The 57671-nt window shown below is 42.8% G+C and carries 51 protein-coding genes and 1 pseudogene (2 of these 52 cut by a window edge); 45 read left to right on the top strand and 7 right to left on the bottom strand.

The window, feature by feature from the left end; translation table 11 throughout:
• A protein-coding gene (locus ACF1X7_RS03210; RefSeq protein ID WP_064776890.1) for an Nramp family divalent metal transporter crosses the window boundary here: on the top strand, positions 1-121 show its final stretch. Its footprint begins 1277 nt before the window's first position; only the last 121 of its 1398 coding nucleotides appear in the window; its start codon lies beyond the left edge, outside the window; its stop codon occupies positions 119-121.
• Between the two features lie 102 nt (positions 122-223).
• Positions 224-925: an MgtC/SapB family protein gene (locus tag ACF1X7_RS03205; RefSeq protein ID WP_004265015.1), complete on the top strand. Its 702-nt coding sequence runs from the start codon at positions 224-226 to the stop codon at positions 923-925.
• Positions 926-1128: 203 nt separating this feature from the next.
• On the opposite strand, the gene ACF1X7_RS03200 is transcribed toward ACF1X7_RS03205, so the two are convergent.
• Positions 1129-2463 (bottom strand): uracil-xanthine permease family protein, encoded by a 1335-nt coding sequence (locus ACF1X7_RS03200; protein ID WP_039098330.1) that lies wholly within the window; start codon positions 2461-2463, stop codon positions 1129-1131.
• On the bottom strand, positions 2456-3796 hold the full coding sequence (gene guaD / locus ACF1X7_RS03195; RefSeq protein WP_411162422.1) for a guanine deaminase: 1341 nt from the start codon (positions 3794-3796) through the stop codon (positions 2456-2458). Before guaD ends, ACF1X7_RS03200 begins: the two co-directional genes overlap by 8 nt.
• A gap of 203 nt (positions 3797-3999) precedes the next feature.
• Here guaD and ACF1X7_RS03190 point away from each other — a divergent pair, with 203 nt between their 5' ends.
• The 11 genes and pseudogenes from ACF1X7_RS03190 to ACF1X7_RS03140 all read left to right on the top strand — a co-directional run bounded on the left by ACF1X7_RS03190 (position 4000) and on the right by ACF1X7_RS03140 (position 15331).
• Positions 4000-4254, top strand: a complete 255-nt coding sequence (locus ACF1X7_RS03190; protein WP_039098333.1) for a hypothetical protein — start codon at positions 4000-4002, stop codon at positions 4252-4254.
• A 174-nt stretch (positions 4255-4428) separates the two neighbouring features.
• The gene (yjeM, locus tag ACF1X7_RS03185; RefSeq protein ID WP_064776892.1) at positions 4429-5919 is read left to right on the top strand and encodes a glutamate/gamma-aminobutyrate family transporter YjeM; all 1491 of its coding nucleotides are present in this window, start codon (positions 4429-4431) and stop codon (positions 5917-5919) included.
• 333 nt (positions 5920-6252) lie between these two features.
• On the top strand, positions 6253-7452 hold the full coding sequence (locus tag ACF1X7_RS03180; RefSeq protein WP_039098335.1) for a glycine betaine/L-proline ABC transporter ATP-binding protein: 1200 nt from the start codon (positions 6253-6255) through the stop codon (positions 7450-7452).
• A gap of 4 nt (positions 7453-7456) precedes the next feature.
• Positions 7457-8299, top strand: a complete 843-nt coding sequence (locus ACF1X7_RS03175) for an ABC transporter permease (protein ID WP_039098356.1) — start codon at positions 7457-7459, stop codon at positions 8297-8299.
• Between the two features lie 11 nt (positions 8300-8310).
• Entirely contained in the window at positions 8311-9216 is a 906-nt protein-coding gene (locus tag ACF1X7_RS03170; protein ID WP_039098336.1) for a glycine betaine ABC transporter substrate-binding protein, read from the top strand.
• A gap of 173 nt (positions 9217-9389) precedes the next feature.
• Positions 9390-10328 (top strand): UbiA family prenyltransferase, encoded by a 939-nt coding sequence (locus ACF1X7_RS03165; protein ID WP_069468441.1) that lies wholly within the window; start codon positions 9390-9392, stop codon positions 10326-10328.
• A gap of 108 nt (positions 10329-10436) precedes the next feature.
• Positions 10437-11390 carry a N(4)-(beta-N-acetylglucosaminyl)-L-asparaginase gene (locus tag ACF1X7_RS03160; RefSeq protein ID WP_411162419.1) on the top strand — a complete coding sequence of 318 codons (954 nt, stop codon included), beginning with the start codon at positions 10437-10439 and terminating at the stop codon, positions 11388-11390.
• Between the two features lie 14 nt (positions 11391-11404).
• Entirely contained in the window at positions 11405-12187 is a 783-nt protein-coding gene (locus ACF1X7_RS03155; protein ID WP_411162418.1) for a UTRA domain-containing protein, read from the top strand.
• A complete protein-coding gene (locus ACF1X7_RS03150; RefSeq protein ID WP_004265127.1) occupies positions 12138-12662 on the top strand; it encodes a GrdB-related putative oxidoreductase in 525 nt (174 codons plus the stop codon). Before ACF1X7_RS03155 ends, ACF1X7_RS03150 begins: the two co-directional genes overlap by 50 nt.
• A 15-nt stretch (positions 12663-12677) precedes the next feature.
• A pseudogene (locus ACF1X7_RS03145) lies at positions 12678-13990 on the top strand (PTS sugar transporter subunit IIC).
• Between the two features lie 18 nt (positions 13991-14008).
• Complete coding sequence (locus tag ACF1X7_RS03140; RefSeq protein ID WP_081272976.1) at positions 14009-15331, top strand: Sapep family Mn(2+)-dependent dipeptidase; 1323 nt, start codon at positions 14009-14011, stop codon at positions 15329-15331.
• Positions 15332-15473: 142 nt separating this feature from the next.
• On the opposite strand, the gene ACF1X7_RS03135 is transcribed toward ACF1X7_RS03140, so the two are convergent.
• From ACF1X7_RS03135 to rpiA, 3 genes are all read right to left on the bottom strand, one after another.
• Positions 15474-16820, bottom strand: coding sequence for a C1 family peptidase (locus ACF1X7_RS03135; RefSeq protein ID WP_056967168.1), 1347 nt, complete (start codon positions 16818-16820; stop codon positions 15474-15476).
• Positions 16821-17127: 307 nt separating this feature from the next.
• Complete coding sequence (locus tag ACF1X7_RS03130; RefSeq protein WP_411162417.1) at positions 17128-18450, bottom strand: aminopeptidase C; 1323 nt, start codon at positions 18448-18450, stop codon at positions 17128-17130.
• A 287-nt stretch (positions 18451-18737) separates the two neighbouring features.
• Positions 18738-19421 carry a ribose-5-phosphate isomerase RpiA gene (gene rpiA, locus ACF1X7_RS03125; RefSeq protein WP_039098344.1) on the bottom strand — a complete coding sequence of 228 codons (684 nt, stop codon included), beginning with the start codon at positions 19419-19421 and terminating at the stop codon, positions 18738-18740.
• A gap of 180 nt (positions 19422-19601) precedes the next feature.
• Between rpiA and ACF1X7_RS03120 the strand changes: the two genes are divergently transcribed.
• From ACF1X7_RS03120 to ACF1X7_RS03075, 10 genes are all read left to right on the top strand, one after another.
• A complete protein-coding gene (locus ACF1X7_RS03120; RefSeq protein WP_064776895.1) occupies positions 19602-20141 on the top strand; it encodes a dUTP diphosphatase in 540 nt (179 codons plus the stop codon).
• 78 nt (positions 20142-20219) lie between these two features.
• A complete protein-coding gene (gene radA, locus ACF1X7_RS03115; RefSeq protein WP_039098345.1) occupies positions 20220-21584 on the top strand; it encodes a DNA repair protein RadA in 1365 nt (454 codons plus the stop codon).
• Positions 21585-21614: 30 nt separating this feature from the next.
• The gene (locus ACF1X7_RS03110) at positions 21615-22727 is read left to right on the top strand and encodes a PIN/TRAM domain-containing protein (protein WP_039098346.1); all 1113 of its coding nucleotides are present in this window, start codon (positions 21615-21617) and stop codon (positions 22725-22727) included.
• 541 nt (positions 22728-23268) lie between these two features.
• Complete coding sequence (cysS, locus tag ACF1X7_RS03105; protein WP_069468437.1) at positions 23269-24675, top strand: cysteine--tRNA ligase; 1407 nt, start codon at positions 23269-23271, stop codon at positions 24673-24675.
• Positions 24672-25079: a Mini-ribonuclease 3 gene (locus tag ACF1X7_RS03100; RefSeq protein WP_004265086.1), complete on the top strand. Its 408-nt coding sequence runs from the start codon at positions 24672-24674 to the stop codon at positions 25077-25079. The genes cysS and ACF1X7_RS03100 overlap by 4 nt, the downstream gene beginning before the upstream one ends.
• Positions 25066-25953, top strand: a complete 888-nt coding sequence (rlmB, locus tag ACF1X7_RS03095) for a 23S rRNA (guanosine(2251)-2'-O)-methyltransferase RlmB (protein WP_081326616.1) — start codon at positions 25066-25068, stop codon at positions 25951-25953. Before ACF1X7_RS03100 ends, rlmB begins: the two co-directional genes overlap by 14 nt.
• A gap of 3 nt (positions 25954-25956) precedes the next feature.
• On the top strand, positions 25957-26490 hold the full coding sequence (locus ACF1X7_RS03090) for an NYN domain-containing protein (RefSeq protein WP_065825220.1): 534 nt from the start codon (positions 25957-25959) through the stop codon (positions 26488-26490).
• A 75-nt stretch (positions 26491-26565) separates the two neighbouring features.
• Positions 26566-27123, top strand: coding sequence for a sigma-70 family RNA polymerase sigma factor (locus ACF1X7_RS03085; protein WP_039098349.1), 558 nt, complete (start codon positions 26566-26568; stop codon positions 27121-27123).
• 280 nt (positions 27124-27403) lie between these two features.
• Positions 27404-27721, top strand: coding sequence for a PTS sugar transporter subunit IIB (locus tag ACF1X7_RS03080; RefSeq protein WP_004265021.1), 318 nt, complete (start codon positions 27404-27406; stop codon positions 27719-27721).
• Between the two features lie 106 nt (positions 27722-27827).
• Complete coding sequence (locus tag ACF1X7_RS03075) at positions 27828-28187, top strand: YccF domain-containing protein (RefSeq protein ID WP_004265057.1); 360 nt, start codon at positions 27828-27830, stop codon at positions 28185-28187.
• A 150-nt stretch (positions 28188-28337) separates the two neighbouring features.
• Here the strand turns inward: ACF1X7_RS03075 and ACF1X7_RS03070 are convergent, their stop codons facing one another.
• Complete coding sequence (locus tag ACF1X7_RS03070; protein WP_065825915.1) at positions 28338-30281, bottom strand: ABC-F family ATP-binding cassette domain-containing protein; 1944 nt, start codon at positions 30279-30281, stop codon at positions 28338-28340.
• Positions 30282-30476: 195 nt separating this feature from the next.
• On the opposite strand from ACF1X7_RS03070, the gene ACF1X7_RS03065 reads away from it, so the two are divergent.
• A complete protein-coding gene (locus ACF1X7_RS03065) occupies positions 30477-31124 on the top strand; it encodes a redox-sensing transcriptional repressor Rex (RefSeq protein ID WP_004265080.1) in 648 nt (215 codons plus the stop codon).
• Between the two features lie 52 nt (positions 31125-31176).
• On the opposite strand, the gene ACF1X7_RS03060 is transcribed toward ACF1X7_RS03065, so the two are convergent.
• A complete protein-coding gene (locus tag ACF1X7_RS03060) occupies positions 31177-31809 on the bottom strand; it encodes a CPBP family intramembrane glutamic endopeptidase (protein WP_039098352.1) in 633 nt (210 codons plus the stop codon).
• A gap of 171 nt (positions 31810-31980) precedes the next feature.
• Between ACF1X7_RS03060 and groES the strand changes: the two genes are divergently transcribed.
• The 21 genes from groES to ACF1X7_RS02955 form a co-directional block, all read left to right on the top strand.
• Positions 31981-32265 (top strand): co-chaperone GroES, encoded by a 285-nt coding sequence (groES, locus tag ACF1X7_RS03055; protein ID WP_146955190.1) that lies wholly within the window; start codon positions 31981-31983, stop codon positions 32263-32265.
• 35 nt (positions 32266-32300) lie between these two features.
• Positions 32301-33926, top strand: a complete 1626-nt coding sequence (gene groL, locus ACF1X7_RS03050) for a chaperonin GroEL (protein WP_004265033.1) — start codon at positions 32301-32303, stop codon at positions 33924-33926.
• A 255-nt stretch (positions 33927-34181) separates the two neighbouring features.
• On the top strand, positions 34182-34658 hold the full coding sequence (locus tag ACF1X7_RS03045) for a coiled-coil domain-containing protein (RefSeq protein ID WP_056967174.1): 477 nt from the start codon (positions 34182-34184) through the stop codon (positions 34656-34658).
• Between the two features lie 131 nt (positions 34659-34789).
• Positions 34790-35209 carry a C40 family peptidase gene (locus ACF1X7_RS03040; protein ID WP_064776899.1) on the top strand — a complete coding sequence of 140 codons (420 nt, stop codon included), beginning with the start codon at positions 34790-34792 and terminating at the stop codon, positions 35207-35209.
• Positions 35210-35441: 232 nt separating this feature from the next.
• Positions 35442-37271 (top strand): APC family permease, encoded by a 1830-nt coding sequence (locus ACF1X7_RS03035; protein ID WP_411162416.1) that lies wholly within the window; start codon positions 35442-35444, stop codon positions 37269-37271.
• 615 nt (positions 37272-37886) lie between these two features.
• Positions 37887-38690 carry a TIGR00282 family metallophosphoesterase gene (locus ACF1X7_RS03030; RefSeq protein ID WP_004265113.1) on the top strand — a complete coding sequence of 268 codons (804 nt, stop codon included), beginning with the start codon at positions 37887-37889 and terminating at the stop codon, positions 38688-38690.
• 45 nt (positions 38691-38735) lie between these two features.
• The gene (gene mutS / locus ACF1X7_RS03025) at positions 38736-41321 is read left to right on the top strand and encodes a DNA mismatch repair protein MutS (RefSeq protein ID WP_064776902.1); all 2586 of its coding nucleotides are present in this window, start codon (positions 38736-38738) and stop codon (positions 41319-41321) included.
• 280 nt (positions 41322-41601) lie between these two features.
• The gene (gene mutL / locus ACF1X7_RS03020) at positions 41602-43551 is read left to right on the top strand and encodes a DNA mismatch repair endonuclease MutL (protein WP_064776903.1); all 1950 of its coding nucleotides are present in this window, start codon (positions 41602-41604) and stop codon (positions 43549-43551) included.
• Positions 43551-44108, top strand: a complete 558-nt coding sequence (locus tag ACF1X7_RS03015) for a Maf family protein (RefSeq protein ID WP_039098684.1) — start codon at positions 43551-43553, stop codon at positions 44106-44108. Before mutL ends, ACF1X7_RS03015 begins: the two co-directional genes overlap by 1 nt.
• Positions 44108-44677 carry a TIGR00730 family Rossman fold protein gene (locus ACF1X7_RS03010; protein ID WP_004265105.1) on the top strand — a complete coding sequence of 190 codons (570 nt, stop codon included), beginning with the start codon at positions 44108-44110 and terminating at the stop codon, positions 44675-44677. Before ACF1X7_RS03015 ends, ACF1X7_RS03010 begins: the two co-directional genes overlap by 1 nt.
• A 136-nt stretch (positions 44678-44813) precedes the next feature.
• A complete protein-coding gene (ruvA, locus tag ACF1X7_RS03005; RefSeq protein WP_039098686.1) occupies positions 44814-45425 on the top strand; it encodes a Holliday junction branch migration protein RuvA in 612 nt (203 codons plus the stop codon).
• A 14-nt stretch (positions 45426-45439) separates the two neighbouring features.
• Positions 45440-46447: a Holliday junction branch migration DNA helicase RuvB gene (gene ruvB / locus ACF1X7_RS03000; protein WP_039098688.1), complete on the top strand. Its 1008-nt coding sequence runs from the start codon at positions 45440-45442 to the stop codon at positions 46445-46447.
• Positions 46448-46461: 14 nt separating this feature from the next.
• Positions 46462-47493, top strand: a complete 1032-nt coding sequence (gene queA / locus ACF1X7_RS02995) for a tRNA preQ1(34) S-adenosylmethionine ribosyltransferase-isomerase QueA (protein WP_004265030.1) — start codon at positions 46462-46464, stop codon at positions 47491-47493.
• Positions 47494-47520: 27 nt separating this feature from the next.
• Positions 47521-48042, top strand: a complete 522-nt coding sequence (locus ACF1X7_RS02990) for a GNAT family N-acetyltransferase (protein ID WP_064776907.1) — start codon at positions 47521-47523, stop codon at positions 48040-48042.
• 22 nt (positions 48043-48064) lie between these two features.
• On the top strand, positions 48065-49207 hold the full coding sequence (tgt, locus tag ACF1X7_RS02985) for a tRNA guanosine(34) transglycosylase Tgt (RefSeq protein ID WP_064776908.1): 1143 nt from the start codon (positions 48065-48067) through the stop codon (positions 49205-49207).
• A gap of 71 nt (positions 49208-49278) precedes the next feature.
• Positions 49279-49632, top strand: coding sequence for a preprotein translocase subunit YajC (gene yajC / locus ACF1X7_RS02980; protein ID WP_004265163.1), 354 nt, complete (start codon positions 49279-49281; stop codon positions 49630-49632).
• Positions 49633-49852: 220 nt separating this feature from the next.
• A complete protein-coding gene (adhE, locus tag ACF1X7_RS02975; protein ID WP_411162415.1) occupies positions 49853-52438 on the top strand; it encodes a bifunctional acetaldehyde-CoA/alcohol dehydrogenase in 2586 nt (861 codons plus the stop codon).
• Positions 52439-52699: 261 nt separating this feature from the next.
• Complete coding sequence (locus ACF1X7_RS02970; RefSeq protein WP_064776910.1) at positions 52700-53356, top strand: metal-dependent transcriptional regulator; 657 nt, start codon at positions 52700-52702, stop codon at positions 53354-53356.
• 23 nt (positions 53357-53379) lie between these two features.
• Positions 53380-54873 (top strand): glucose-6-phosphate dehydrogenase, encoded by a 1494-nt coding sequence (gene zwf / locus ACF1X7_RS02965; protein WP_004265121.1) that lies wholly within the window; start codon positions 53380-53382, stop codon positions 54871-54873.
• A gap of 373 nt (positions 54874-55246) precedes the next feature.
• Entirely contained in the window at positions 55247-56377 is a 1131-nt protein-coding gene (dinB, locus tag ACF1X7_RS02960) for a DNA polymerase IV (protein ID WP_039099238.1), read from the top strand.
• 81 nt (positions 56378-56458) lie between these two features.
• Positions 56459-57671, top strand: partial view of a DRTGG domain-containing protein gene (locus ACF1X7_RS02955; RefSeq protein ID WP_039099239.1) — the 5' portion only. It continues 110 nt past the right edge of the window; the window shows 1213 of its 1323 coding nt (coding positions 1-1213); its start codon is at positions 56459-56461; its stop codon lies beyond the right edge, outside the window.

Genomic DNA, 57671 nt, shown 5'->3' with positions numbered 1-57671 from the left:
AAAAATCATGGGCCCATTCGTTAACCGCCCTTGGGTGAAATATACGGCATGGTTTGTCACAATTGTGTTGACGCTTTTAAATATCTATTTGATTCTACAAACAATCGGCCTAGTTGGCTAATGAATAGGTGCTCGTTAATCCGTAAATTGATATGGATTGACGAGCGCTTTTTTTGTTCGGTATGCTAGACTAGAGATAAGGTATTATTTTGGAGGGATTTTATTGTTTGAAGTAACGAGTGTGCATATCATTATTCGACTGCTACTGGCAACCTTAATTGCTGGGATTATCGGATCTGATCGGGAATATAAGAACCGCCCAGCCGGAATGCGGACACACATTCTGGTCTGCATTGGTGCGTGTGTGATTGCGATGATTCAGCAGGAAATCGCAGCGCAAAACGTTCAATTTGCATTAGCGCATAGTGCGATTAGTACCACTATTCGTTCTGATCAAGCACGGCTGATTGCACAAGTTGTCAGTGGGATTGGTTTTTTAGGAGCTGGAACGATTATTGTCACCCGCCACAAGATTCAAGGATTGACGACGGCGGCCTCACTTTGGGCTACTGCGGGATTAGGACTTGCAATTGGGATGGGCTACTATCAAATTGCGGTGATCAGTGCGGTCTTTGTCATTTTCGTGATTGTCTTCTTGAAAAAGATTATTCACATCAATACGTTGAAAAAAATCGAAATTAAGTATAAGCATAAATTGGAAACCAAGGAGTTTATTCAGAGCTATTTTGAACAACATCAGATTCAAATTCGCGATGTGAACTTCTCAGTAACGCAAAACGAACGTGATACGATTTACACTAACGTCTATCGCATCGAAATTCCCCGGGAAATGCAATATGCAGAAATTGTGGAAGATATCTCGATGAATAAGAACATCATGACGATTCGAATGGTCAGTGTCTAAAAGAGTGCGCAAGCAGGCGTTTATATTTCGAGTATTAACTGGATTTGTCTGCAATCGCCGATGCGACAAGTTTGGTTAAGCACAGGAATATGCCTGCTGGAGCACGTTTAAAAAAAGTGTGCTGTCTCAATCGGGAAATACATTTACGAAAAAAGAAGCCCCCTGATAAACTTTTTTATCAGGGGGCTTCTTTTTATTTCAGTCTAATTAAACGCAATTTGTCTGTCTCTTGGTAAGATTAAGTTGAGAATAATTGCGGCAAGCGCACAAATCGAAATTGGTGATTCAAGTAAGTATTGGATCATTTGAGGCGTTGCTTTCACCAATGATTGTGGCATGATGATGATGGCGATACATAGAATGATTGGAATTCCGATGATGTACATATCACGTTCTTGAGTGTGTAGTGTGCGAATAACATTTAACCCGTTGAGCATGATAGTTGAACAAATGATGGCGAAAATCCCACCAATAACTGGGGCTGGAATCGCTGATAAGAAGGCCGCTAATTTATTAAAGAAGCCGAAGATGATAAACCAAATCCCGGCAGAAACGAATACTTTTTTACTAGCAACACCGGTGATTGAAATAATGCCGGCGTTAGTTGCATACCCTGTAACTGGTGAGCCGCCTAAGAGTGCAGCGATTAAACAGCTAATTCCTTCACCGATAATCCCGTGATTCCATTGTTTCTTACTGATGGGCGAATCCGTAACGGCACTCATTGCAAACCAAGTCCCGGTCGTTTCGGTCATTAAAACGGCGTAGATAATGACGAAGGTCATGATTGCTGTCATCGAAAAGTGCATACCATAGTGGAATGCGGTGAAACTTGGCAAGCTAAACCAACTCGCTTCGTTCACACTTTGCCAGTCAAATTTACCAAGCATGGTTGCTAAAACAGTTCCGCCTAATAAGGCGATGATGATGGAACTAACTTTGAAGAGTTTTTGTAATTTAGGGAAGTAGATACCTAGCGAAACACAAAGAATTAGAATGGCGACGGTCACAACAGCCAGGAGTAAGTTCTCATTGATATTGCCCTGTGCTTTGAAAATGTTATCACCTAAAGCAGATGGCATCAGTGAAAGACCAACGATGGTGATGATTGTGCCACCGACGACTTGGGGGACTAAGCTGTTAATAATTTTTTGGAAGAGGCCGGTGACGCCGAGAAGAATTAACAGAATTGAACCGACAATTGAAGCGCCAATCACCGTTGCCATCCCGCCGTCTTTAGCACCACTAGCAAAGTAAATCCCGGCGATTGCCCCAATTGGAACAAATGAAGGGCCTTGGGAAACAGGCATTTTCATAAAAAATTTGGTTTGAAGAATCGTACCAATCCCGGCAGCAAGGAATGTCGCTTGAATTAAGCCGGCTTTTGCATCAAGACCCATCGCCAATAAACCGGCAATGATAACGGGGGGAACGTAGACATCCATTGCTAAAACGTGTTGTAGTCCTAAGAAGCCAGCTTCTTGATTCGAAATCGGCTCGTCAGGACCGACCATTAATTTTTGAGATTGTTCATTCATACCAGTTGTGCTCCTTTTCGTGGACCAGTTTACCTTGAACGTAGACGGCCTTAATTTGGTGTTTGGTGTGGCGGAATAAAAGTTGTTCGAGTTGTTCATCTGGTGTAAGACTTGCAAAGCGTGGTGGCGCTTGAACGATTTGAAAATCAGCAAGCAATCCCGATTCAATGGCACCAGCTTGAATGCCAAGACTAGTTGCACCACCGACGGTTGCCATATAAAAAGCTTGTTTAGCACTGATCCGACTGTTCGCAACACCGCGTTGGTCAGCCGCAATGGTGGCGTCAACCCCGTCTTGTCGAATTTGGGAGGCCGTTACGGCTTGTTGCAAATTGGCATATAAGCTAGGGGTATAACCACCGGCGATATCACTGCCAAGCCCAATTTTAATGCCTTGATTAAGTAACTCGTGTGCGGGGAGAATCCCGTTACCAAAATAGGCATTTGAGATAGGGCAGTGCGCAATCGCTGCTTGTTCGGTTTTAATGATACTTTGGTCAGTAGTTGTCAGTTGTGTTGCATGTGCTAATACCGAATGTTGATTCAATAATCCGAATGATTGCAACATCTCAGAGTCTGTATGGCCGTAACGTTCGCGTACATAATCGTGTTCCCAGTCGCTTTCGCTGCAGTGTGTCTGAACGGTGATGTGTTGGGACTGTGCAAGTTGACCGAATTGCTGAAGTGTTTCAGTTGTGCAACTAGGGATGAAGCGGGGGGTAATGACGGGTTGAATGAACCCATTACGATAGGTATCTTGAATTGCTTGAACAAAAGTTTGTGTTTTATTAATGGCTTCTTCAGGAGAAGCATCACGATAATAGTCTGGTGTTTGATCTGGATTATCCATCGCAACACTTCCGATGAAAGCCCGTTGCCCTGCTTGGGAACAAATTTCTGCGAGTCGTAGATTCGCAGAATTGTGAATTGTTCCGAAATATAGGGCGGTTGTTGTGCCGTTAGCGAGCATTTCGGTCACTAAGTCTTGATACACAGGTGTGGCGAAATCTAAATCGGCGTAGCGCGCTTCAAGAGGAAAGGTATAATGATTGAGCCAATCAGCTAAAGGGCGATCAAGGGCAATTCCAGCTTGTGGCCATTGTGGCGCATGATTGTGTAGATCGATAAAGCCTGGTAACAAGAAGTGTCCGGGAGCGAGTGTGATTAAGTGGTCATGTTGGCGTGCAGCTGATAATCGCTCAGAGTATTCTGACGCCGTTTGATGAATAATGTTTGTGATTTGACCATTATCACTGATTTCTATCAGTGAATCTTCGTGAAATGAACTAGAATTTGGTGAATTTGCAGAAAAATAACTTACTTTTAGTGTGATTGGCAAACTTTTAAACCTCTCCTTCTAGATGGTGTGTTGTAAGTATATCACATACCATAATACTTTTAAACTTTAAAATCGTTCGCCTTTTGATTTATTTCTAAGGGATGCTTTCAGAAAACGACACGTGAGCAAAAAGGTACCCTAAAAAATAGCAGACTGCTAGAATGAACTTAAATAAGCTAGTTGAAAGGATGAATCACATGAGTTTAGCAGATGAATTTGTAGAACGGCGTTTTATTGTCTTTCAATGCTATAAGTGCCAACATCCAGCGATGGAAATCACGACGAAGACAGCACTAGAAGATAATTCAGATGGCTCTACTAAGTTTCAAATTGAAACAACTTGCCCACGGTGTCAAGCAACCGATCAATTTGTTATCAATAACGGTCAAGAAGGGGAAATTAGCGCGAGTGTCAATAGTGGCAAAGTCGCTAAGGTTGCCAACATTAAATAAGGCAATCGACGTTCGCTAAACGTGAACGTCTTTTTTTGTGGCGTAAATTGTATATAATTATGAATACATGAATAAAAAGGCTGGAAACGGTAGATTTATTCAAATATAATTGACATTATGCCCTTTGAATTGTATATTTATTCTACTTAATACAATTATAAAGGACTTATTGAAATGGCGAAATCAAAAAAAATTAACGTTCAAGGTCTCGTATTGATGATTTTTGGGTCAATCTTCGGCTTTGCGAATACCACAATTGCTTTCTACTTAATGGGCTATGCCAGCATTATTTGGTATATCTTAGCGGCAATTTTCTTTTTCTTACCAACTTCATTAATGTTTGCTGAATTTGGTTCTTCTTTGAAAGAATCACGCGGGGGCATCTATTCTTGGTTAGAAGCATCCATTGGTAAAAAGGCGGCTTTCATCGGGACGTTCATCTGGTTAGCGTCATGGATTGTCTGGATGGTGTCAACAGCTGCTAAAGTGTGGGTGCCGTTTTCAACGTTCCTCCAAGGTTCAGATCAAACAGCAACCTGGCATTTATTAGGGATGAATGGCACTCAAGTGGTCGGTGTCTTAGGAATTCTTTGGATTTTATTATTAACTTTCCTATCAAGTCGTGGGGTTGATAAGATTCAAAAGTTTGCGTCATTCAGTGGGATGGCCGTTGCCTTTTTATTTGCCGCATTCTTAGTGATTAGTGTGGCGATTTGGTTTAAAACGGGTTTTCATTTGGCAGAACCGATTCATGGGACGACGACCTTTGTTAAGAGTCCGATGAGTAGCTATCAAACACCAATTGGGATGTTATCATTTGTTGTCTTCTCAATCTTTGCTTACGCGGGGATGGAAGCCATGGGCGGTGTTACCGATAGTATAGATCAGCCTGAAAAGACTTTCCCTAAAGGGTTAATGATTGCGACAGTCTTCATTACATTAATCTACGCGGTTGCAATCTTTATGTGGGGCATCTCAACGAACTGGCAACAAGTCTTGAGCGGGAATAAAGCTAACATGGGCAATATTACTTATGTTCTTATGCAAAACTTGGGTTATCAATTCGGCCATGCCTTTGGGATGACGACACCCGTTGCGATGACGATTGGAACAACCTTTGCTCGGATTACCGGTTTAATCATGTTTATCAGTTACTTAGGCGCATTTGCCGTCTTGATTTATTCACCATTAAAGTCATTTGTACTCGGGACACCTAAAGCACTCTGGCCGAACGGCTTTGCAGAAGTTAACAAGCATGGCATGCCTGAAAAAGCAATGTGGGCGCAAGCATTATTAGTCTGCATTTTAATCGCGGTTATTTCATTTGGTGGTAAAGCTGCCGGTGACTTCTATAATGTCTTGACTTTGATGTCTAACGTTTCAACATCGTTGCCATACCTCTTTTTAGTGACTGCCTTTCCATATTTCAAGGCACGCAAAGATTTGGAACGGCCTTACGAATTCTTTAAATCACCAGTTGCTGTTAAGGCGGTGACGATTGTGGTCGACTTAGTCCTTGTCTTCGGAATTGCCTTTACGATTATTCAACCGATGTTAGAAGGTCAATATTTAGATGCCTTCTGGATGGTCATTGGTCCGATTGTCTTTACGATTATGGCCCTTGCTTTGTATCATCGCTATCAACGAAAAGCAGTACATGGCTAAATTTTTTAAAAGCATTGACCGATTTGGTCAACGCTTTTTTTGATGGCCTAATTAAGGGCTTGTGAATTTTAGAAAGGATTAATTCTCATTTAATTTTAATGTGCAAAGGAAAATAGTTGCATTTTCAGATTGGTTCCGTTTTAGAACTAATCTGATTTTTAAAGACTAACATAAAGCCCCCTCTAGCGATTTTTTAATTTTTAAAGAAAGTTGGTTACCTAACTATCACATTAGAATAAAATGAGAATAAAAGTGGACGGTGTGCAACTTTCACAATAAACCTGTATACTTTTTAGATATAGTTTTCAGAAAATGAAATCAAAGGGGGATTCTATGACTATCAAATTACAAGTCAAAAATCTAACAAAAATATTTGGTAAGCGCGTGCCGCGTGCCAAAGAATTACTGAAACAAGGAAAATCAAAAGCAGCGATTCTAAAGGAAACAGGTGCGGCAATCGGTGTCGACCGGGCTAACTTTGAAGTAGAATCTGGCGAGATTTTTGTCATTATGGGACTATCTGGGAGTGGTAAATCAACATTGGTTCGGATGATCAACCGGTTGATTGAGCCTACTGAAGGTAGTGTATTAATCGATGGCGAGGATTTAATGCAGATTGATAAGAAGGCATTACGTGAAGTCCGGCGTAAAAAGATGAGCATGGTATTCCAAAATTTTGGGCTCTTTCCAAATCGAACGATTCTTGAAAATACAGCCTATGGGCTTGAAATTCAAGGCATTGATAAGGCGACACGGGAACAAAAAGCGAATGAAGCACTCGATTTAGTTGGTTTAAATGGTTATGGCGATCAGTATCCGACACAATTATCTGGTGGGATGCAACAACGGGTTGGTTTAGCGCGTGCATTAGCGAATGATGCTGAGATTTTATTAATGGACGAAGCTTTTTCTGCGCTTGATCCATTGAATCGTTCTGACATGCAAGATCAACTACTCGACTTGCAAGAAACGATGCACAAAACAATTATCTTTATTAGTCATGATTTAAATGAAGCGCTCAAAATCGGCGACCACATCATGATCATGAAGGATGGGGAAATCGTTCAAACCGGGACACCGGAAGATATCTTGACACGGCCTGCTGACGAGTATGTAGAGAAATTCATCGAAAACGTTGATCGTAGTAAAGTTTACACGGCCGGCAACGTTATGATTCGCCCAACGACTATTAATATTGAAAAAGATGGCCCTCGTTTGGCCTTAAAACGAATGCGTGAAAATGAAGTTTCTAATGCTTACGTTGTCAACAGTAAACGTGAGTTAGTTGGGATTATTGATGCGCGTGATGTACTTGAGTTAGTCCGCAAAGAAAGTCGTGATTTGCAATCAATCGTGAATACTGAAGTTCCAACAACCGATGAAGAGACACCAATTGCTGATATCTTAGATGATATTTCGCAAACGGGCATTCCGTTTGCTGTCTTAAATGATAAGCAACAATTACGTGGGATTATTATTCGCGGGGCCGTCTTAGGGGCACTTGCAGGAAACGAGGTGAACCATTTTGCTTAATTTAATGACGATTGCTAAATTACCAATTGCCAATTGGATGGATCACTTTGTCGATTGGCTGACACAATTTACTGGCTTTTTTAATGGTTTAACGAATTTTATTGGCGGAATTATCAACGCTTTCCAATGGGTGTTTGATTTAATCCCCATCTGGTTATTCATCGTGATTATCGCTGGCGTCACTTATTTAGCGAATCGCGACACCAAAAAATGGGGTTTAATTATCTTTGAAGTCCTCGGCCTACTCTTGATTTGGAACCTTGATTTCTGGCGGGATATGACGCAAACGTTAACGTTAGTGTTAACCTCGAGTCTGATTTCCCTCGTAATTGGGGTGCCACTTGGAATTTGGATGGCCAAAAGCGATATTGCCCAGGCAATATTTAAACCCATCTTAGATTTCATGCAGACAATGCCGGCATTTGTTTACTTAATTCCAGCCGTTGCCTTCTTTGGTATCGGGATGGTCCCGGGCGTTTTCGCATCAGTGATTTTTGCCATGCCACCAACGGTTCGTATGACAAACCTTGGGATTCGCCAAGTGCCAACCGAATTGATCGAAGCCTCTGATTCATATGGCTCAACTGAATGGCAAAAGTTAATTAAGGTTCAATTACCATTGGCGAAATCGACCTTAATGGCTGGGGTTAACCAAAGTATGATGTTGGCCTTATCAATGGTCGTGATTGCGTCAATGATTGGAGCAATGGGCTTAGGAACACGAGTTTACTTTGCTGTTGGCCGGAATGATGCTGGGGGCGGTTTTGCGGCCGGCTTGGCAATCGTAATCTTAGCGATTATTATTGATCGTTTAACCCAAGCTTTGAACCGGCAACGTAAACATTAAGGAGGGATTCAGTGATTAAGAAGAATAAATTAATAGCTTTTTTCACCTTAGTGGGGCTCGTCACACTTCTAACGGCCTGCAGTTCGCAAACTAAGCCGTACGCTACCGATGAGAAATTAGGCGGTCAAATTAATTACACGATTACCGGAATTGACGCGGGTGCTGGGATTATGGCATCCACACAAACTGCAATTAACAAGTATCATTTGAATGATCAGAACTGGCAGTTGCAAACCAGCTCAACTGCGGCAATGACCAGTACGTTAGACAAAGCGATTGCGGATAAACGCCCAATCGTCATTACTGGTTGGCAACCACATTGGATGTTTACTAAATATCCAATCAAGTTTTTAAAAGACCCCAAAAATGTTTTTGGTCAAGCTGAACACATTAATACGGTTGTTCGTAAGGGGCTAAAGAAGGATATGCCAGAAGCATATACCATCTTAGATCGATTCCATTGGACGCCAAAGGAAATGTCGACCGTAATGCTTAAAGTCAATGACGGTGTTGAACCTGATAAGGCGGCGCGCGATTGGATTCAAGACAATCCAGAAAAAGTTGCTGAGTGGACTAAGGGTGTTAAAAAGGTTCATGGCACGAAAATTAAGTTAACCTATGTGGCTTGGGATTCAGAAATCGCTTCAACTAACGTGGTGGCTGAAGTTTTACGTCAACAAGGTTATCAACCAACGATTCAAGCTATGGAAATTCAACCGATGTGGGCGTCAGTCGCAACTAAAGCAGCCGATGCACAAGTTTCCGCATGGTTACCGAAGACCTCTGGTTTATACTACAAGGATTACAAAGGTCAGATTGAAGACTTAGGTCCGAACTTAGAGGGTGCTAAGGTCGGTTTAGCTGTACCGAAGTATATGACGAATATTAATTCGATTGAAGATTTGAAAACAAAATAGAATCAAACAGCGTATGCGATCTGTTCAGATAGAACATGGTTAGATGATCAAATTTCGGCTGTTGAAAGAGTCGGTTAGGGCAAAAGTTACTTTTGTTCCAACCGACTCTTTTTTTATTTGTTAGACATTCTCTGTTAGAATAGGACTATTGAATGTTATCGGAGGCGGAATAGATGTCTGTTAAGGCGTTTTTAGATTTTATCGAATTACGCACTAAAGTTGGTAGCGTGATTCCCTTTATGGCTGGGTTCTTTTTTACGTTGTATTATTTCCACCAAATTGATCCGATCAATACCGTGTTGTACTTCTGTGCATTGGTGTTAATTGATGTCTTCACAACGGGATGGAATAATTACAACGACTTTCACCTCGCTAAAAATGAAACGCTCCAGCAATCAACCAGTGCATTAGGACGACAAAATATTGCCCCTAAGGTTGCTTTACGCTGGTTGATCGGCTTTATAAGTACGGCAACCGTTCTGGGGCTGATTCTGGTCTGGCGCACAAATTTAATTGTGTTAGCCATCAGTGTTCTGTTCATCTTAATCGGGATTTTATATACTTACGGCCCATTCCCAATTTCACGATTACCACTGGGTGAGTTGTTATCGAGTCTGGTATTAGGGTTCGGTAATTTCTTTTTGACGGTGTATGTCAACGTTCCGGCGGATCAGTTGGTCGATTTGCGCTTTGATGGGCCGTTAATGTTATTCCAACTGAATTGGCTGAATGTGATTTTGGTGTTTGTGGCGAGTTTACCAACTGTCTTCCTGATTGCTAATTTGATGTTAATGAACAATATTTGTGATTACACAGTCGATTTAGAGAATGGGCGGCACACATTAATCAGTTACATTGGTCAAAAGCGCGGCATTCAACTTTATCAACTTAGTGCGTATAGTTGTTACGTGGTGATTATTGTTGGGATTGGCCTGAAATTATATCCATGGCCAGCAGCGCTAGCTTTTGCGAGTGGCCCAACTTTGTTACGTAATGGGTTTGCATTACAGAAGAGTCAGGAAAAACGCGTTGTATTTGGTACAGCGGTTCAGAATCTAATTGTCTTTAACGGTTTTTGGCTAGTGGGAATGTTGATTGGCCTCTATCTTTAAATGAAAAGTCACTGCGGTGGCTTTTTTATTTCAAAAAAAGTATTGATTGTATATATAATTTTGATTATACCGTGATTATTAAAACGCTTACATGTGGAGATGAGAGTTATGACATATGCAATGATTGGGACTTGGCGAATGGCCTTTGAAGGGATTCAAAAAGCGATGGCTGATTTAAAAAATGGTGGGCAAAGTACGGATGCAATTGAAACCGCTATCAAAAAAGTGGAAGATTACCCCTTCTTTAAATCGGTCAGTTACGGTGGTTTGCCAAATGCGCAAGGCTTAGTGGAGATGGATGCGGCATTCATGGATGGCAACACTTTTGCAATTGGTGCTGTTGCAGGAATTAGTGATGTGAAGAACCCAATCTCAGTTGCGCGTCAATTAAGTGACGATCATTTTAATAGTTTCTTGGTTGGTGCGGGAGCGTCACAATATGCGATGTTTAACGGTTTTGAAAGCCGTAATATGTTGACCGAACGCGCACACAAAATCTGGATGCAACGAATTAAAGAAATTAACGAAAAAAATCTTAGCCCATATGATGGTCACGATACAGTTGGCATGGTTAGTTTGAATCAAGCTGCCGGTATGGCAGCGGGGACGTCAACTTCTGGATTATTTATGAAAAAACCAGGGCGGACTGGTGATTCTGCATTATCTGGCAGTGGCTTTTACGTGGATAGCGAAATCGGTGGCGCAACCGCTACTGGGTTAGGCGAAGATTTAATGAAGGGCTGTCTTTCATATGAGATTGTGCGCCTGATGGGGACCGGTTTATCACCACAAGCAGCGTGTGATCAAGCAGTCTATCCGTTTGTTGAGAAATTAAAAAAACGCTACGGCAAAGCTGGCGAGTTTTCGTTGGTTGCCTTAAATAATCAAGGTGAATGGGGCGTGGCGACGAACGTTGAGTTTACGTTTGCAGCTGGCAATCAAGATGCGGCACCACAAATTTTTATGGCTAATCCAGGGCCAAGTCAAACGACGGTGATCGAACCCATTTCAGCAGAATGGCTTGAAGCCTACGCGAAACGGATTAAAGCACCAGTTGAATAGAGGAAGTGGTTGGAATGGTTAAGTATCTATACGTTGAAATTGCAGAAGCCTTACGAGATGACATTCAAAAAGGGGTCTATGGGATCCATCAGAAATTACCATCGGAAACGGATTTAGCCAATCAATTTTCAACGACGCGGCTAACAATTCGCAAAGCAATCGATCTATTGGTTAAACAACATGTCGTGGTACGCGATCGAAATCGTGGCACCTATGTACTTGCAACACAAAGTAAAATTTTGAGTGGTTCATCTGGTTTAGTTGGTTTTACCGAAGTAGCCAAACAGTTTCAATTGGATGTCAGCACGCGGGTGTTAGATTTACGCCGGACAATCGTTTATCCGGACTATGTGGCCTACAAGTTAGATTTAGCACCACAGGAGCCAGTTTGGCAGATTGAACGCTTGCGAATGGCAGACGGTGAAGCGATGACCCACGAACAAATCTATCTGAAACAAAAAATTCTACCAGAATTAACGGCCCATGAGGCACAAGGGTCACTCTACCGCTTGATTGAGCAAAAAACAATCCCAATCGGGTATGCCAATCAAGAACTCGAAGCAGTCGTATTGGAAAAAGGCTTAAGTGACTTACTTGAGACCTCTCCAGGGCAACCCGCTTTTCTAGCCCACACGGTGCGTATTCAATGGACGGTTATCCAATTCTTTATGATAACTCGCATTATCGTGCTGATAAATACACGTTCCATAACATCTTGCAACGTGAACATTAAAAGGAGGGTTTTAAATGAAAGTAATTGTCTTGTTGGATCAAATCCAAGCTGGATTAGGTGGTAAGGAAAAAGGGGATACCCCTTTAGGTGGAAAAAAATTAGCGATGGGTGCTGCGGATACGCTCGATAAGGCATTAAAAAAAATGGACTCTGAAATTATCGGGACCTTTTATTGCGGAACTGATTATTATCAGGCAAACAAAGCCGAAGTGAATCGGAAAGTTGCGAAGATGAGTGAGAAAATGGGTGCAGACGTTGTGATTGCGGGACCGACCTATGATTATCGGGACTTTTCGACGATGGCGTGTGAATTAGCAGCTACTATTCAAAAAGAAACAACAATTCCGGTTGTTGGGCTGACCGCGATCGAAAAGAATGCCGATTTAATTCAACAGTATCAAGATCAAATAACGATTGTGAAGATGCCTAAAAAGGGTGGTACTGGTCTTTCGGATTCAATCGACCACGCATTGCAGTTATGCAAAATGAAGGTTGAAGGCGCTGATTTTACTGATTTTATTAACCAATATTGTTATTAAAAGGAGGCAAAACCGATGCAAAAGAAACTCGAACAGATTTTGATGCCGGTTACGATTAAACTGGGGAATAATGTTGTACTCCGATCATTGCGAGATGGTTTCTTAATCATTACGCCATTGATTATCGTGACATCGATTTTCTTACTGATTGGGAATCTTCCAATTCCTGGTTGGACTGAATTTTGGAGTGGGATTTTAGGGCCGCACTGGACAGAATGGTTTAGTGCTGTTTCTAATTCAGTGTTTAGTTTTACAGGGTTGCTTGTTTTGGGATATCCTATGCCTATGGTAAAAACCGAGGGTTACAAGCGATTCATACCAGTGCAATTGCTATTATTTCATTCTTAATTTTGACACCAACTGTTGTCACCGTTGGTAAAAAATCAATCGGTGCCATTCAAACAATGTATTTGGGACCTAACGGGATTTTCCTAGGGATTTTTATCGCATTAGTTAGTGTTGAAATTTACCGTTTTGCGATTAAACGCAACTGGCGAATTAAGATGCCAGATGGTGTGCCACCTGCAGTTAGTGAATCATTCGATGCCTTACTACCGAGTGGCTTAGTGGTATTAGTTTTCTTCTTAATTCGAATTGGTTTTAGCCTTTCGAGTTTCGAAACGGCCTACAATTTCATCTACACGTTACTGCAACAACCGTTAAAAGGTGCCGGCAACTCATTGCCATCTGTATTGCTTTATAACTTCATCGTAATGTTGCTCTGGTGTTTTGGGATTAATGGTCCAACTATCACCAACAGTGTGTGGTCACCAATTTTCTTCGTTCTGACGCAAGATAACTTAACAGCATTCCAGAATCATACGCAGTTACCACATATTTTCACCCAACAATTTATTGACATCTTCACCACATACGGTGGCGGTGGGAGTACCCTCTCACTCTTAATCGTCATGTTAACCGTCTGCAAGTCAAAACGTGTCAAAGAATTGGGTAAGTTGGCAATTGTCCCCGGTATTTTCGGGATTAACGAACCGATTATCTTCGGTTTGCCAGTCGTTTTAAACCCAATTATTGCAATTCCATTCATTATCGTACCGGTTTTAAATACATTGATTTCAGGGATTGTATTCCAACTCGGATGGGTACCGTATACAAATGGCGTTATGTTGCCATGGACAACACCACCGATTATTTCTGGGTGGCTTTCAACTGGGAGTTGGACAGGGTCAGTCCTCCAATTATTTGAATTAGTGCTTGGAATTTTAATTTACTATCCATTTATCATGATGATTGATCGGCAGTATTTGGCGGAAGAAGCCGAAGCGGCTGGCTTAGACGATGTTGATATTAATTTTGACGAAATTTAATAGAAAGAAGCCATTCTTGTGAAACCGATTAGAGCAGATTTTAAGGCATTATTTGAAGCACATGCTGATGAGTTCTTAGCGGACTTGCGGGAAGTGTTACGCGTGCCGAGTGTGTGTGGAGCGCAAACGTTTGAAGCGCCGTTTGGAATTGGTCCGAAACGCGCATTGGAAACAGTGTTGGCGATTGCTGATCGAATGGGCTTTAGGACGGGGCAAGTCGGCAATTGTGTTGGCTGGGCAGAATATGGACCAGACGAAACGCAAGCGCCAACTTATTTTGGGATTCTTGGTCATTTAGATGTCGTGGATGTTGAAGATGATTGGCATTATCCACCATTTGAACTGACTCAGGTAGATAATATGCTGTATGGGCGTGGTGTTTTGGATAATAAGGGACCACTTTTATCGACATTATTTGCCCTGTATCTGATTAAGACGCAAAAGATAACATTTAAACAACGCGTCCGAATTATTTTTGGCACTGATGAGGAATCTGGGAGTCAGGATATGCCAATTTATTTGGCGGAACATTCCGCACCATATGCCGGATTCACACCAGATTGTAAATTTCCAGCCGTCTACGGCGAACGGGGCTTGTTAGATGTCCAGTTAGCGTTACCGATTACGGACGGCTCTGAGCAACAAATTACGGCGATTGAAGGACGGTTCGCTAAAAGTTATCTGCCAGATCATGCACAGCTGATTTTGGCCGATGGCACGGTTAAAACTTATCACGGCAAAAAGGCACCTAGCAATGCCCCCGAAATGGCGGATAATGTGTTACCGAAATTAGTTGCCGATGCAAGTCAACTCACTGGTCAAACGGGTCAATTTTATCAATGGATAGCCGCTAAAATCGGGACGCAGTCAACTGGGGAAAACTTGGGGATTAATTATCAAGATGAAGCATCAGGAGCATTGCAACTTGCTTTTTATGGGGTATCGATTGAAGCCCAACAGTTAAGTGTGCATCTGACATGTCGTTACCCAATCCCAGTGACGGAAGATCAGTTGTTAACTGGGATTAAAGCTGCCATGTTGCCGGGGATGACGTTGACGGTTAAACGGCGTTATCCATCGCAAGTTACTGATCCAACATTGCCATTTATTCAACAACCCTCTGCGATTTATGCGGCAGATACTGGTTTGGATGGCACACCGGTCACAACAACGGGCGTGACTTATGCGCGCGCGTTACCGAACATCATCGCGTTTGGCCCATCATTTCCAGGTCAAAAAGGGATTGCCCATAAAGGGGATGAATGGCTTCAATTCAGTGACTGGCAAATGATGATGCAGATTTATTATGATAGCTTGCTCGCAGTCGGTACTGGAACATAAAAAAGCGTGTGCCATAAGTCGGGATACCCTGAGGATTAGCCGGAAGGGGATGACTTATAAGAACACGTTTAGACGATTAAAGTTCTAATATCAAAAAAGGGGCTGAGACAAAATTTACTTTTGTCTCAGCCCCTTTTACTGTTTAGCGACTTGCTAATGCGCCCATTGGATCCCATGGTGCGAGAACGGTTGGGTGATCGTATTCTTCTGTTTCAATGCGTTTCATTTCATCCGTTAAGAAGCGTTTGTTGATCACGATTTGATAAACAAATTCGTCAAACCAACTATCACTCATGACGAAGTAACCTTTCGTCCCAACTTTGTCACCCCATGAGTTTTCAACCTTCCATTTGGTTGGTTGACCATCGACGAGGTCGACACCGGTGATGACCATCGCATGGGTCATGAGACTTTCACCGTAATCAAGGCGTTCGCCTTTAGAAATTGAAAGATCCATGCCGAGCATGGCATCTTTTTGATAAATTTCAGTGTCCATGATGCCGAGTTTGCGATCAGATGATTGGCCTACATCGCTACCGAACCAAACGGATTCACCTGCTTGTAGTTGTTTAATCGCGAGTTGTTTGAAAGTGTCGATGTCGAGGTTTAAATGCCGCACTTCACGGCCACCGACCACATTGCCCAACATTTCAACGCTGTATAAGTGGTTGTATGGTTTGTCGGCAGTTGGTGAGTTAATCAATGAAACGTAATTTTCGAGGTCCCAGCCAACGTATTTTTGATAGAACGTTTGCGGTGTGAGGCCTTTTTCGATGTGATAGTTGTGATCATCATCGCGGTATTCAAAGTCGAATTCAACGGGTGGTTCGCCCAATGCATAAACGAGCATCCGGTAAACTTCGGTTAACATCGCGTCTTTTTTAGCTTGGATGTCGGCTTCGCTAACACCGTCGGCTACTAATTGGCGTAATGTAACGGCATCTTTACGGAGTTTAAGGTTCAAAACGCCGTTGAGTTCGCTTGATTTTTCACTATTATATGTTTCGGGCATGACTGACTTAGGTACAATCCCGTATTTTTCGATGAGTGCGCAGAGCATGTCCCATTGGCCGCCATCTTGTTGGGGCGTTGTCATTAAGAAGTCGACTTTGCGGTCGCCAATTGGTTGGCTGGCAGTCTTCAAGACGTTTTCGTAGAAGTAGTTTGATTTTTCGAATTTGTCCCAGAAGTTGGTGTAGTTTTGGGACAATTCGAAATCCTTAATTTTGAATTGGTCTTGGAGGCTGTGGCGCATTGTATTTAACGCGGCGAACATCCAGCAACGACCAGATTGCTTTTGATTGGAAACGGCACCGGTATCTAAGTCGATTGAAAAAACGGGGGCCATTTTGGCTTTTGAATCGGTATTAGCACTCGTGGCTAAAAAGCCGTTGTTCATAATGGCATTTTTAATTGTGTTGGATTGTGGTGTTGCCTTGAAATCGGCTTTGAATTGTTGAATATCTTTTGCTGTAATGGGTTGAACCATGTGGAAAACCTCCTCTAAAATTTGGTGGGTTAAATTAAATTACCCGGTTTGAATGGCATTATTTTTTTGAAACGTGCTTTCATCAACAACTTCTTCCGCCTTACAGCACTTGCCAAATCGGCGACTGCATTGCCAATTCGTCAAGTGCTGTAAGTGCTCAGAAGTAACCCATTGATGGCGCACTCTGATTTGAAACGTGCTCCGTAAGCCATATCCTTCCGGTTAACCCTGAACGTCAAACGATTGCTGGCGCAATCCTTCGCCGTTCTGTGTTAATCCTCAGGATAAACTGGGCTTACTACGCACTCTATTGCAGTGCGTCCCATGGGTCTAGCTTAATTGGGGTTTTTGTGAGTGCGGCTTGTTCTTCTTTTGTAAGGTACGCTTTTTTGACAATTACCTCGTAAACGTAGTCGTCAAACCAAGCGTCGCTCATACTGAAGTAACCTTTTGTACCGACTTTGGCACTCCATGTGTTTTCGACTTTCCATTTCGTTGGTTGGTCGTTTACGAGGTCGACACCGGTGAGGGTCATCGCGTGGGAAACAACGCCTTGTCGGTAGTCAAGTCGTTGATCTTTTGGCATCGTCAAATCCAAACCAAAGAGTCCAGAATAGTCGTAAAGGTTGCGATCAAGCCAGCCTTTTTGTCGGTCCATATCCGCGAGCACGTCATTGCCAAACCAAATTGTTTCACCGTTTTGTAAGGATTGGATAGCCAGTGCTTTTAAACGTTCAGGGGGTAAGTTTAAGAGGCGCATTGGGTGACCTTCGACTACCGTGTTTTGCGATTCTAAACTGTAGAGTTGGTTGTATTGTTTACTTGTTTGGGGGCTGCTGACAACGGTGATGTAGTCGTCAAAGTTGCGATTGAGATATTTTTGATAGAAACTTTGCGGGGTTAAACCGCGGTCTTCATGGTAATTTTGGTCGTCATCGCGATAGGTGAAGTCAAACGTTTCGACTAGTTCGCCGAATGCGTAAACACATAGCCGATAGATTTCACTTAAGAAACCAGTCCGCGTTTCACTGACGGTTGCTTCGCTAGCGTTGTCAGCAACAAGTTGCCGTAATTGAATCGCATCTTTGCGCAGTTTCAAATTAAGAGTGCTGTTGAATTCAGTGGTTAAGTCACTGTTATAAGTTTCGGGCATGACTGACTTGGGCACAGCACCGTATTTTTGAATCAGTGCCACTGCGTTGTCCCATTGGCCACCGTCAAAATCGGGACCAGCGAGGGTGAAGGCGACTTCGCGATCCGTAATCGGCTTGTCGGCAGTTGCTAAAATCTTTTCATAAAAGAGGTTCGCCTTTTCGATGCGATCCCAGAAAGATAGATAATTTTGGGAGAGTTCGAAATTCTTAACGTGATATTTCTGTTCGAAATCGTGGCGTAATGTATTTAGAGTGGCAAATAACCAGCACCGCCCACTCTTTTTTTGAAAGCTGACATCACCAGTGGGGAGGTCGATTGAGTAGGTTGGATCAAGGGTGACGGCAGCATCGGGGCGTTGACTAACGGCGTTAATGCCATTCGTCATCACAGCATTTTTGAGCGTCGTTGCTTGCGGCACGCCAGCTAAAGCGGTCCGCATCTTGATTAAATTATCATGTGTAATTTCTTGGGTCATCTAATCACTCCTTAATTTTTGAATTAGTTTAATTCTAGTTGATTAGATGGGAGATGTAAACCGAATAACGGGGATAAAGCTAAAAGAATGGTGATTGATAAATGTGAAAGAAAACGATTTATATGAGAGCACGGGACACAAAAAAACGAACCGCTGAGGGTTCGTTTGGGAACGTGCTTTTTAAAGCTGACGCTTGCGCTTAGCTACGTATTGCAAACGACCGATTTTGTCGGTCATTTAAAACACTGTGCTAGTGCACAGTGTCAAATCTGCTTTAAACGCACGCTTTATTTTGCTGTTAAAATCTTCACGCCATCAGGTGCGCCAACCACGACTTGGTCGACGATGTCTAGGAATAGACCATGTTCAACAACGCCGACTTGTTCACTGAGCCATGATGCCAGTAGGTGGGGATGTTGGACTTGGTTGAGGTGTAAATCGATGACGTAGTTTTTAGAATCAGTTAAGACGTGTTGGCCGTCTGCAGTCATCCGGAATTCTGGATTTAAGCCTTCTTTAGCCATTTTGTTGAACACTTGTTGGCTACCAAATGGAATCACTTCAACTGGTAGTGGGAAGCGACCGATTGTATCGACCACTTTTTCTTGATCGACAATCCAAATGTTGCGGGTTGAAGTAGTTGCGACTAATTTTTCGAATAAGTGCGCAGCACCGCCGCCTTTAATCCCTTGGAAGTTGGCATCGACTTCATCGGCACCATCGATGGTTAAATCAATGTGGTCGACATCGTTGAGTGCTTTGACCGGAATCCCAAGTGATTTGGCTTGTTCTTCAGTACGAATTGAGGTGCAGACACATGTTAAGTTGAGGTGTTCTGCTTGTACCCGTTTTGCGAGGGCTTCCACCATGTAAACTACTGTTGAACCTGTTCCGAGTCCTAAAATCATGTTATCTTCGACAAAATCCACTGAGCGTTCAGCTGCCATCTTTTTCATTGCATTCTTATCCATCAAGACACCCCTTTTGTATTAATAAATCTATTATACGAAAAAAACGCTTTAATTGGGCGCTTTTTGTTAAATTTTTAATTAAATTAGTCTTAGGCATTATTCACAGCCTCCGCGGTTTCATGGTATGATACAGTGGTACAAAAAAAACCCAAATGGGCGATAATATTAGGAGTTTTAGGAATGAAAAAACGCGGCTTTGAAATTGTGACCAAATACCAAGAGGCGGGATTGAGTTTACCGGTGCGTTCAACAGCGCATTCGGCGGGCTACGACTTTGCTTGTGCGGAGGACTTCGTGTTGCCATCAATCTGGCATTACAACTTTGTGCGTTTGTTCCGAATGATTCGAAATGGCAAACCGTTAGTGGATGACGATTTTGAACGCGCATCAAAAACGTTGAAACCCTTTCTAGTACCGACCGGGATTAAGGCTTACATGCAAGACGACGAATATTTAATGATCGCCAATCGTTCAAGCAACCCACTCAAAAAAGGGTTAATTTTACCCAACGGCGTCGGCATTATCGATGCGGATTACTACGGCAATGATGCCAACGAAGGTGAAATTTTTATCCAAATGGTTAACTTCAGTCCGCGGGATGTTATCTTGAAAAAAGGTGAACGAATTGGACAAGGCATCTTCATGCCATATTTAGTCGCAGATGATGAAGTGACGGTAACCACCAAACGAACGGGTGGGTTTGGCTCATCTGGTCGCTAAACGGTAATCGCTAGGTCGCCGAAAATTCACAAACTTATGTTAAAATAAAACTAATCTCGATAATGAAGGAGAATCTTTGTGGCTAAAATTAAGACTCAGTTTGTTTGCCAAAATTGTGGCTATAGTTCCCCGAGATTCTTAGGTCGGTGCCCGAATTGTGGCGCTTGGAACCAAATGGTCGAAGAACGTGAACAACCTGCAGCTAGCGCGAAATCAAGTTTTACGATTTCAGGGCGGGCAACTGAACCAGAACAAATCAGCACCGTTAATATTCAAAAGGAACCGCGTATTAAAACTGAATTAAACGAACTCAACCGCGTGCTTGGCGGTGGAGTGGTACCGGGCTCATTGATTCTAATTGGTGGGGATCCTGGGATTGGGAAATCAACGTTACTCCTACAAGTTTCCGGACAACTTGAAAAGGTTGGTAAGATTCTTTATGTTTCTGGTGAAGAAAGTGCATCCCAGATTAAGATGCGGGCTAACCGGCTTGATGTGAATGGCGATCAACTTTACTTATATCCTGAAACGGATATGGGCAATATTCGGCATCAGATTGAAACAATGAAACCCGACTTTGTGGTGATTGATTCAATTCAAACGATGAGCGAACCAGAAGTGACTTCCGCAGTCGGTAGTGTTTCACAAGTGCGTCAAGTCACCGCTGAATTGATGCGCATTGCGAAGACGAACCAGATTACGATTTTTGTGGTTGGGCATGTCACTAAAGAGGGCGCTATTGCCGGTCCTAAGATTTTGGAGCACATGGTAGATACTGTGTTGTACTTTGAAGGGGATACGCATCATACTTACCGCATTCTTCGCTCGGTTAAGAACCGGTTTGGTTCAACCAATGAGATTGGGATTTTCGAAATGCGTGAAGCCGGCTTAAAAGAAGTTGCGAACCCATCCGAGATTTTCCTAGAAGAACGTTTGGCAGGGGCGACAGGTTCAGCCGTGGTTGTTTCGATGGAAGGCACGCGACCCATCTTGGTCGAGTTACAGACCCTAATTACCCCAACACTATTCGGGAATGCAAAGCGCACGTCTTCAGGGTTAGATCATAATCGAGTCTCCTTGATTATGGCGGTGCTTGAAAAGCGTGCTAGTCTCATGTTATCGAACCAAGATGCGTATTTAAAAGCAACTGGCGGTGTTAAATTAGATGAACCTGCGATTGATTTGGCGATGGCTGTTTCGATTGCATCAAGCTATCGGGATAAAGAAATTCCACCAACTGATTGTTTCGTCGGTGAAATCGGTCTGACTGGTGAAATTCGCCGGGTCAACCGGATTGAACAACGCGTCAGTGAAGCTGCTAAATTAGGCTTTAAACGTATTTATGTACCAAAGAATAACTTACAAGGGTGGGACGCACCGACGGATATTCAAGTGATTGGTGTGACCACGATTGCAGAAACTTTAAAGAAAGTATTCAACTAGGCATAAGTTGGAGCGAGAGGAGGTTGAACGATGCAACAAAAACGATTTACTAAAAAAAGAATATTAGGAATTGTGTTCATTATCTTAGGAGGTGCGCTTGGAATTACGGCGTTCCCAGTATTTTGGCCATTAGTTCATTTGGAAGACATGATGTATCTCAATAACGGTATTACTAACGCCATTTTAGGTGCCATTATTTTCTATCTATTATTCTTGGCGCTGGCAACACCAATGTTGAGAGCTATGCACCGGCTTGAAAAAGCCTTAACGAAACAATCACCTAGTTTTATTTTATTTGGGAGTGTTTTTTCACTAATTGGATTGTTATTAGCAAATGTTGTTTCGATTCCGCTATACCGGATGCCCATTTTTGCATTAAATACAGTTGTACCCATTTTATTAATGATTGCTTTAGGGTATCTCGGCTTTCGAATTGGGACAACGCGAATGGAAGAATGGCGCCGTTTGATCCAACCTAAGAAACGCAATGCTGATGTATTAGAACGTAAAGTCGGCGATAATTTCCGTAAGTATAAGATTCTAGATACAAGTGTGATTATTGACGGCCGAATAAAAGAAATTGCTAAGACGGGCTTTATCGAAGGCACATTGATGGTGCCAAACTTTGTCTTACATGAACTACAATTAATTTCAGATTCCGCTGATAATTTGAAGCGGGCACGTGGGCGCCGTGGACTGGATATCTTAAACGATATTCAAAAAGACGATAGCTTATCTGTTGAAATGTACGACGGTGATTTCGAGGATTTAACGGAAGTCGATAGTAAACTCGTTAAATTGGCAAAATTACTTGATGGGATTGTCGTGACGAATGATTATAACTTGAACAAGGTCTGTGAATTTCAAAACGTACCGGTCTTCAATATCAATCAACTCGCCAATACGTTGAAGCCTGCAGTTTTACCTGGAGAAGCGATGACCGTGACGGTGGTGAAAGCCGGAACAGAACGGCAACAAGGGGTTGCCTATCTTGATGATGGCACGATGATCGTTGTTGAAGATGGCCAACATTACTTAAATAAACCGCTAGAAGTGATTGTGACAAGTGCGCTTCAAACCGCTGCGGGGCGGATGATTTTTGCTAGACCAGCGCATCAACAAAAAGGCTTGAAAGAAAAATAGCCACGCAGAACACTTTACACGGTCGTCAATAATCTGTATCATGGAGACCAACTAAACCGTTAAAATTGATGAAGAGAATAAGTAGATGATGCCAATTGTTAAGAGAGCTTTCGAATTGCTGGAAGAAAGCCGATTGCCCCATCGAAATGCACCTCTGAAATGCCAAGTGACTTTGTGACTTAGCCGGGACACCGTTACCTGTTCAAGGCATTTTTGCAAAGAAAAGTGGAACCACGCTCAATCGGCGTCTTTTGTTAACCAACAAAGGACGCTTTTTATTTGGAAGAGTGCGTTTGAAACGGTTTGACTTCGAGCATTTGCCTAATACCGTGAGGGAGCGCCACCGGCGATCGTTTGCGGTATGGAGCAAAGCACAGAAGTCAGTTTCAAAAAGTACGTTTAGAAGAAGAGTGCGACAGCAGGTGGTTATATTTTGAGCATTAACTGGATTTGACGAATTGGCGATGCAATCGCCGATTGGGCAAATTTGGTTAAGCGCAGAAATAAGCCTGCAAGAGCACGTTTAAGAAAGGAAGATTCGATGTTAACCGTTTATAATACCCTCACGCGTCAAAAAGAAGTCTTCAAACCGATTCAAGCAGGCCGCGTTAAAATGTATGTCTGTGGACCAACTGTGTATAACTATATTCATATTGGTAATGCGCGCAGTGCGATTGCCTTTGATACGATTCGCCGCTATCTCGAATACCGTGGCTATCAAGTCGATTATGTCTCAAATTTTACCGATGTTGACGACAAGATGATTGAGGCTGCGAGTGCGGAACAAATCACGGTTCCGGAATTAGCTGAACGCTATATCACCGCTTTTAAAGAAGACACCCAAGCACTTAATATTGAAACAGCGACACTCAATCCGCGGGCGACAGAAAACATTCCAGAAATTATCGCGTTCATTCAAGACTTAATTGCTAAAGATTATGCCTATGCCGTTGATGGCGATGTTTACTATCGTGCTCGTAAATTTAAGGACTATGGCCATCTAGCTGGTCAAGATATCGATCAGCTCGAACAAGGGGCCAGCGAACATACAGCAACCGAAGAAACCCTACGTAAGGAAGATCCAATCGACTTTGCCCTTTGGAAGTCAGAAAAAGGGACCGATATTGCTTGGGATTCACCTTGGGGTAAGGGGCGACCAGGCTGGCATATCGAATGTTCAGTCATGTCGACCAAATATTTAGGCAACACGATTGATATTCATGGCGGTGGCCAAGATTTAGAGTTCCCACATCATGAAAATGAAATTGCTCAAAGTGAAGCGAAGACTGGTAAACATTTCGTCAACTATTGGTTGCACAATGGCTTTGTGACAGTCGGGGATGATGATCAAAAAATGAGTAAGTCCCTTGGCAACTTCGTGACGGTGCATGATTTGATTCAAGAAGTTAATCCACAAGCATTACGTTTCTTGATGAGTAGCACGCAATATCGCCGACCAATTCGCTACAGTGAATCATTATTAGCTGAAGCGCAAACGAACCTGGATCGTTTAAAAACGACCCTCGATAACTTAGCGTTCCGCCAAGCGACTGCTGAAGCGGGCGCAGACGCAGACATTGCCGCACAAGCAGCAAGCTTGGAAGACGCCTTTGTGACAGCGATGGATGATGATTTTAACGTGCAAAACGGGTTAACAGAATTGTATGAACTCGCTAAGCTTAGTAATCAATACCTGGAACGGGCTACCGTCCAAGCTGGTACGTTAGTGGATTTAACTGCCCGTCTAACGCGCTTGTTAGCCATTTTTGGTGTTGAGTTTAAGGCGGCCCAACTGTTGGACGCAGAGGTCGAAAGCTTGATTGAAGAACGCAAAGCTGCACGGGCAGCAAAGGATTTTGCCCGCAGTGATGCGATTCGCGATCAATTGAAAGAACAAGGGATTATTTTGGAAGATACACCACAAGGAATGAGATGGAGACGCGCATGAAAAATGCTTTACAACTAAACGGGATTGCGTTGGCATATATGGGCGATTCAGCCTACGAAGTGTATGTCCGCGCCCATTTGCTAGAACTCGGTTTAACCAAACCAACGCGCTTGCAACAAGTGGCGACACATTATGTGTCGGCTAAAGCGCAAGCTGCTTTGATTGGTTTGATGATCGATGATAATTATTTAACAGAAGAAGAAATGAATATTTTTAAACGCGGTAGAAATGCCAAAAGTTATACGAAAGCCAAGAATACGAGTGTTTCGACTTATCGGACCTCAACGGGCTTTGAAGCAGTTTTTGGCTATCTATACTTAACTGAACAACAAGAGCGCGTCGCTGAATTAGCCCACTGGTGTATTCAACAAGTCGACGCTGGGAGGACCCATGAGAAAAAATAATAACCAACCATTCAAACAAAAGAACAACGAATTCAATAGTCGTCGGACGGCCAATAATTCGGCAAAGCCAACGCGCCGTCCAGCTAACAAGAAACCAGCAGCACCCGTCGAAGAAGCAGTTGTTGAAGAACAAACTGATTTCGTCATCGGAAAACACGCTTCTTTAGAAACATTGAAGACCAGTGATGCGAAGAAAATCAATAAAATTTTCTTACAAGATGGCTTGAAGGCTGACTTTGTCCACGATGTTGTGAAATTAGCGAAAGAAAAACGTCTAATCATTCAAAATGTGCCTAAAAATAAGTTGGACTTATTGAGTGACCGTCAAAATCACCAAGGGATTATCTTAGCAATCGCACCGTTTGAATATGCGAGTGTTGATGATATTTTCGCTAAGGCCAAAGCCCGAGAAGAAGAACCGTTTATCTTAATCTTGGATAACTTGGAAGATCCCCACAACTTGGGTTCAATCATGCGGACAGCTGATGCGGTTGGTGTGCATGGGATTATTATTCCTAAGCATCGTGCGGTGGGGTTAACATCAACAGTTGCTAAGACATCGACTGGTGCGATCGAACATATCCTAGTGGCGCGTGTCACGAACTTAACACAAGAAATTAAGAAATTGAAGGACCGTGGTCTTTGGATTTTTGGCACCGATATGGTTGGTACCGACTATCGTAAGTGGGATGCTAAAGGACCAATCGGCTTAATCATTGGTAATGAAGGCAAGGGGCTTTCACCAATTGTTAAAAAAGAAGTTGATCAAACGTTGACGATTCCAATGGTCGGTCATGTGCAAAGTTTAAATGCGAGTGTTGCTGCGGGGGTTTTAATGTATCAGGCTTATAATAGCCGTCAACCTTTGGTATAGCAGATGAAAAAACAGATCTTAATTGCAGATGGTTATAATATCATTGGGAACTGGCCCGAGCTGAATAAGTTGAAACAAAATGATCATCTCGCGGATGCGCGTGATCGTTTATTGCAGATATTATCAGAATATCGCAAGTTTCGTGAGATTGAAGTCATCTTAGTATTTGATGCAATGTATGTGCCAGGGATTAAACAAAGTTATGCGCAGTATGATTTGGAAGTTGTCTTCACCGATGAGGATGAAACAGCGGACAGTTATATCGAAGGCTTAGCGGGTAAATTAATGTCGCCGATTACGCAAGTGACGGTTGTTTCGAGTGATCAAGCTGAGCAGTGGACGATTTTTTCACGGGGCGCATTGCGGGTGTCTTCGCACGATTTTTATCGTGAGATTCGCCGAACGCGCCGTGAAATTGACCATGATGCCAAGCATTATCATGATCGGACCTTGCAACGGAATATGCCGTGGAATCCGGCGCAACTAGATCAACTTGCACAGATGCGAGATGCACTAAGTGCTGAAAAAGATGATTAAACAAACGTTCTCTTAATAAATGTACGATAACTTGTTAAGATAAAGGCGTGGGGTTGCGTGAGAGGTGGTTCGTTGATGGAATCAGCAAAACGTGATGCAAACTTAATTCAAGCGGTGGTTGAAAACGATTCTGAGGCGTTGGATGTTTTATTTAAAGCCTATTTACCAATGGTTTATCGCACCTTTACTCCATATTATATTCGCTTATTTGATGAGGACGATTGGTTACAAGAAGCGCGAATCGTCTGTTATGAGACTTGCCAGTGTTATGATCAAAATTGCGGCAAAAGTTTTGGTGGTTTTTATAAATTACGCTTTCACCACCACGTATTAAACTTGATTCGCAAAGAACTTGCTCAGAAACGACGGGTCGATCAGCAAGCCCTGTTATTTGATTGTTGTCCGGAATGCAATGCGCTCGCTGAAGATACCGTTGCATACTATCAGTCAACGGTTGAAATGCGGGCGTACTTAGAGACACTATCTGCTTTAGAGTTAGTGGCCTTTCGGGTTTTGACGGGGCAACTAGCAGTTGAACAAGCGTGTCGTCAGCTAGATTGCACGTTTGAACAGATGAAACGGGCACAATCGCGTTGCCAGACAAAATTAAAACGATTCTATACTAAACAATAAAATAGCTAAAAGCTGCTAACCGACGATTTTTAGGCATTGGTTAGCAGTTTTTTTGTGTTTAGTAGGGAGCATAAAAAATACCTTTCATGCGATAAAATAACAGGTGACAGGTTAATGATGGGGATAGGTCAACAAAATGAGCGGCTTATATATTTTTAAATAACATTAATTGACATTAAGAAAGAAAGCGCTTATACTAAAAATATAGAAGAAATGAAAACGCTTTTTATAAGCCTTTTGTCGTTTTCTAATCAATTAAAATTTAAGGGGGTAATTCATTATGGCAGAAAAAACAATCATGTTATGTTGTGCAGCAGGGATGTCAACAAGTTTATTAGTTTCAAAGATGCAAAAGGCCGCTGAAGCACAAGGCTTAGACGCAGAAATTTTTGCAACTGGCGCTTCAGATGCAGACAACCAACTCGAATCTAAAAAAATTGACTGCGTACTATTAGGCCCTCAAGTTCGTTTCATGGAAGGTCAATTTAAAGAGAAATTGGCACCAAAAGGAATCGGTGTTGAAGTAATTGATATGAAGGCTTACGGCATGATGGACGGCGAAACTGTCTTGAAACAAGCGTTAGCATTAATCGGTTAAAAAAAGATTAAGAAAAGCGGTAGCGACCTATTTTTAGGCGGCTACCGCTTTTTTTGTTTATGAATCAGGTATAATTAAGGCAATCAAGTATAAAGGAGTTTATTCAATGAGTTTAATTGGTACATTAATTTGGTGGCTATTCGGGGGATTAGTAGAGGCTATCGGTTGGTTTATTCTGGGGATTGCCTGGAGTATTACGATTATTGGAATTCCAGTCGGGCTACAATGTTTTAAGATTGGCGCATTGACCTTGATGCCGTTTAACGCAACCGTTGTTTCAACGGGGGGTGCAGGTTCGTTTTTATTAAACATTGTTTGGTTTTTCTTAGGTGGTCTTGTGATGTGGGCGAGCCATGTCTTTTGGGGGCTATTATTATCAATTACGATTATTGGGATTCCATTTGGCCGGCAACACTTTAAGCTAGCGGCGTTATCGTTAAGTCCGTTCGGCAAACAAATTAATTAAAATGCAAAAGGGCAGCGATATTGATCGCTACCCTTTTTTATGTGGTGCAGGCATATTTCTGTGCTTAGCTACACAAGTCAAACGATTGCTTGTAGCAAGCATTCGCCATGTTAGGCTGATGCTCGCAGCATAACCGGCTTTTGACGCACTCTATTGTGTTAGTTCTTCTAGTGCCATCGCTTGTTCTTCCCAGTCTGATTCTGTTTGAGCGAGTTCAGCTTGGACTTTTTCTAGGTCTTGTTGTAGTTCTTGAAGCATGAGGGGTTTAGTAATTACGTCTGCTTGGGTCATTTGTTCTTGGATTGCGTTGGCCTTAGTCTCTAGTGCGGCCATTTTTTCTTCTAAAGCAGTAACTTCGCGTTCTAGTTTCCGTTGTGCACGTTGGTTTTCCTTACTTGCTTTGTAGGCATCTTGTACATTGGCACTTGGTTGGATAATTGCACTGTTTTGGCTAGCTGCTTCTGCGTAAGCTGTTTCTTCAGCTTTCTTGGCGAGGTAGTAATCGTAATCACCGAGGTATCGTTTGCTACCAGTATCTGATAGTTCGATAATGCCAGTGGCGACTTGATTGATGAAATACCGGTCATGGGAAATGAAGAGGACGGTGCCATCGAATTCACGGAGGGCTTTTTCCAAGACTTCCTTGCTATCAATGTCCAAATGGTTCGTTGGTTCATCCATGATTAAGAAATTGTCATGGTTCATCGCGAGTTTCGTCAAGAGTAAGCGGGCTTTTTCACCACCACTGAGTTGTGACACAACCTTTAAAACATCGTCACCGGTGAATAAGAAACTACCAAGTAGTGTGCGAATTTCCTTTTCAGGTGTTGTATGGTGTTCATCCCATAATTCGTTGAGGACGGTTTTGTTAGTGTGTAAATTGCGTTGCTCTTGATCGTAGTAGCCGATTGAAACGTTACTACCGACTTTTTCATGGCCTTTGATGAACGGAATTTGGTGCAAGATACTTTTGAGAAGGGTCGATTTACCAATTCCGTTAGGTCCGATGATGGCTAAGCGTTCGTGGCGGTTCACTTCAAAATTGATTGGTTGTACCATGATTTTATCGGGGGAATAGCCGACAGCGGCATCGCTTACTTGCAATACTTCGTTACCGCTTGGATGTTCGCTTTCGAAATGAAAATGAATTTTACCGGCTTCGTTTTGCGGCCGGTCTAATTTATCCATCTTTTCGAGTTGACGGCGGCGACTTTGGGCTTGTTTCGTGGTACTTGCGCGCACTAAGTTTTTATCAACAAAGGTCTGAAGTTTATCGATTTCAGCTTGTTGTTTTTCATAAGCCTTCCATTCGAGTGAGAGGTTAGCTTCTTTTAAACTTAAGAAATGGCTGTAATTGCCGGTATAATGGGTCAATGTGTGGCGACTCATGTCGTAGACTTCTTTAGTGATTTTATCTAAGAAGTACCGGTCATGCGAGACGGTGAGCAAGGCACCGGGATAAGTTTGTAAATAATTTTCCAACCATGTTAGTGTTTCGATATCTAAATGGTTCGTTGGTTCGTCCAAAATAAGGACGTCTTTTTTCTCAAGCAATAACTTAGCAAGTGCGAGTCGCGAGCGTTCGCCTCCCGATAGTGTACTGATTGGCTTTTCAAAGGTGTCTTCTGGAAATTGGAAACCATGTAAGACGCCACGGATTTCGGCTTCATAGCCGTAACCATTAGCTTCAGAGAAATCGTGTTGGACTTGGTCATATCGTTTTAGTAAGGCTGCATATTCTTCGCTAGCATGGTCAATGGTTGTGTCCGCAATTGCGGTCTCGAGTTCATGCATTTGGGCTTCCATTTGGCGGAGATCATCGAAAATGGTTAACATCTCCGCATAGATTGTCCGGGTTGAGTCTAAGCCACTATCTTGCGCTAAGTAACCGACTTGAGCATTTTTGCTAAGAATGATTTGGCCTTCATCAGGCGTTGTGATGCCGGCAATCATTTTTAATAAGGTTGATTTACCAGCCCCGTTTGGACCAACGAGGGCAACACGGGCGCGGTCTTGTACTTCGAGTTGTGCGTTTTTGAAAAGGTAATCGCCGCCAAAACTGCGTGCGACTTGTTGAACTTGTAATAATATCACGGCTAAAAATCCTTTCGTGCGGTGTTTTTTAAAGTTAATTGCGTTCATTTTTATAATACTACTGTCAACTATCATAACAGATTTAAACGATGGACAGTCAAAATTGTAAATATATTGCTTTTCACAAGAAAATTCAGTATGATTTCAGTATGGTACTACACTATTTTCACAAGCAAATCAAAAAGGAGGTTTCAAATGGTTGAGAATAATATCCCAAGAGCAACTGCAAAACGATTGCCTTTATATTACCGCTATTTAAACTTTTTGAACAATTCAGGGAAAACTAAAATTTCCTCTACTGGATTATCTGAAGCAGTTAAAGTAGATAGTGCGACAATTCGTCGTGATTTTTCATATTTCGGTGCACTGGGCAAACGTGGTTATGGCTATGATGTCGCTTCGTTGCTAGATTTTTTCAAGAAGACCTTGAACCAAGATCGATTGACAAACGTTGCATTGATTGGGGTGGGGAATTTAGGCCACGCCTTATTGAACTACAACTTTAAGCAAACCAATAATATTCGGATTAGCGCAGCATTTGATGTTAAACCCGAAATGATTGGAACAATTCAAACCGGTGTTCCTGTCTATTCAATGGACGAGATGGCCGAACAATTGAAGAACCAACAGATCGAGATTGTCATTTTAACAGTGCCAATTGATGAAGCTCAAGAAGTCACCGATGAATTAGTGGCTGCTGGGATTAAAGGGATTATGAACTTTACGCCAATTCGAATTTCTGTGCCATCAAACGTACGGATTCAAAATGTTGATTTGGCTAAAGAACTACAAACTTTGATTTACTTCCTCGATAATTATACTGATGAACAAAATCAAGAATAAAAATAGCGTTTAAACAAGTTGCTCGTAGTAGCCGCCTGTTTGAACGCTTTTTTTAACGATTGAGATACAGTAAAGTGACGATCAGGTTCATCCCAGCATGGCTGATGATTGTGGTGAAAATCGAACCTGTCTTGCGGTACAGCCAACATAGGAAAAGACCGATGGCCGTGTAGATTAACAAATGCCCGTCCTGATGTAAAAAAGCAAACAGTAAACTTGAAATGATGGCGGCTAAAATGCGGTTTAAGCGACTGGCTAATCCACCAAAGATTGCTTTGCGAAACGTGATTTCTTCCATAATCGGTGCGGCGATGGTCGTTGCTAAAATAAGAAACGGTTGTTGTTGCATCATGGTCATCAGTGAAATGGTGTTGAGCGATTTGGCAGTGATGTGGAGAATGTTTTGTTCAATGAAGCCGGCGAGAATCTGAATTACTAAGACCAGTACAATGCCACACACCCCCCAAATGATAATGGGTTTGAGTGGGAAAGGCCGCTGCTCAATGGCATTGGCTTGTGTGCGTTGATTAAGATAGAGTAACCAGGCGGCACCGAGGCAATCAACAATGGTTGTGATTAGAAAAAACGAGGCAGATAGATGACCAAAACGGACGACTGCACTAGGAATCAATAAAATGAACAAATAGCTAATGATAATTGAAAAATTTTGTTTGTATAGCGTCATGTGAAAGCTCCTCAAAGGTTGTTGTGACAATAGCTTAGCGTATTAGCACTCAAATTGCAAAAGTGCTAGCATAATACTTGCAATGTTCTGAAAAAATGCTATGATAAAAATTGTGATTAGCACTTGATATGATAGAGTGCTAAAAAAGTAAAATTGATGGAGGGATTTTAAGTGTTAAAACCATTAGAAGATCGCGTGATTATCGCCGTTAAAGACGAAGAAGAACAAACAGTAGGTGGGATTGTTTTGGCAAGTAATGCTAAACAAAAACCACAAACCGGCAAAGTAGTCGCAGTTGGTACCGGCACATTAACAAGTGACGGCAAACGAATTCCACTTGATATTAAAGAAAACGATGAAGTTATTTACGATAAATATGCAGGTTCAGAAGTTGAATATGAAGGTCAACGATATTTAGTGCTCCATGCTAAAGATATTATGGCTATTGTTGAATAATAATAAACAAAAAAATTTTTTGAGGTGAATAAATTATGGCAAAAGAACTTAAATTTTCAGAAGACGCACGTTCAAAAATGTTGGCAGGGGTTGACCAATTAGCCAACACAGTGAAAACAACATTAGGACCAAAAGGCCGGAACGTTGTTTTGGAAAAAGCTTACGGTTCACCAGAAATTACTAATGATGGTGTGACAATCGCTAAAGCAATCGAATTAGAAGATCATTTTGAAAATATGGGTGCTAAGTTAGTTTCTGAAGTGGCTTCAAAAACGAATGACATCGCTGGTGATGGGACAACTACTGCTACTGTTTTAGCTCAAGCAATTATTCGTGAAGGGATGAAGAACGTCACAGCCGGCGCTAACCCAGTTGGGATTCGTCGTGGGATTGAATTAGCAACTAAAGAAGCTGTTAAGAAGTTACACGAAATTTCACACAAAGTCGAAAGTAAAGATGCCATTGCCCAAGTGGCTGCTGTTTCATCAGCTAACGAAGAAACTGGTCGTTTAATTGCTGATGCAATGGAAAAAGTTGGCAACGATGGGGTCATCACAGTTGAAGAATCAAAAGGGATTGATACTGAATTAAGCGTTGTTGAAGGGATGCAATTCGATCGTGGTTACTTGTCACAATACATGGTAACGGATAACGATAAGATGGAAGCTGACCTAGATAACCCATATATCTTAATTACAGATAAAAAGATTTCAAATATTCAAGATGTTTTACCACTTTTACAATCAATCGTGCAAGAAGGTAAAGCCTTGTTAATCATCGCTGATGATGTTGATGGCGAAGCATTACCAACACTTGTCTTGAACAAGATTCGTGGGACATTCAACGTGGTTGCTGTAAAAGCCCCTGGTTTTGGTGATCGTCGTAAGGAACAATTAGAAGATATCGCCACATTAACAGGTGCCACAGTGATTACAAGTGACCTCGGTCTAGAATTGAAAGAAACAACTATCGATCAATTAGGGACAGCTGGTAAGGTAACTGTTACAAAAGATGATACAACAATCGTTGAAGGTGCTGGTAGCAAAGATGCCATCGCTGAACGGGTTGAAAACATCAAGAAACAAATTGCTGAAACAACATCAGACTTTGACCGTGAAAAATTACAAGAACGCTTGGCTAAATTAGCTGGTGGCGTTGCAGTGATTAAAGTCGGTGCTGCCACAGAAACAGAATTGAAAGAACAAAAATATCGGATTGAAGATGCTTTGAACGCAACGCGTGCAGCTGTTGAAGAAGGCTACGTTGCCGGCGGTGGGACAGCATTAATCGATGTGATCGAAAGTGTTGCTGCGCTTAAAGAAGAAGGCGACGTTCAAACCGGGATTAACATTGTGCTTCGTGCATTGGAAGAACCTGTTCGTCAAATCGCAACCAACGCTGGTCTTGAAGGCTCAGTAATTGTTGAAAAAGTTAAATCACAACCAGTTGAAGTCGGCTACAATGCAGCCAACGGCAACTGGGAAAATATGATTGAAGCCGGCATCTTAGATCCAACTAAGGTGACACGTTCAGCATTACAAAATGCAGCTAGTGTGGCTGCCTTAATGTTAACAACTGAAGCAGTGGTTGCTGACAAACCAGAAGACAACCCAGCACCAGCAGCAGGCATGGACCCATCAGCAATGGGCGGTATGATGTAAAGAAGTGCGTTTGAAACGGGTTGATTCTGAGCATTAACCTAAAAATGAGCGTTCTGGCGGTTTTTTGCCATAACGCTCGTTTTGTAGTTAAGCGGAAGTCGTTATAACCAAAAAGCACGATTAAATCCAAAGTTCCAAAACTGGCAAAAGTTTTGGAACTTTTTTATTTTTCAAAAAAAATGCGCATATATAAATTGTGCGCAACCCTATTAATTAATTTTGACTGCGGTATAATAATAGTTGGAGGAGTTGACAATGATTTTTCGAAACCGGCGGATACTGATAACCTGTTTAATGTTAGGTGGCTTCTTTTTAGCGCGACCACAAACGGTCCAAGCAACGCCTGAAGAAACGCAAACTGCCATTAAGACAGCACAAGATCATCTATCCGAATTGAATAATAATATTAGTAATTTAACGTTAAAAACAACGCAATTGAACGAACAAATGACTGCAAAACAGGCGGATATTAAAGAAAAACAAGACGAGTTCAGCAAAACATCTGCTGATTATCAAAAGCAAGTGGCGATTATTGAAGGTAACCTGCGGCAATTACAAACACGAGATAGCAGTTTTAATCTTGATATGATCGATAGTTTATTGTCGAGCCAAAGTTTGAGCGATTTATTCCAAAAAGGTTCAATTATCAATCGACTGTTAGACGCTAAGGCGGATAATGCCGCTGAAACGGCCTCATTAGCTGAAAAAAAGCTGAACAAAAGACTGAATTAGAAGCGCAACAGGCCAAGCTGGTATCATTATCACAGGAAAATGATGCTGCAATTAAGGACTTAGATCAACAAAAACAACAAGCTAACGACCAATTAACGCAACTACAAACGAAGTTCAAGAAAGAATTAGAGGTGCAAGCAGCTGCTCAAAAAGCGGCGAGTGATGCAGGTGCCGCATTAATTACTGGTAACAAGGATTTAATGAATAATAAGATTATCCAAGAAGCGGTTAAATATTTAGGCGTACCCTATGTTTGGGGTGGCACCACACCCGAAGGATTTGACTGTTCTGGTTTAGTGCAATACGTTTACGCTAAAAATGGGATTAAATTACCCCGTGTTTCACAAGATCAAAGTAAGTTAGGCAAAGATGTACCGCTCAATGAATTACAACCAAACGACCTATTATTCTGGGGAGGGGTTGGAACAGCCCACCATGTCGCAATCTACATTGGGGATGGCTACTTTATCCAAGCACCACAATCTGGCGATAAAGTTCGAATTACTAAAATTTCAGATTACAAACCAGATTTTGCCCGTCGTTTATCATAAAAAATAAGAACTGACCAAGGAATCGAGGCGTTTCGATTACCTTGGTCAGTTCTTTTTTAAATTGTGGTAGTAATTCATGCGTAACTATAGTAGAATACGATTTGTTTGAATAAACGGCAATTATTTTTTTAAGTTATAGAGAAATTCAAAAGTCACTGTGTGGATTGCGACGAATGATATTCACATGAGGGCTTTTTATGTTAGAAATATTATTTAAAGGGGTCATATTGCTATGCAACAGTTAAAACGGATTTTTATCGGGAAACCGTTAAAATCTTCCGATGAGGGTAATCAAAAATTAGGACGCTTTAAAGCGTTAGCGATGCTATCTTCTGATGCATTGTCATCAGTGGCCTACGGGACAGAAGAAATCGTCATCGTATTGACGACCCTTTCGGCCGCGGCAATTTGGTATTCAATTCCAATCGCAGCCTTTGTGCTCTTATTGCTATTGTCATTAACTTTGTCATATCGCCAAGTGATCCACGCCTATCCAGGTGGTGGTGGCGCCTACGTTGTTTCCAGTGAAAATTTGGGGAAAAATGCTGGTTTAGTGGCAGGTGGTTCACTGCTTGTGGATTACATGTTAACCGTTGCGGTTAGTATTTCCGCGGGTGCGGAAGCGATCACCTCGGCCATTCCGGCATTGTATGGGCATCAAGTAGGGATTTCCTTAATTATCGTTTTGATCTTGATGGGAATGAATCTACGTGGGATGCGTGAATCAGCATCATTTTTAATGGTGCCCGTTTACTTATTCGTCTTGATGATGACTTTAATGATCATCGTTGGGTGTTATAAGATCTTCACAGGTGCGATTCCGTTCCACGCAACATCAACCGTTGGGGCTGTTGTACCAGGTGTTTCGATGGCGTTGATTTTTAGAGCCTTCTCATCAGGTTCATCATCATTAACTGGGGTTGAAGCCATCAGTAATGCGGTACCATTTTTCAAGAAGCCACGTGCAACAAACGCGGCTGAAACATTAGCAATCATGGCAGCCATCTTAGGTTTCTTCTTTGCTGGGATTACATTTTTAAACTACTGGTACGGCATTGTACCAGCAGAAAAAGTAACTGTTCTATCACAAGTGGCCCAACACACCTTTGGGAAAGGCTTTTTATTCTATATTGTGCAATTTGCAACGGCCTTTATTTTAGCCGTCGCTGCGAATACTGGATTCTCCGCTTTCCCAGTGTTAGCGTATAATTTAGCCAAAGACAAATATATGCCACACATGTACATGGATCGTGGCGATCGTTTAGGTTATTCAAACGGGATTATTACATTGGCGATTGGTTCAATGGCATTGATTTTCATCTTTAACGGGGATACATCACGCTTGATTCCACTTTATGCGGTTGGTGTGTTCATTCCATTTACGCTTTCTCAATCTGGGATGTTGCGCAAGTGGTGGGTCGAACGACCAAAGAATTGGTTTGGTAAATCAATTGCCAATTTTGTTGGCGCTTTGATTTCGTTTGCTATCTTAGTCATTCTCTTCGTTTATCGCTTACCTGATATCTGGCCATTCTTCATCATCATGCCTGTTATGATTTGGATTTTCTATAAGATTCATGATCATTACAAGAAAGTGGCGCTTCAACTACGCGTGAGTGCTAAAGAAGCCGTCTTGCATGATTATGACGGTTCAACTGTGATTGTCTTGGTCAGCAACGTGACCCAAGTAACCCGTGGTGCGCTAGATTACGCACAATCAATCGGGGATTATGTGATTGCGATGCATGTCTCAACGGATGAAAATCCAGCCAAGGAACGTGAAATTCAAGCTGAATTCAAGGAAGATTTTCCGAATGTCCGGTTCGTCGATGTCCATTCATCATACCGGTCAATTCAAAAACCAATTGTTCGCTTTGTTGACATTGTTAGCAAGAATGCGCAAAAACGGAACTTTACAACCACGGTCTTGGTCCCACAATTCGTACCAAGAAAACCATGGCAAAACATTTTGCATAACCAATCAAGTCTAAGACTAAGAACGGCATTTGCAAACCGCGAAAACATTATTATTTCAACATATAGTTATCACTTAAAACACTAGAAGTGCGACTCGATCTGAGTAGGCTTTGAAGATTAACAGTAAAATGGGCATTGTGGCGGTTCTTGCCATGATGCTCATTTTGCAGTTAACCGGAAAAGACTGATCGAGGAGCGCGTTAAAGAAAGAAGTGCGTTTAGCAACCGAGCATTAATACAAAATTGGCAGTTATCCCGAGTTGTGGGATGACTGCCAATTTTAGATTAAGCGGAAGTTGGTGCAACTAAAAGCACGTTAAAAGAGAAGTGTGTTTGAAACGGTTTGACTTTGAGCATTAGCCTAAATCTGTGAATGAGCGACGGAGTTGATCGTTTGCGGATTGTAGCTAAGCGCAAGAGTCAGTTTCAAAAAGCACGTTAAAAGAAGAAGTGTGTTCAAACCGATTATGTTCTGAGGATTAGCAAAATTAGACGAATAAGCGACGAAGTCGATTGGTTGGCTAATTAGGCTAAACGCAGGAACATGGTTTGAAAAGCACATTATCAGCCCCGCTCACCTTTTCGGTGCGCGGGGCTTTTTTTGTTTTTCTACGGGTACAGCAAAACTTTTTATTCTGGGCAAAAATTGCTACAATAGAAGCTATATCAAAGTCTGAGAAAGAACATTAAGGGGCGCAACATGCGAATTTTATTTATTGGTGATACAGTGGGCACAATGGGTCAAAAAATGATCAATGATTACCTACCAGCATTAAAGCAACAATACAAACCACAGGTGACCATTATCAACGGCGAAAACATCGCGGATGGTAAGGGGATGACTCAAAAGGATTATAAGAATCTTTTACAAGCTGGGGCCGATGCGATTACGATGGGCAATCATACTTGGAATAAGCGCGATATTTTAGAATTCATCGACGATGCTAAAAAATTAGTGCGGCCGGCCAATTTTCCGAAAGGAACGCCTGGGCAAGGGATGACAATGATTAACGTCAATCAAGCCAAATTAGCCGTGATTAACTTACAAGGGCGCGCCTTGATGAATGAACTACTAATTGATCCGTTTGAAATGTTAGATGAAATGGTGGCTGAAATTAGTAAAGAAACCAACTGTATCTTCGTTGATTTTCATGCCGAAACGACGAGTGAAAAACTCGCACTTGCTTGGTATCTTGATGGCCGGATTTCAGCGTTAGTTGGGACCCATACACATGTGCAAACAAACGATGCGCGCGTCTTACCTGAAGGCACAGCCGTTTTAACGGATGCTGGGATGACTGGCCCTTATAACGGGATTCTAGGCGTGAAGCGCGAAAAGATCATTAATCGGTTTAAAACACAACGGCCAGAACGGTTTGAATTAGTGACCGAAGGACCGGGTCAATTGAATGGCTGTTTAATTGAAATTGATGACAAAACGGGTCACGCTAAATCAATTAAACCGATCCAGATTTCACCAGATCACCCCTATACGCAATTTTAAGCACCTTAGCAGCAGATCAACGTCAATGAGAGAGGGATTAACAACATGCCACAAAAAACGAAAGAAACGCCAATGATGGCGCAATATCAAAAGGTCAAGGATCAGTATCCGGACGCTTTTTTATTTTATCGCCTCGGTGATTTTTACGAACTCTTTAATGATGATGCTGTCAAAGCTTCACAATTATTGGAACTCACACTAACAGCACGCAATAAAAATGCGGATGATCCAATTCCAATGTGTGGGGTACCACACCACGCAGCCCAAAATTACATCGATATTCTAGTCGATCAAGGTTACAAGGTTGCTATTTGTGAACAAATGGAAGATCCTAAAACCGCTAAAGGGATGGTCAAGCGGGAAGTCATTCAACTGGTCACACCAGGAACGATGATGGATGAAAAAGCCGGCCATGCCAAACAAAATAATTACTTAACAGCAGTGGTGGCAGATGGCGATCAGTTTGGCTTTGCTTATACCGATTTATCAACTGGTGAGATGAAAGTCAGCCAGATTGCGAGTTTGGATTTATTGCTCAACGAAATGTTGAGTTTACAAACCAAAGAAGTTGTCATTAACCACGGTGTTGCAAGTGAGGTTGTGCACGCGTTTGTTCAACAACAAATTCTCGTGTCGTATCAAGAAGATGGCGATGCAACGGCCGAAGTCAGTTTCGTTTCACAAAACATCTCCCAGCCCCTTGAACTGGCCGTGATTAAACAATTGGTCTTGTATTTGGCAACGACGCAAAAGCGCCATTTAGGGCATTTACAACGGGCCCAAGAGTACGGGCCATCCCAATATTTAAAATTAGACCATTCTGCGAAGATGAACCTTGAATTAACGGCTTCTTTACGCACTGGTCATAAGAGCGGGACATTATTGTGGTTATTGGATGAAACCAAGACGGCAATGGGTGGCCGGTTATTAAAACAATGGTTAGAACGGCCATTATTGGATTTAAAGGCGATTCAAAACCGGCAACGCCAAGTCGCTAGTTTCATGAACCATTATTTTGAACGGACAAACTTGCAAGACGCCCTCACAAAAGTGTATGACCTAGAACGGCTAGCAGGTCGGGTCGCATTTGGCAGTGTTAATGGCCGCGATTTAATTCAGTTGAAGACTTCCTTGGAACAAATTCCAACGATTAAAACGATTTTAACGGGCATTAATGACGATCAGACCTTTGACCGTGCGTTAGACCAACTCGATCCGGTTGATGATGTACGCGAGCTCATTGAAACGGCCATCAATCCCGATGCGCCAATTTCAGTGACTGACGGTGGGATTATTCAATCGGGTTACAACGAAACATTAGATGATTATCGCGATGCGATGTCTAACGGGAAACAATGGCTAGCACAACTTGAAGCTAAAGAACGCGAAATTACCGGGATTCATAATTTAAAAATTGGCTTTAATCGCGTGTTTGGTTACTATATCGAAGTGACACGTGCGAATTTAGACGCGCTACCTGAAGGGCGTTATGAACGGAAACAAACCTTAACCAACGCCGAACGGTTCATTACACCGGAATTAAAGGCGAAAGAACAATTGATTTTAGAAGCCGAAGAACGCTCAACCGCGCTTGAATATGAGTTATTCACGCAAGTTCGCGAAACCGTTAAGTTGGAGATTGAACGGCTTCAAACCCTCGCTAAAAGTGTGGCGGCCCTTGATGTCTTACAAAGTTTTGCCGTAGTCAGTGAAAACTACCACTACGTTCAGCCGACATTAATGACTGATAGTCGCGAAATTGATTTAGTGGATGGGCGTCATCCAGTGGTTGAAAAAGTGCTCGGTCGCCAAAAATACATTCCCAACGCGGTTCAAATGGGCACCGATACGGATATGCTCTTAATTACTGGTCCGAATATGTCTGGGAAGAGTACGTACATGCGGCAACTGGCTTTGACGGTCATCATGGCGCAGATGGGATGTTTTGTACCGGCTAAATCTGCGAACTTACCGATTTTTGATCAGATCTTTACGCGCATTGGTGCGGCCGATGATTTAATTTCCGGTCAAAGTACCTTCATGGTCGAAATGATGGAAGCCAATCGCGCGATTATGAACGCGACACAAAATAGCTTGATTCTCTTTGACGAAATCGGACGCGGAACAGCCACCTATGATGGAATGGCCTTGGCCCAAGCGATTATTGAATACATTCACGACAACGTGCATGCCAAGACACTCTTTTCAACGCATTATCACGAATTGACCAGCTTAGCGGATTCACTAACCGCATTGAAAAACGTCCACGTCGGGGCAGTTGAAGAAAATGGCGAGTTAGTCTTTTTACACAAGATGCTGGCTGGCCCAGCTGATAAGTCATACGGGATTCACGTGGCTAAATTAGCGGGGATGCCGACACCGTTGTTGAACCGCGCAGATGTCATCTTGGATCAATTAGAAGATAAACCAAAGGCAGCTGTCGCGCCGGCTGCTGAACCGGTTGAAGAAGTGGATGAACAAATTTCACTATTCGAACCAGAAGTGGCACCACAAGCGGATCCAAAAGCAGCTAAAGTCCTAGCGGCGGTTAAACAATTCGACTTAATGAGCGCCACACCACTAGACGCGCTAAACATGCTATACAAATGGCAAAAGGAATTAAACAAATAAGAGTGCGTCATCAACGGGTAACTTCTGAGCATTTACAGCACTTGCCGAATTGGCGATGTAATCGCCTATTTGGCAAGTGGGGTAAAGCGGAAGAAGTTGTTGATGAAAGCACGTTTCGGATAAGAGTGTATTCAAGCTTGTCCAACTTTTGAGCATTAGCACAGGGAGGCGAATTAGCGACGCAGTCGATGATTTGATTCACAGCGCTAAGCGCAGAAAGTTAGCTTGAAAAGCACGTTTTAGCACTAAATACCCACACGTCAGAAAAAGGAGAACGCTAATGGGGAAAATTCATGAACTGTCAGAAATATTAAGTAACCAAATTGCGGCGGGCGAAGTAATTGAGCGGCCAGCTTCAGTTGTCAAAGAGTTGGCAGAAAATGCGATTGACGCCAATAGTACTCAAATTGACATCGTGATTGAACAGGCTGGTTTGCAATTAATTCAAGTCATCGATAACGGCGATGGGATTGAACCGGAAGATGTACCCACTGCATTTAAGCGACACGCGACAAGTAAGATTGCCACGCGCCAGGATCTTTTCAAAATTCAGTCACTTGGCTTTCGGGGTGAAGCGTTAGCCAGTATCGCGTCAGTGTCCGATTTGACGATTGAAACGGCAACCGCTGATTCGTTAGGGACATTTGCTCATTTTAAAGGTGGCGTCTTAGAAGAACAGAAAACTAATCCAATTCGCCCTGGGACGGCAATCACGGTTCGTGATTTATTCTTCAACACGCCAGCCCGCTTGAAATATGTGAAGACGTTCCAGACTGAATTGGCAAACGTGATCGATATCGTCAATCGCTTGGCGATGAGTCATCCTCAGATTGCGTTCACGTTAACCAATGATGATCACCTGCTGTTAAAAACGGCGGGTAATAACGATTTACAACAGACGATTGCCGGGATCTATGGCGTTACAATGGCTAAGCAACTCTTGCCAGTCAGTGCAGAAGATCTCGATTTTAAATTAACCGGCTATGTATCGCTACCGAAACTAACGCGGGCCAGTCGTAATTACATTTCAGTGTTGATTAATGGTCGTTATATCAAGAATTATCAATTGAATAAGGCGATTATCAAGGGTTACGGTTCAAAATTAATGGTCGGCCGTTATCCAGTCGTCGTTTTAAATATTCAAATGGATCCACTGTTAATCGATGTCAATGTCCATCCGACCAAGCAAGAAGTCCGCTTGAGTAAGGAACCTGCTTTGATGGCGTTGATTGAAAAAGCAATTCGTGAGCGACTCAGCACCGAGAATTTAATTCCCGATGCAGTGCAGAATCTAAAACAAACGAAACCGGTCGATGTGGACCAGCTTCAAATGGATTTAAACCAAATTACGAGTCAACGGCGCAATGCGACTGGTACGGTGCGGCCAATTCAGCCCCAAACAGTTCCTGAAAAGCCGGTTAAAACTGAAATGCAAGCGGCAGCGCAAATTGCGGAAACCGAAACACCCCTTAAACGAGAACCAACTGCTAATCCTAATTTAAATAGCCTGCCGATATTTGAACAACCCCAACAATTGGCCCGGTGGGATGATAAGTACGAAGCAGAGGCGATCGGAAATCCGTTTGGTGAACAACCTGAAGATGATGCAGCACCCATTGAGCGTTTCCCAGCGTTACGCTATATTGGACAACTGCACAATACATTCTTATTAGCAGAAGGTGAAGATGGCTTTTACATCTTAGATCAACATGCTGCTCAAGAACGGATTAAGTATGAATACTATCGCGAAAAAATTGGTGAAGTTAGCAACGACGCCCAGAATTTATTGGTGCCCCTTGTGTTGGAATATCCCAATAGTGATGCGATTAAGATTCAAGCACAAAAGGAACTCCTTACCGCAGTGGGTGTGCAGCTAGAGAGCTTCGGCCAAAATAGTTTTGTTATCCATAGTCATCCGACGTGGATTGCGCAAGGCCAAGAAGAAGCAACGATTCGCGAGATGATTGACACTGTATTGGAAAACGGGAAGTTAGACATTGCCCATTTCCGTGAAAAAACGGCGATTATGATCAGCTGTAAACAGTCAATCAAGGCACACCATCACTTAGATGATGCGCAAGCTAAAGCATTGTTGGTTGATCTGGCACAGACGGAAAATCCGTTTAACTGTCCACATGGCCGACCGGTTTTAATCCATTACACGCAAAAAGATTTAGAAAAGATGTTTAAACGGATTCAAGATCCACACCATAGTTGGGAGGGCGAATAATGTTTATCTTAGCATCACAATCACCAAGACGCCGCGAACTTTTACAAAAAGTCGTGCCTGATTTCGAAGTCCAACCCGCAACAATCGATGAACGCCAGGTACCAGTGACGGCACCAGCTGACTACGTGCAGATGTTGGCGCAACTTAAGGGTGAATCCATCGCCCAAAAGAATCCTCAGGCCACTGTGCTCAGTGCTGATACTGTTGTCAGTTTTCAGGGCACGATTTACGGTAAGCCACATGATCGTCAAGATGCAGCCGAAATGTTACGGCAATTGAGTGGCAGCACGCATCAAGCTTATACAGGTGTTTGGTTATCCATTGATGGTGAAATCCGCAAAACGGTTGTCCAAACTGATGTCACGTTCTGGCCGTTAAGTCATGAAATGATTGAAACGTATTTAGACACCGAAGAGTACCGGGATAAGGCTGGTGCTTATGGTATTCAGGGACAGGGAAGTCTGCTTGTTGAGAAAATCAACGGTGACTTTTACAATGTTGTTGGCTTGCCCATCAGTACGGTGGCTCGGTTGTTAACCGCTAAGGAGGCTGACTAATGGCAACGCAAAACATTGCCGTTTATTGCGGCGCTAGTAGTGGTAATAAAATAATCTACACGGAAGCGGCTAAGGCGTTAGGCACTTGGATTGCTGGGCGCAATGCGCGCTTGATTTATGGCGGCGCCCAAGTTGGTTTAATGGGCACCGTGGCCGACACGGTGTTAGCCCATGATGGACAAGTGACCGGCGTCATGCCAGGGTTTATGAGTCAGCAAGAACTCGTCCATCCAGGTTTAACCGAAATGATTAAGGTTGATACGATGTCAGCGCGTAAAGCCAAGATGATTGAACTGGCAGATGTGTTTATCGCATTGCCGGGTGGTCCCGGTACGCTGGAAGAAATGAGTGAAGTTATTTCATGGGCGCGAATTGGGCAACAAAATGGTCCCTGCATTTTTTATAATGTCGCAGGCTATTATGATTTGTTACAACAATTTTTAGCCCACATGGTCAGTGAAGGTTTTTTAACACAGGTCGATTTTGAAAAATACTTATTTACCGATTCGTTCAGTGTGATGGCATCCTTTATCAAGGATTACCAACCGCCGAAGATTCGTGAATACTAATTGCTAGGGTTTGAGTTGGCCGTGGGTCACACTTAGGCCCTTCTTTTACGCTTTTTGGCTGCTGGCTGTTTCACGATTCGGATTTTATGTTACAATTTAACAAGCAAATATACGTTCTCGTAAAGTAGGTAAATTTATGTATGAATATTTAAAAGGTTTGGTGACGGCGGTTAGTCCGTACTATGTCGTCTTAGAAGTTCAAGGCGTCGGCTATCAATTGCAAGTTGCTAATCCGTATCGTTACACCGAATCAACGACCGATATCGTTCAGATTTATGTCTATCAAGCGGTTCGTGATACGGATATCACGTTATTTGGTTTTTACGATCTAGATGAAAAGCAAATTTTCCAAAAATTAATCAGTGTTTCTGGAATTGGTCCTAAGAGTGCCTTGGCCATCTTAGCCAATAGCGATCATTCTGGGTTAATCCAAGCGATTATGAATGATGATGTGAGCTATTTGACCAAGTTCCCTGGGGTTGGCAAGAAGACTGCCCAACAAATTGTCTTAGATTTAAAGGGCAAGCTCGGCGATTTGGAACAAACCGAAACGCTCGCTGGTCAAACAGCTATCGAACTTGGTACGCCTGGTGAATCACCAGAATTAAATGATGCGTTAGCGGCATTAACCGCGCTTGGGTATTCAGCCCGCGAAGTCAAAGCGATTACCAAAACACTGGCTGATTTCAATGCACAAACTACGGATCAGTACTTACGTGAAGGTTTACGCTTATTAATGAAGAATTAAAGGAGGACTAATGGATGGCAGAAGAACGAATTGTTTCCGCAGAAAACGAAGATTTCGCAGAAACAAGTATTGAAAAGACGTTACGGCCACAAGTCCTCGCGCAATATATCGGTCAAGACCGGGTCAAAAATGAGTTGGCGGTTTATATTGAAGCCGCTAAAAAGCGGGAAGAGTCGTTGGACCATGTGCTATTATATGGCCCGCCTGGTTTAGGTAAGACGACCTTGGCGATGGTGATTGCCAATGAACTGCATGTTCAGATTCGGACGACGAGTGGGCCAGCAATTGAACGGCCTGGCGATTTAGTCGCGTTGTTGAACGAGTTACAACCTGGTGATGTGCTATTTATCGATGAAATTCATCGCCTGCCGAGAGTGGTCGAAGAACTACTTTATTCGGCGATGGAAGATTTTTACATCGATATCGTGGTCGGACAAGGGCCAACTGCGCACCCGGTGCATTTCCCATTGCCACCGTTTACTTTGATTGGCGCAACGACTCGGGCCGGTTTATTGTCGGCACCGTTACGTGATCGTTTCGGAATCGTCGAACATATGGCATACTATGATGAAGATGATTTGGTCGATATCGTTGAACGCTCGGCAGATGTCTTTAACATGGCCATTGTCCAAGAAGGCGCGCATGAGATTGCCCGTCGTTCGCGGGGGACGCCGCGGATTGCGAACCGCTTATTAAAACGGATTCGCGATTACGCTCAAGTGGCGGACCAAGCGGCAATTGATCAAGCGATTGCCGACCATGCGCTTAGTCAACTACAAGTCGATGTACGTGGCTTAGATAGTATTGATCGCAAGATTCTCCAGATGATGATTGACTATTATCATGGCGGCCCAGTCGGTCTAAAGACGATTGCGGCTAATATTGGTGAAGAAAATGAAACAATCGAAGCCGTTTACGAACCGTATTTATTACAGATTGGGTTCTTAAAACGGACACCGCGGGGACGTGTTGTGACGCCCGCTGGTTATGAACATCTCGGTATTCCCTATTCAGAAAATTAGAAAGAGGTTACACAATGGTTTCAACAGAAGATTTTGATTATAATTTACCAGAAGAATTAATTGCTCAAACACCGATGATTGAACGGGCAGCGTCTCGTTTATTGGTGATGGATCACAAAACAGGCGCACTAGAAGATAAAGTTTTCTACGACATTATCGATGAATTAAATCCCGGCGATGCAGTTGTCATGAATAATACACGGGTCTTGCCAGCACGTTTATATGGTGTGAAACCTGATACGGGCGGCCACGAAGAAGTCTTGCTTTTAAACAACACGCATGACGATGAATGGGAAGTCTTGATGAAGCCAGCACGCCGGGCCAAAGTTGGTACCGAAGTCGTTTTTGGCGATGGTCAATTAAAAGCAGTTGTGACCAAGGAACTCGAACATGGTGGCCGCATGATTGAATTCAAGTATGACGGCATCTTCATGCAAATTCTAGAAGCTTTAGGTGAAATGCCATTACCACCATACATCAAAGAAAAATTAGATGATCCAGAAATGTATCAAACGGTTTATGCTAAAGAACCTGGTTCAGCTGCCGCACCAACTGCTGGCTTCCACTGGACAGAAGAACTCTTGCAAAAAGTGCAGGATAAAGGCATCAAACTCGTGTACTTAACGTTGCATGTTGGTTTGGGAACTTTCCGGCCTGTTTCAGAAGACAACGTGGAAGATCACAAAATGCACAGCGAATTCTACCGATTAACAGAAGAAGCTGCTGCAACGTTGAATGAAGTCAAACAAAATGGTGGCCGCATTGTGGCAACGGGGACAACCAGCATTCGGACGCTAGAAACAATTGCGACGAAGTTTGATGGTGAACTCAAAGCTGATAGTGGCTGGACATCAATCTTTATCAAACCTGGTTATCAATGGAAAGCTGTTGATGCATTCATCACGAACTTCCATTTACCAAAATCAACCTTAGTGATGTTGGTCGCTTCATTTACCGGTCGCGAAAACATCTTAAATGCTTATCAACACGCTGTTGATGAACGGTATCGTTTCTTTAGCTTCGGCGATGCCATGTTTGTTAAATAATTCGACAAAAATGAGGTGGCAGCATTGATGTATTTGAGAAAAGCAACGTTTACAGATTTACCGCGGATTTTAGAGATTATCGAACATGCAAAGGCCGCCTTAAAGAATCGCCAGATAAATCAATGGCAAGCAGGTGAACCTAATCAAACTCAGTTTGAAGACGAGATTCGCCAAGAATTATGTTACATTCTGATGGCTGATCAACAGGTGATTGGGGTCGCCTCAATTCTAGCAACTGAAGATCCTGGCTATGCAGCAATTACCAATGGTCAATGGCAATCTGGTTCGACACCTTATTTTTCAATTCACCGCGTCGCACTCGATAGTGCCTTCCACGGCCAACATCTCGGGACACAGTTTTTAACCTTATTGGTGACCGCTGCCAGTTTACGAGGCGCACATGATTTACGCATCGATACGCACCCTGATAACTTGGCGATGCAACATATGATTCAAAAAGTAGGCTTTCAATATCGTGGTGACATCTTTATTGCAAACGATCCGTCACCGAAACGCTATGCGTACCAATTATTACTGAACCAACAATAATCCTAGAATTGGGGTCGATTAAATGGAACCAGCGATCAAGTATCGTCTAATCAAGAAAGAAAAACATACCGGGGCGCGCCTTGGTGAAATTGTGACACCACATGGCACGTTTAAAACACCCATGTTTATGCCTGTTGGGACCCAAGCCAGTGTTAAGACCATAGCGCCTGAAGAATTAAAAGAAATGGGTGCCGGCATTATTTTATCGAACACCTATCATCTCTGGTTACGACCTGGGGAAGACATCGTTGAAAAAGCCGGTGGTCTTCATAAGTTCATGAACTGGGACCGCGGTGTGTTAACCGATTCTGGTGGTTTCCAAGTGTTCTCACTTGCGAAATTACGGGATATCAGTGAAGAAGGGGTTGCTTTCAAGAGTCATTTGAGCGGCGAAAAACTGTTCTTATCACCGGAAAAAGCAATCCAAGTCGAAAATACTTTGGGTGCCGATATCATGATGAGTTTCGATGAATGTCCACCATTCTTTGAAAGTTATGACTACGTTAAAAAATCAGTTGAACGGACATCACGTTGGGCTGAACGGGGCTTGATTGCGCATCAAAACCCAGCAACGCAAGGTCTATTTGGGATTGTCCAAGGGGCCGGCTTTGAAGACTTACGCCGCCAAAGTGCGCGCGATTTAGTTGGGATGGACTTCCCCGGTTATTCAATCGGTGGCTTATCAGTTGGTGAATCAAAAGGCGAAATGAATCGCGTGCTTGATTTCACAACACCAATGTTACCTGAAGACAAACCACGGTACTTGATGGGCGTCGGTTCGCCTGATGCCTTAATCGATGGTGTGATTCGCGGTGTCGATATGTTCGATTGCGTGTTGCCAACCCGGATTGCCCGTAATGGGACAACGATGACCTCACAAGGCCGATTAGTGGTTAAGAATGCGAAGTACTCAGAAGACTTCCGCCCATTGGATCCTAAGTGTGATTGTTATGTCTGCAAGAACTACACCCGCGCTTACATTCGGCACTTGATTAAAGCGGACGAAACGTTTGGGATTCATTTGACGAGTTACCATAACTTATACTTCTTGATTAATTTGATGCATCAAGTGCAAGATGCCATCGAACAAGATAATTTATTGGAATTCAGAGAAGCGTTCTTCGAAGAATATGGTTACAATGAAAAGAACACTCGGAATTTCTAGTGAATCACTGGAAGTTGCTTGATAAGTCTGATAGAGTTAGTAATAGACAAAATTGAAAAGAGGTTTTTTAAATGGCAAACTTTGTGTTAGGTGCCGGCGGTTTTAATCCCAGTTTCTTCGTTATCTTAATTTTAATGATGGCAATGATGTATTTCATGGTAATGCGCCCACAAAAGAAACAACAACAAAAACACCAAGAAATGGTGAACCAAATGAAAAAAGGCGACGCAGTCATCACAATCGGTGGTTTACACGGTGTGATTGATTCTGTTAATACAGATACTAAAATCGTTGTCTTAGATTGTGACGGCGTTTACCTCAAGTTTAACTTGAGCGCAATCCGGACAGTAACACCAACTGCTTCAGAAGCCGCAACAGTGGTTGAAGAAGAAACGGTTGAAGAAACAAAAGAAGATACAAAATAATTCAGAGAGCGCTCGATTGAATACTTCAACCGAGCGCTTTTTTATTTGCATTATATAGTGAATTTATTATCAAATATAGGCTTTTAAAAGATAAATCGCCTTTAACTAATAAATAAAATTTGTAATTATAATTACAAAACAGTTTACAAACAACTCAAAATGCGCTAAACTAACTTTGTTAAATAAATCACAATAGTTAATTGGCATGGAGGGAATCGATATGGTTAAGAAAGCAGCAGTTGAAACGGTTGAAAACACAGTGAATGAAATGGTCACCGATTTAGTGACGCGTGCACAACTGGCATTAGCAATTTTGGAAACATTCGATCAAGCCAAGATTGATAATATTGTCCATCAAATGGCGATTGCTGGGTTAGACCAACATATGGCACTCGCTAAGATGGCGGTTGAAGAAACTGGCCGTGGGATTTATGAAGATAAAGCCATCAAGAATATTTTTGCAACCGAGGAAATTTGGAATGCGATTAAAGGCAATAGAACAGTTGGTGTGATTGAAGAAGATCCAGAACATGGCATCACTAAGATTGCAGAACCCGTTGGTGTCATTGCTGGTGTAACACCAGTCACGAATCCAACCTCGACGACGATTTTTAAAGCTGAGATCGCGATTAAAACGCGGAATCCAATCATCTTTGCTTTCCATCCTAGTGCGCAACGTTGTTCGGCTGAAGCATTGAATGTCATTAAAGCTGCAGCGGTTAAAGCCGGTATGCCAGCAGATGCACTCTTATATATCGAAGAACCAAGTATTGTAGCTACCCAGGCTTTAATGAACCATGAAGGGGTCGCAACTGTTTTGGCAACTGGTGGTCCTGGGATGGTGAAAGCCGCTTATTCAACTGGTAAACCCGCACTGGGGGTTGGGGCTGGGAATGCGCCAGCGTATATCGAAGCTTCGGCGAACATCAAACAAGCCGTCAATGATTTAATCCTCTCGAAATCATTTGATAACGGGATGATTTGTGCTTCTGAACAAGCCGTAATTGTTGATGCTGAAATTTATACGGCAGTGAAGAAGGAATTCCAAGCACAAGGGGTTTACTTCGCTAAACCAAGCGAATTATCAGCACTCAATGACGCAGTAATCGACCCAGATAAGAATGCGGTCCGACCTTCAATTCCAGGCCAATCTGCTGCTAAAATTGCCAAACTAGCTGGGATCGATATTCCAGAAGATACGCCAGTTTTAATTGCTGAAATTAAAGGTGTTGGACACCAATATCCACTCTCACATGAAAAATTATCACCCGTACTTGCGATGATTAAAGCTAAAGATCGCGAAGATGGCTTGCAACTCTGTGAAGCAATGCTAGATCTTGGTGGTCTTGGGCATACGGCTTCGTTGCATACAACGGATGAAGCTTTACCACTCGAATTTGCAAAACGGATGAAAGCATGCCGGGTCTTAGTGAATACACCATCAGCACAAGGTGGGATTGGTGATTTATACAATGACATGTTACCATCATTAACCTTAGGCTGTGGGTCATACGGCCATAACTCAATCTCCCACAACGTTTCAACGATCGATTTGTTGAACGTGAAGACGCTAACCAAGCGCCGGAATAACATGCAATGGGTGAAGTTGCCCAGCAAAATCTATTTTGAAAAAAATTCAGTCAACTATTTAGAAAAAATGGCGGACTTGCATAAGGTTTTTATCGTCGCTGATCAAGGGATGGTCGACTTAGGTTACGTGCAAATTGTTGAAGACGTCTTGGCGCGCCGCACAGATCAAGTGCAGGTCCAAGTATTTGCCGATGTCGAGCCAGATCCATCAACCGATACCATTTATAAAGGCGCCGAAGTGATGAAACGCTTCAAACCCGATACAATTGTTGCTATTGGTGGGGGCTCAGTCATGGATGCGGCCAAAGGGATGTGGTTATTCTATGATTCAGAAGATGCCGACTTCTTTGGCGCTAAGCAAAAATTCTTAGATATTCGGAAACGGACTTACAAGTTCCCAAACCTCGATCGGACGAAACTAATCTGTATCCCAACCACTTCTGGAACGGGTTCTGAAGTAACGCCGTTTGCGGTCATTACTGATAGTGAAACGCACATCAAATATCCATTGGCAGATTATGCGTTAACACCAGATGTGGCAATTGTGGATAGTCAATTCATCGAAAGTGTGCCACCCCGCGTGGTTGCGCATACTGGGATGGACGTTTTATGCCACGCGACTGAAAGTTACGTATCAGCGATGGCGTCAAATTATACAAAAGGGCTCAGTTTGCAAGCCATTAAATTAGTGTTTGATAACTTACAAGCGAGTTATGCGGGCGATAAGACAGCTAAAGCCAATATGCATGATGCGTCAACAATGGCGGGAATGGCGTTTGCCAATGCGCTATTAGGTATCAACCATTCACTGGCGCACAAACTGGGCGGCGCGTTCAATTTGCCGCACGGATTGATGATTACCATTACAATGCCGCATGTCATTCGCTATAATGCTAAGACACCAACGAAACGGGCACTCTGGGCTAAATACAGTTACTTCAGAGCAGATGAAGATTATGCTGAAATTGCACGTTATCTCGGTTTACCAGGTAAAACGACTGAAGAACTGGTGGCCGCTTACGCAGATGCTGTGACTGCATTGGCGGAAAGTATCGGCATCAAGATGCGTTTACGTGATAATGGCGTGACAAAGGCCGACTTTGATCGCCACGTTGATGATTTAGCAGAACTGGCATATGAAGATAACTGTACGGTAACCAATCCAAAAGAACCATTAATTAAAGAATTGAAAGGGATTCTCGAAGCAGAATTCTAGCAAATTGACCAAGTGATTTGCTAGAATAAGTGGTTTGAGAAGCCCGACCACAAATTTAAGGCGGTAGACTGAAACAAATCGGTCTACCGCCTTTTTTTGTTGCTGAAAAGAGATTAATTTTTTACTATTTAAGGGACTAAATTGAAGCTTGATGGTATGAAAATTATTACAAATAAGGCATAATAGAAAGTAGACATTCATTTAGTTCAGGGATAACTAAGAAAAGTTTGTCGACAAACTTGATTAAGGATCTGGATGGCAATGACACCCAATAAAGAAGACTATTTAAAAATTATTTTTGAACTTGGTGGCGACGCAAAGAAAGTTACCAATAAGGAAATACTAGCGGGATTGAACGTTTCGGCGGCATCAGTCACGGAAATGGTCAATAAGTTAGTGAAGGAAAACTACGTCAACCACACACCTTACCAAGGGATTCAACTAACAAGTGAAGGCGCCCGCGAAGCAGCCCTATTAGTGCGCAATCATCGGTTATGGGAAGTTTTTTTAGTCGACAAGTTACATTATCAATTCAATACGGTGCACCCAGAAGCAGAACAACTCGAACATGTTACTAATCACGACTTGGCTGAACGGTTAGCTGATTTCTTGGGGCATCCAACGCGTTGCCCGCATGGTGGGATTATACCCAATGCCAAGGGGGAATTCGAACAACAAAGTCACATCGCACTTGAAACATTACAAGTGGGTGAAACGGCGATTATCGATCGCGTATTGGATGATAATGACTTATTAAAATATACACTGGAAATCGGCTTGTCAGTCGGTGACAGTGTGACGCTCCAAAAGGTTGGCCTCTTCGAAAGTCCGTTGACTATTTTTAATAATACAAGTCAAACAGAAATCCAAATCGGCCTCAAAGCGGCACAACACATCTTTGTGACGCCACAAAATTAATTTATATGAAAGTGGTGTGAGATATGCACACAGATTTAGCAGCACTCTTTATTATTTTTGGTGGTTCCGGGGACTTAGCCCAACGGAAATTATACCCCGCATTATTTAATTTATACCGGAAGGGTTATTTAAAAGAACACTTCGCTGTCATTGGAACAGCACGGCGGCCATGGACGGATGATCATTATCACGAAATCGTCATGACAGCTTTGGACAACTTTGATGAAGATCAAGCAACTAAAGAAGCTTTCGTAGGTCATTTCTATTATCAATCACATGATGTGACGGACGCCAAGCACTACGAAACATTAAAGGCTTTAGCAAGTCAGTTGGATGAACAATACGAATTACACCAAAATCGGATTTATTACATGGCCATGTCACCACGGTTCTTCGGGACAATCGCAAGTCATCTCGGATCAGAAGCGCTCCTAACGGCGGATGGCTTTAACCGGTTGATTATCGAAAAACCATTTGGTCGCGATTATGAAAGTGCTAAGGCGCTTAACCAAGAATTGACGCAAACCTTTGATGAAGACCAAATCTACCGGATTGATCACTACCTTGGTAAAGAGATGATTCAAAATATCGTTGCTTTGCGTTTTGGGAACGGTCTATTGAGTGGTGTATGGAATAATCAATTCATTGATAACGTCCAAATTACGTTGGCTGAATCAGTAGGGGTTGAAGAACGCGCTGGCTATTACGAAACATCGGGGGCCTTGCGCGATATGTTCCAAAACCATATCATGCAAGTGATCGGAATGCTTGCAATGGAAGTGCCGGTTAACTTTACGGCAGAAGATGTGCAACGTGAAAAAACACGTCTTTTCAGAAGTATTCAACCTTACTCACCAGCAGAAATCAAACAAAACTTTGTGCGCGCCCAATATGCTGAAACATCGGTGGATGGCGAAAACAAACCGGGGTATCAACAAGAAACCAACGTTGCGCCTGATTCACAAACCGAAACATTTGTCGCTGGGAAAGTGATGATTGATAACGAACGGTGGTGTGGCGTACCATTTTACGTCCGGACCGGTAAACGATTGGCACGTAAAGAAACGCAAATCAATATCGTCTTCAAGAAGACTGGCGTCAATATTTTTGCTGATGATAAGTCAGATCGTTCAGCAATGGCACCTGATGTCTTAACAATCTATGTCGAACCGGAACAAGGCTTTTCATTAACGATTAATGGTAAAGAAGTCGGTCAAGGATTCGCCTTGAAACCTGATCAATTGGCTTACCAATATGATGAACAGATGTTGGCTGACAGTCCAGAAGCTTATGAACGTTTGATTTTAGAAGCGCTCAATGGGGATGGCACGAACTTCACACATTGGCATGAATTAGCCGCTTCATGGCAATTTGTCGATGCGATTCGTGAAGTCTGGGATGCGGATCAAACGCCACTACCAGGTTACTCAATCGGTTCAATGGGGCCTAAAGAAGCAACAGATTTACTGGCAACAACAGGGGCCGAATGGATTTTTGATCCCACTCAAAATAATTAAATTAAACAAGTCAGCAAAGTCTGTGTATGAGATGCTCATGCCAGGCTTTTCTTATTGAAAGAAGTACGTCATCAACGGGTAACTTCTGAGCATTTACAGCACTTGACGAATTGGCGACGGAATCGCCGATTTGGCAAGTGAGGTAAAGCGGAAGAAGTTGTTGATAAAAGCACGTTAAAGGAAGAAGTGCGTTAATTCGCGGTTAGCCTTTGAGCATTTGCCTAATCAGACGGATAAGCGCCAAGGGCGATTATTTGGCTGATGTAGCAAAGCACAGAAGGTTACGAATTAAAAGCACGTTAAAGAAAGAAGTGCGTCAAAAGCGGAACAATGTGCCTGAAAAAGCATGTTGAAAAAATTAAGGAGGGGTAACATGGCAGAGCTGTTCAAGATTCCATTAGAAAATGATACGAGTCGCAAAATTATTCACATTGATATGGACGCGTTTTACGCATCGATTGAAGAGCGTGAACAGCCCGACTTACGCCAAAAGCCCCTCGTGATTGCCCGTAATCCGAGTGATACTGGTGGCAAAGGGGTCGTGACGACCGCGAACTATGTTGCCCGACAATACGGTGTGCACTCGGCGATGAGTGCGCAAAAAGCAGCTGAACTGATTCCGAATCACCAAGCCGTTTTTAAGGCGCCCAATTTTCCGCTTTATCAATCGGTCTCGGAACAGATTCACACGATTTTTCATACGGTAACCGATAAGATTGAACCGATTGCTTTTGATGAAGCGTACCTTGATGTCACGGAAAATAAACTCGGCTTGGCACACACAATTGATGTGGTCGCCTACATTCAAAAAGAAATCCTTAAAGAAACCCAACTCGTCAGCTCGGCGGGGATTTCGTACAATAAATTTTTAGCAAAGATGGCATCGGATTACCGCAAGCCAGCGGGGCGGACACTCGTTTTGCCGGAACAAGCGATTGCCTTTTTAAGTCGCTTGCCAATTGAAAAATTCCGTGGGGTCGGTAAGAAAACGGCGCCGCGAATGCAAGAACTCGGGATTTTAACGGGGGCGGACTTGCTTGAACAATCAGAAATGATGCTGATGCAAAATTTCGGCAAGCTTGGCTACGGCTTATATCGGCACGTGCGCGGCATCGATAATCGCCCGGTCGCCTACCAACGTGAACGCAAATCAATTGGCAATGAGAATACTTACGGGCAACCCCTAATCAGTGAAGAGCAGGTGCAAGTTGAGTTGAAGAAGTTAGCGATTGAACTTGAACGGCGTTTACGCAAGAATCAAAAACACGGTTTGACAGTTGTTTTAAAAGTGCGGAATCGCCAATTTGAAACTATTACTAAGCGTAAAACATTTAACGAATATGTCGGCAAGGCAGCTGAACTCGAGGCGATCGCTTGGAAAATTTGGCAAACCATCGGCCATGCAGAAGATGGCGTGCGCTTGCTCGGGATTACGGTGACTAACTTGGCACCGCAAACATTTGAAAACATCACGTTACCGTTATACGATTGGGAGCGTGAATAGTTGAGTTTCCTTTGTTTTTGTGCGCTAAAACCGATATACTATTAATAACTATGTAAATCTGATAAAGGGTGGTGGCGTTGAGTGGCAACTAAGCATGATCAAATTTTAATGTACATCGAAAATTTACCGATTGGTGACAAGATTTCGGTGCGCTCAATTGCCAAAACACTCTCGGTAAGTGAAGGAACGGCTTATCGCGCAATTAAAGCGGCAGAAAATAACGGCCTGGTCAGCACAATTGAACGGGTCGGTACCATCCGCATTGAACAGAAGTTAAAGGGGAAGATTGAAAATCTGACCTTTGAAGAAATCGTTCAAGTGATTGACGGCGAGGTCCTTGGTGGCCGCGCTGGTTTAGACAAGTTGTTGGACAAATTTGTGATTGGCGCGATGCAAATCGATGCCATCACGCGCTACATTACGCCAAAGTCATTGATGATTGTTGGTGATCGGACGGATGTGCAACGTTTAGCACTTGAAAACGGGGCCGCTGTTTTGATTACCGGCGGTTTTGGCACTTCGGCGGACGTCATTGCATTGGCCAACGACTTGGCTTTACCGATTTTGCAAACTGCCTACGATACCTATTCGGTGGCGGCATTGATTAATCGGGCGTTGACCGATCAATTGATTAAAAAAGAAATCACAACGGTGGCTGATATCTACCACCCACTTGCTGAAATCCACACGTTACATGCTAATCAAACGGTGGCCGACTACAAGCAATTGAGTGCGGCGGTAAAACAATCGCGTTTTCCAGTCGTCAACGAACATATGCGCCTCGTTGGGATTGTGACGGTGAAGGATATTTTAGATAAACCGGCCACGATGACCTTGGATAAAGTCATGACCAAGGAACCCGCGAGCGTTAAAAAATACATGAGTGTTGCCAGTGTCGGCCATTCAATGACTTGGAATAGTTTAGAAGTGATGCCAGTGGTGGCGGACAATTTAGAACTAGAAGGGTTAATTACCCGGCAAGATGTCATGAGTAACATGCAAACGGCGCAACGCCAACCGCAAGTCGCCGAGACGTTTTATGATCAGATTGTCGAACCACTGCGTCCTAGTGAAACTGTCCCAGACTTTTATACGGCGGCATATGAATATGAAGTGACGCCCCAGATGACGAATAACTTAGGGACAATTTCGTTTGGTGTACTGACCGAAGCGGTTTCGGCAGCTTGTCAACAAATGCTCCAGACGCAACATCAGCGCTATTCAATGATTGAACAGATCAACCTCCATTATTTACGGTTGATTCAAATCGACACGCAGATTCAGATTTTACCAC

The organism is Latilactobacillus sp. VITA-14 (assembly GCF_046580785.1).
In the GTDB taxonomy this organism is placed as follows: Bacteria; Bacillota; Bacilli; order Lactobacillales; family Lactobacillaceae; genus Latilactobacillus; species Latilactobacillus curvatus.
Note: the sequence above shows the minus strand (reverse complement) of the source record. Positions and strands in the feature narration are given on the sequence as shown.

Excerpts from the sequence above, each read along its gene's own strand:
- ACF1X7_RS03200 (WP_039098330.1), bottom strand. The coding sequence starts at position 2,463 with ATGAATGAACAATCTCAAAAATTAATGGTCGGTCCTGACGAGCCGATT.
- ACF1X7_RS03190 (WP_039098333.1), top strand. The coding sequence starts at position 4,000 with ATGAGTTTAGCAGATGAATTTGTAGAACGGCGTTTTATTGTCTTTCAA.
- yjeM (WP_064776892.1), top strand. The coding sequence starts at position 4,429 with ATGGCGAAATCAAAAAAAATTAACGTTCAAGGTCTCGTATTGATGATT.
- ACF1X7_RS03180 (WP_039098335.1), top strand. The coding sequence starts at position 6,253 with ATGACTATCAAATTACAAGTCAAAAATCTAACAAAAATATTTGGTAAG.
- ACF1X7_RS03175 (WP_039098356.1), top strand. The coding sequence starts at position 7,457 with ATGACGATTGCTAAATTACCAATTGCCAATTGGATGGATCACTTTGTC.
- ACF1X7_RS03165 (WP_069468441.1), top strand. The coding sequence starts at position 9,390 with ATGTCTGTTAAGGCGTTTTTAGATTTTATCGAATTACGCACTAAAGTT.
- ACF1X7_RS03160 (WP_411162419.1), top strand. The coding sequence starts at position 10,437 with ATGACATATGCAATGATTGGGACTTGGCGAATGGCCTTTGAAGGGATT.
- ACF1X7_RS03155 (WP_411162418.1), top strand. The coding sequence starts at position 11,405 with ATGGTTAAGTATCTATACGTTGAAATTGCAGAAGCCTTACGAGATGAC.
- ACF1X7_RS03150 (WP_004265127.1), top strand. The coding sequence starts at position 12,138 with ATGAAAGTAATTGTCTTGTTGGATCAAATCCAAGCTGGATTAGGTGGT.
- ACF1X7_RS03135 (WP_056967168.1), bottom strand. The coding sequence starts at position 16,820 with ATGGTTCAACCCATTACAGCAAAAGATATTCAACAATTCAAAGCCGAT.
- ACF1X7_RS03130 (WP_411162417.1), bottom strand. The coding sequence starts at position 18,450 with ATGACCCAAGAAATTACACATGATAATTTAATCAAGATGCGGACCGCT.
- rpiA (WP_039098344.1), bottom strand. The coding sequence starts at position 19,421 with ATGGATAAGAATGCAATGAAAAAGATGGCAGCTGAACGCTCAGTGGAT.
- ACF1X7_RS03120 (WP_064776895.1), top strand. The coding sequence starts at position 19,602 with ATGAAAAAACGCGGCTTTGAAATTGTGACCAAATACCAAGAGGCGGGA.
- ACF1X7_RS03110 (WP_039098346.1), top strand. The coding sequence starts at position 21,615 with ATGCAACAAAAACGATTTACTAAAAAAAGAATATTAGGAATTGTGTTC.
- cysS (WP_069468437.1), top strand. The coding sequence starts at position 23,269 with ATGTTAACCGTTTATAATACCCTCACGCGTCAAAAAGAAGTCTTCAAA.
- ACF1X7_RS03100 (WP_004265086.1), top strand. The coding sequence starts at position 24,672 with ATGAAAAATGCTTTACAACTAAACGGGATTGCGTTGGCATATATGGGC.
- rlmB (WP_081326616.1), top strand. The coding sequence starts at position 25,066 with ATGAGAAAAAATAATAACCAACCATTCAAACAAAAGAACAACGAATTC.
- ACF1X7_RS03090 (WP_065825220.1), top strand. The coding sequence starts at position 25,957 with ATGAAAAAACAGATCTTAATTGCAGATGGTTATAATATCATTGGGAAC.
- ACF1X7_RS03085 (WP_039098349.1), top strand. The coding sequence starts at position 26,566 with ATGGAATCAGCAAAACGTGATGCAAACTTAATTCAAGCGGTGGTTGAA.
- ACF1X7_RS03080 (WP_004265021.1), top strand. The coding sequence starts at position 27,404 with ATGGCAGAAAAAACAATCATGTTATGTTGTGCAGCAGGGATGTCAACA.
- ACF1X7_RS03075 (WP_004265057.1), top strand. The coding sequence starts at position 27,828 with ATGAGTTTAATTGGTACATTAATTTGGTGGCTATTCGGGGGATTAGTA.
- ACF1X7_RS03065 (WP_004265080.1), top strand. The coding sequence starts at position 30,477 with ATGGTTGAGAATAATATCCCAAGAGCAACTGCAAAACGATTGCCTTTA.
- ACF1X7_RS03060 (WP_039098352.1), bottom strand. The coding sequence starts at position 31,809 with ATGACGCTATACAAACAAAATTTTTCAATTATCATTAGCTATTTGTTC.
- groL (WP_004265033.1), top strand. The coding sequence starts at position 32,301 with ATGGCAAAAGAACTTAAATTTTCAGAAGACGCACGTTCAAAAATGTTG.
- ACF1X7_RS03045 (WP_056967174.1), top strand. The coding sequence starts at position 34,182 with ATGATTTTTCGAAACCGGCGGATACTGATAACCTGTTTAATGTTAGGT.
- ACF1X7_RS03035 (WP_411162416.1), top strand. The coding sequence starts at position 35,442 with ATGCAACAGTTAAAACGGATTTTTATCGGGAAACCGTTAAAATCTTCC.
- ACF1X7_RS03030 (WP_004265113.1), top strand. The coding sequence starts at position 37,887 with ATGCGAATTTTATTTATTGGTGATACAGTGGGCACAATGGGTCAAAAA.
- mutS (WP_064776902.1), top strand. The coding sequence starts at position 38,736 with ATGCCACAAAAAACGAAAGAAACGCCAATGATGGCGCAATATCAAAAG.
- mutL (WP_064776903.1), top strand. The coding sequence starts at position 41,602 with ATGGGGAAAATTCATGAACTGTCAGAAATATTAAGTAACCAAATTGCG.
- ACF1X7_RS03015 (WP_039098684.1), top strand. The coding sequence starts at position 43,551 with ATGTTTATCTTAGCATCACAATCACCAAGACGCCGCGAACTTTTACAA.
- ACF1X7_RS03010 (WP_004265105.1), top strand. The coding sequence starts at position 44,108 with ATGGCAACGCAAAACATTGCCGTTTATTGCGGCGCTAGTAGTGGTAAT.
- ruvA (WP_039098686.1), top strand. The coding sequence starts at position 44,814 with ATGTATGAATATTTAAAAGGTTTGGTGACGGCGGTTAGTCCGTACTAT.
- ruvB (WP_039098688.1), top strand. The coding sequence starts at position 45,440 with ATGGCAGAAGAACGAATTGTTTCCGCAGAAAACGAAGATTTCGCAGAA.
- queA (WP_004265030.1), top strand. The coding sequence starts at position 46,462 with ATGGTTTCAACAGAAGATTTTGATTATAATTTACCAGAAGAATTAATT.
- ACF1X7_RS02990 (WP_064776907.1), top strand. The coding sequence starts at position 47,521 with ATGTATTTGAGAAAAGCAACGTTTACAGATTTACCGCGGATTTTAGAG.
- tgt (WP_064776908.1), top strand. The coding sequence starts at position 48,065 with ATGGAACCAGCGATCAAGTATCGTCTAATCAAGAAAGAAAAACATACC.
- yajC (WP_004265163.1), top strand. The coding sequence starts at position 49,279 with ATGGCAAACTTTGTGTTAGGTGCCGGCGGTTTTAATCCCAGTTTCTTC.
- adhE (WP_411162415.1), top strand. The coding sequence starts at position 49,853 with ATGGTTAAGAAAGCAGCAGTTGAAACGGTTGAAAACACAGTGAATGAA.
- ACF1X7_RS02970 (WP_064776910.1), top strand. The coding sequence starts at position 52,700 with ATGACACCCAATAAAGAAGACTATTTAAAAATTATTTTTGAACTTGGT.
- zwf (WP_004265121.1), top strand. The coding sequence starts at position 53,380 with ATGCACACAGATTTAGCAGCACTCTTTATTATTTTTGGTGGTTCCGGG.
- dinB (WP_039099238.1), top strand. The coding sequence starts at position 55,247 with ATGGCAGAGCTGTTCAAGATTCCATTAGAAAATGATACGAGTCGCAAA.